The following is a 57,089-nucleotide window of genomic DNA, read 5'->3' on the forward strand; positions in this document are numbered from 1 at the left end:
CGTTTCCGGGGCAACCCCTCTAACTTACCAGATCCTTGTCCGCTTCGCGAACGAATGACCCGAAACTGATCGTTTGAGGAGACTTGTCGAGTTTAGCCCACGCCGTCCCATGCCTGAACCGCTCAGCGGAAGGGGAAGGAAGGCGCCGGACTGCGCCGACCTGAGAAGACTAGCAGCCCCATCGGAGTGATCGAGACGCATTCCGTCACTCTCGGATTCCGGGAGTGGCGCGAGCCCTCACAGCGCCTCGCCCCCCGCCACGCAGGGGGATGAATCGCGGTTCACAGAGAACGTCCAGTTCAGCGTGGACAACCAGAACCGGGTCTCAAGCATCTAAGTAGCACTACGGCGACGAGGCCGGCACGGGGTGGGGACGGGGATTGCGGCATCAGCATGAGGTCCGCAGCGCAACCTGTTGTCAAGCCGTCCGCAATCGCCGCGCCTTAGGAAAGCAGAGTGGGAGCCCTTGTTTTGGCGCCATCCCGGTCGCCCGGGCTCTCACCGGTGGAGGTAGCCATAATGACGCGGTCCGAGTTCGACGACATCCGGGCACACATCACCGCCGAGGCCCGGCACACGGCTGACCTGCTGGAGATCGCGAACGAGCTGCTCGACGACCTGGAGCAGGCCCGAGTACGCGAGGCGACCATGCGCTCCTACTACCTCAGCCTGCTGACGGCCGCGCGCGCGACCGTGGCCGCGTCGAACGCCGGTGATCCCGCGCCGATGACCTTCCTCGTGCATGAGCTCGCCCGGCACGGTCAGTTGCCGGCCAACGACAGCGAAGCGCTGCGGATCCTCTCCGATGCCCAGGCCGCGCAGGCGTTGATCCCCCGCGTCGAGGACGAGCCGTCGGCGCGGCGCCCCAAGCCGGGCAGCCGGGCCAGGAGTTGCGTCGGGGTGAGCCGTACGCTCCCGCGGTGAGCCCGGGGGCGAAACCAAGACGAAGTCAAGCAAAAGCGAAGGCCCTGGTCGCCGGTTTCCCGGTGACCAGGGCCTTCGATCAGTAGCGGGGACAGGATTTGAACCTGCGACCTCTGGGTTATGAGCCCAGCGAGCTACCGAACTGCTCCACCCCGCGTCGGTGTGTGTCTACACAGTACCGGGACGCGAAGGCGAGGGCAAACCAATTGCCTCGTTCGCCTCTCGTAACCGGCGATCGCCACTCCGGCTGCGCCTGCCCACCCCAGCGAATACGCATATTTCCGGATGGAACCCCACGCGGTCCCCTCCTACGAGGAGAGCGACCCCCGCCCTTCGCGGAGGGTGACCCTTCCTTGGAAAGAGGGGCAGGAACGACAGAAGGCCCTGGTCGCCGGTTTCCCGGTGACCAGGGCCTTCGATCAGTAGCGGGGACAGGATTTGAACCTGCGACCTCTGGGTTATGAGCCCAGCGAGCTACCGAACTGCTCCACCCCGCGTCGGTGTGTGTCTACACAGTACTGGGACGCGAAGGCGAGGGCAAATCGGCACGCTGTCAGGAGCTCCCCGATTCGGCCATCGCGGAGGCCGACGGAGACGGTGCGGCCCCGGACGGCGTGGGCGACGGCGTGGCGGCGGGTTGGTTCCGCTGCACCTCGGCGAGCTCGTTCAACGCGTCACTCAGTCGCTTCTGCGCATCGCCGTACTTGCCCCAGTCGGGCGGGTTCGCGGACAGCGCCTTCTGCGCCTCGTCGTAGGCGGCCTGGGCCCTCTCGATCACTCCGGTCAGGCCGGGGTCGACCGCGGGCTTGTCCTCCGGCTTGGTCCCGGGTTTGTCCTCAGGCTTGGCCGGCTGTGACGTGGTGGTGCCGAACACCTGGTCGAGGGCTTGCTGGAGGGTGTCGGCGGAGCCCACCCGGTTGCCGAACATCACCAGCACCCGCCGCAGGATCGGGTACGGCTCCTGGCCCGCCCCCGCCGCGGTCTGGACGTACACGGGCTCGACGTAGACGAGACCGCCGCCGAACGGCAGGGTGAGCAGGTTGCCGTAGATGATCTGGGCCTTGCCCAGCCCCAGGATGTTGAGCTCTCCCGAGAACTTGTTGGTGAAGGCGTTCTGCACCTGCCCCGGGCCCATGATCGTGGTGTTCGCCGGCATCCGGAGGATGCGCAGCGCGCCCGGGTCGTCCCCGGCGGTGGCGTCCACGGCCATGAACGCGGCGAGGTTCGGGTTCTGCCTCGGCACGAACGTCGTGGTCAGCGAGAACGCGGACTTCTCGGCGCCGGGCATCTTGACCGACAGGTAGTACGGCGGCTGCTTGACGTTCTTCTCGCCGGACGACGGGTCGTCGGGGATGTTCCAGAAGTCCTGCCCGCCGTAGAACGACTGCGCGTCGGTGATGTGGTAGCGGGACAGCACTTCACGCTGGACCTTGAACATGTCCTCGGGGTAGCGCAGGTGCTGCTGCAGATCGGGGTCGATCGCGTTCTTGGGCTTGATGATCCCGGGGAAGGCCTTCTCCCAGGACTTGAGGATGGGGTCCTTGTCGTCCCACTCGTAGAGCGTCACCGAGCCGTCGTACGCGTCGACGACGGCCTTGACCGAGTTCCGGATGTAGTTGATCTGGTCACGCGGCTGCGGCGCCCCGAGCCCCGGGTTGGTCGTGGTGTCCCGGATCATGTCCTGGAAACTCTTGCTCTGGGAGAACGGGTACTCGTTCGCAGTCGTGTACGCGTCGACGATCCAGACCACCCGGCCGTTGACGATCGCGGGGTACGGGTCGGAGTCGAGGTTGAGGAAGGGCGCCACCTTGGCGACGCGCTCGGTCGGCGTCCGGTCGTAGATGATGCGGGACCGGTCGTCGATGTCACCCGACAGCAGCATGTTGATCTCGCCGTACTTCGCGGCGTAGAGCAGCCGGTTGAAGAACGAGCCGACCGGGACGCCTCCCTTGCCGGCGTAGGAGATGTTCTCCTGGTATTTCTCCTGGCCGGCCTCGCCGTCAATGGGGTAGTCGAGCTCCATCCCCTTCTTGCCGCCGACGATGGCGTAGTCGTGGGTCTTCTCGCCGAAGTAGATGCGCGGCTCCTTGAGCCCGGCGGTCGCGACGAGCGAGCCGGAGACCGGCATGTCCTTGGCGTCGAAGTTCGGCAGGCCTTCGCTGTCCACCTCGCTGCCCGGGGCCGCGACGAAGCCGTACCCGTGGGTGTAGACGAGGTGGCTGTTGATCCAGTTGTTGCGGTCGCCCGGCGGGCCGATCATCTCGCGGACCGCGACCAGGTGGTCGCGCACGACACCGTCGGCGTCCTTGTACCGGTCGACGTCCAACTGCTCGGGGAAGTCGTAGAAGCCGCGGATGCGCTGCTTCTGCTGGAACGTCTTCGAGACCAGTGTGGGGTCGAGGAGTCGTACACCGGAGACGGTCTCGTCGGCCGACATCCCCTGCTGCGGGGTCGCCCGCGCGTCGTACGTCTCGACCTTGGCGCCGGCCACGCCGTACGCCTCGCGGGTGGCGGCGATGTTCCGCGAGATCGCCAGCTGCTCCTTGCCCTGCTGGTTGGGCCGCACCTGGAACTGCTCGACCAGGACGGGGTAGACGCTGCCGATGAGGATGGCCGACAGGACCATGAGCCCGAAGGCGGCCCCGGGCCACATGCCGCCCGGACGGACCACCCCGGCGAAGAAGATCAGCGCGCAGATCAGCGCGATGACCGCCAGGATGCCCTTCGCCGGAAGCACCGCGTTGACGTCGGTGTAGGACGCGCCGTCCACGATGCCGCGGGTGGAGTACACCAGGTCATAGCGGTCGAGGAAGTACGCGATGGCCTTGAGCAGGACGAAGACGCCGAGCAGCACCGAAAGGTGAACCCGCGCGGCGCGGGAGGCGTGCACCCCGCCCGGAGAGGCGATCCGGAACCCGCCGTAGAGGTAGTGCACGATCGCCGCGATGATGATCGACAGGATGACCGCGGTGAAGAGGAAGTTCAGCGTCATCCGGAGGAAGGGGACGATGAACATGAAGAACGACACGTCCCGGCCGAACAACGGGTCCTTCGCGCCGAAGCTGCTGGAGTTGAGGAACAGCAGCCACGTCTTCCACTGACCGGCCGTGGAGGAACCGGTGAACAACCCCAGGACGGCCAGGCCGATGAGGAAGAAGACCTTGCGGTGTGGGTCGACCGCGAGCCGGTAGCGGTCGGCCCCCTGCGGCGAGCCGAACATGCCGGGGCCGAACATCGGGCGCACCCGGTGCGCGAGGGCGACGTTGCCGCCCACGATCACGACCATGAGCGCCGCGCCCACCACGAACAGCAGGATCTGCGTCACCAGCATGGTCGAGAAAACCGACGAGAAGTCCACCGACTCGTACCACAGGAAGTCGGTATAGATCGCGGTAAAAATGAAGAAAGAAACAACGATCGCCGCGAGGGCGATCACAACGGGAATGAGCAGTCGCGGACGGCGGGGCAAGCGCATCGCCCGACCGGCTCCGGGGCTCCGGAAGCTCAACGCCAACCCCTTGTCTCAGAACAACGGTCCGTGCTTGGCAACCTACACCGCGAAACGCCCGGCCGTGATTTCAGTTTCCTGTGCATGCTGGGACATCACCCGTGCCGGTACGCAGCGCGTCGAGCGCCTTGACGGCGCCGTCGAGGGTCTCGACCTTGACGAGGCGCAGCCCCTCGGGCACGGCCCGTACGGCCTGGGCGCAGTTGCGCGCGGGGGTGAGGAAGATCGTGGCACCCGCCTTCCTGGCGCCCACCATCTTCTGCTCGATGCCGCCGATGGGGCCGACCGCGCCGTCCAGCGAGATGGTGCCCGTGCCCGCGATGGACTTGCCGCCGGTCAGGGAGCCGGGAGTGAGCTTGTCGTAGATGCCCAGCGAGAACATCAGCCCCGCGCTCGGGCCGCCGATGTCGCCGACGCTGATGTCGACCTTGAACGGGGGCTGGTAGCGCATCCCCATGGTGACGCCGACCCGGGCCTTGCCGTCCCCGCCCTTCACGGTGCCGAGCGTGACCTCGGTGGAGGTGCCTTTGCGCTTCACCGTGAGGCGCACCTGGTCACCCGGCGTGGCCTTGCGAACCGCCGTGGCCACGGCGTTCTGGTCGGAGGCGGCGACGCCGTCCACGGCGGTGATCTCGTCGCCCACCTGCAGCTTGCCGTCCGCGGGCAGCCCCTTCTCCACGGCCACCACCGTCACGATCTCGGCGACCGGGATCTTCAGCTCGCGCAGCGCCGCGATCGTGGCGTCCTCCTGCGAGGTCGTCATCTCCTGCGTGTTCTGCTGCTCGACCTGCTTCGGCGACGACGACTTCGGGAAGATCGTCTCCTCGGGGACGACCGCGATGGTGGGGTCGAACCAGCCGCGCAGCGCGGTCAGCAGGTCGATGTTGTTGTTCGGCCCGCCCTGGTAGGCGACGGTCACCATGCTCAGCTTGCCGTCGGTGGGATAAGTGGAGTGTCCCGAGATCGAGATCACCGGCTTGCCCTTGACCTCGCCGATCGTGTTCTCCGTCGGCCCCGGGCTCAGCACGACGTACGGCACGGGCAACCACGCCGCGACGACGGCGAGTATCACTGTCAGGAAACCCGCCACCAGCAAGGTGAGAGCGCGTCGGGACATGGTCGCACTCTATGCGCTGCGGGCAGTGACCCTGGACACTCGCCCGGCGGTCAGCAGGCGCCGACCCACTCGGAGGTCCCATCGGCGAAGACCTGATGCTTCCAGATCGGCACCTCGTGCTTGAGGTCGTCGATCAGGCGGCGGCAGGCGGCGAACGCCTCGCCGCGATGGGGGCAGGCCACGGCCACGACGACCGCGATGTCCCCCAATTCGAGATCTCCGACGCGGTGGACGGCGGCGAGGGCGGTCACCGCATGGTCGGCGGCGACCTTCTCGGCCACCCTCCGCAGCTCCTGCTCGGCCGTCGGGTGCGCCGAGTAGGACAGGAGCGTCACCGCCTTGCCCTGGTCCTCCTCGCGTACGGTCCCCACGAAGATCGCGGTGCCGCCGGCCGTGTGGTCCCCGACCGCGCGCAGCACCTCGTCCACCGACAACGGGGTGTCGCGAATACCCAGCAAACGGATGACATCCACGGACCCGAGGTTAGTACGGCGACGATCCTCGGGGCACGTGCCGCCGCTCCCGATAAGCCGCACAAGCCGCCGGGCGGGACGCCCGGCGGCGCTTGTGCGCGCAGGTCAGACGCGTCGCTTGCGGCGGGCGACCCGGACGATGGCGGCGGTGCCGATGACGGCGACCGTGGCGCCGGCGGCGGTGAGCGTCGCATCCTTGCCGGAGAGGCGGCGGCCGACCACCGCGTGCTTGCCCTGGCGCAGCTCGAGCAGCTCCTGCAGGGCGGCCTCGTTGGTCCACGTGGGCTTCCACCCCGCGGCGCGGAGTGTGGTGCAGTCCACCACCCACGGATAGACGACGTAGTGCAGGTCGGTCGCCGGGGCGGGGGTGATCCCGAGCCGGTGCAGCCGTTGGGCGGTGCCGAAGGTCAGTCCCGCGGGCAGCTCGAAGCGGCGCAGGCCGGAGACCTCCTCGACCTGCTCCATCTCCAGCCATCCGTCGGAGCCGACCGCGACCACTCCGCCGACGTGGCCGAGCGCGGCCATCTCCAGCGCCGACACCAGATCGTCGATGTGGCAGAACTGCCAGCGCGGCAGCGAACCCTTGACCACGAGCAGGCGCGGAGCCTCGAAGTGCCGGGTGACGACCGTGTCGATGCCGGGGCCGACCAGCGCGGCGGGCCGCAACACAGTGACGCCGAGGCCGGGGTGCGAGCGGAGGGAGCGCCGCACCAGCGCCTCGATCTCCAGGTGGTCGCCGACGACGCCAGTGTCGGGTTCGGCCGCGACCGGAGAGTCCTCCGCCAGCGGCACAGGGTTGTCGTCGGCGGCGCCGTAGACCATCGCGCTGGTGACCAGGACCACGCGGCGGACCCGGGCCGCCGCGGACGCGGTGAGCACGGTCTGGGCGGCCCGCAGGTTGTACGCCCGGCGCTCTTCGGGGTCGGCGTCGAGGGAGTAGTCGCCGCCCAGGTGGACCAGGACGTCCACATCCGAGATCCGGTTCGCCAAGAGCGGATCCCTGATGTCGAGCACCCGCCATGTGACGTCCGGCACGTCGCCGCGCTGGTCGTCTATGGCCACGACCCTGCGGAAATCCGCAGACGAGGCGACTTTCGCGAGGAACGCCCTGCCGAGACCGGAGGCGGCGCCCGTGACGGCGACGACGGGCGGACGAAGGCGTTTCGAGGTTTGCACGAGGTCCTCACTTTGCACTGATCCGCCCCACGGCGGATAACGTGGCGGATGTGGACTCCTCCATCCTGCACGAGGTGGCGCGGTGACTGACCTGCCAGGTCGTGAAAATGACCCCAACGAAAACCCGTTCGCCATGTTCGGCAGCCCGGAGCAGATCGCGGCGGCGATGCGGCAGTTCGCGGACATGCTGTCCGCCCCGCAGAGCGCCGGGCCTGTCAACTGGGACATGGCCAAGAACATCGCACGACACGCCGTGGTCGCCGAAGGTGACCCGAGCGTCATGGAGGGTGAACGGCGGCAGATCGTCGACGCCCTCAATCTCGCCGACCTCTGGCTGAACGAGGCGACCGCGCTGCCCAGCGGCGTGGCGAGCCCGCAGGCGTGGAGCCGGTCCGAGTGGATCGAGAAGACCGTCCCGGTCTGGAAGCAGCTCTGCGAGCCCATCGCCGCCCACATGGTCGAGACGATGGGCGGCACTCTGGGTGCCGCCGGGCTGCCCGCCGAGGCCCAGGCGATGGCCGGGCCGCTGTTCGGCATGCTCAAGCAGATGGGCGGCATGATGGTCGGCCAGCAGCTCGGCCAGGCGCTGGGCACGCTCGCCCGCGAGGTCGTCGGCTCCTCTGACATCGGCCTGCCGCTCTCGGACACCGCCGCGCTGCTGCCCGGCGGCATCGCGGCCTTCAGCGAGGGCCTGGAGACGCCCGCCGAGGAGATCAGGATCTACCTCGCGCTGCGCGAGGCGGCCCACCACCGGCTGTTCCAGCACGTGCCGTGGCTGCGGGCGCACCTGCTCGGCGCGGTGGAGGAGTACGCCAGGGGCATCACCGTGGACGCCTCCGCCTTGGAAGGCAAGCTTCAGGGCCTCGACCTGAACAACCCCGAGCAGCTCCAGGAGATCCTCGGCGGCGGCGAGTTGCTCAAGCCTGAGGAGACCGAACGGCAGAAGGCCGCCCTGGCCCGGCTGGAGACCGCGCTCGCGCTGGTCGAGGGCTGGGTGGCCACGGTCGTGGACGAGGCCGCCGAGGGCAAGCTGCCCTCCGCGACGGCGCTCGCCGAGACGGTGCGGCGCCGCCGGGCGACGGGCGGACCGGCCGAGCGGACCTTCGCCACGCTGGTCGGCCTGGAGCTGCGGCCCCGGCGGCTGCGCGAGGCGGCGGCTCTGTGGAAGGCGCTGACCGCCGAACGCGGCGTCGACGGCCGGGACGCCGTGTGGAGCCACCCCGACCTCATGCCCACCGCCGACGACCTGGACGATCCCGAGTCCTTCGTCAGGGGCGAGGCGCGGTTCGACCTGTCCGCTCTGGAGGAGCCCAAGGACGACGACGAGTGAGCCTCCACCGGGACGCGTATGACGTGCTCAGTGTGTGGACGGCGCCGACGCCGGGCGAGGAGCTCCTGAGGAAGGAGTTTCTCGCCCACCTCGACGCGTACGAGAACGCGATGTGGCGCGAGTGCGCGCCGGGGCACCTGACCGCCACCACGGCGGTGATCTCCCACGACGGCTCCCGGGTGCTGCTCACGCTGCATCCGAAGGCCGGGATGTGGCTCCCGATGGGTGGCCACTGCGAGGTCTCCGACGGCTCACTGGCCGAGGTCGCGCTCAGAGAGGCGACCGAGGAGTCCGGCATCGCCGGCCTGCGACTGCTGCCCGGTCCGCTGGCGCTCGACCGGCACCAGGTCTGGTGCCACCCACCGCACAGCTGGCACCTCGACGTCGAGTACGGCGCGGTCGCGCCGCCCGGGGCCGAGGCGGTGATCAGCGACGAGTCGCTCGACCTGCGCTGGTTCCCCGTCGAGGAGATCCCCGAGCCGAGCGACGAGGCCACCCGGCGGCTCGCCGCCCGGGCCAAAGCTGCACAGAATCCGCACATCTGACTTACACGGGCTTGTGGTTCCGATCGTTAGGGTCGGCCCATGACTCAGGTGGACGTGGGCGGCGTCGTCACGGTCCCGCGGCGCCGGCGGCGGGTTCCCGGGCCGCTGGCCTGGATCGCGGTGGTGCCGTGCGCGGTCTGGGCGCTGGTCCGGCTGGCCGGCGTGGACGGCCCCGTCATCACCGAGCTGATCACGGGCACGCCGTACGTGGCGCTGTTCTCGCTGGTCGCGCTGCTGCTGGCGCTCGGCACGCGGCGCCGGCTCGTGATCGCCGTGGGGGCGGCGACGTGCGTGCTCATGGCGTTCATGGTGCTGCCCCGGGCGTTCGGCGAGACGCCGACCGCGACCGGCCCGTCCCTGCGGATCCTCACGGTCAACCTGTTCTTCGGGCGGGGAGACGCCCACACGGTGGTCGAGCTGGTGCGCCGGCTGCGTCCGGACATCCTCAACACACAGGAGCTGGACCCGCGGGCGGTCGAGGCCCTCGACGCGGCCGGGCTGGGGCGGCTGATGCCGTACGGCCACCTGGAGCCGGAGTACAGCGCGTCGGGAAGCGGCGTCTACTCGCGCTATCCACTGACGAAGCTGCCGGATCTCGGCCCGTCCGAGGGGCACCACATGCCGCATGTCCGGTTCTCGCTGCCGAGCGGGCAGACGGTCGAGCTGGTCGACGTCCACACCATGGCGCCGCTCGGCCCGGACGTCGCCACCTGGCGGGAGGCGCTGCGCTCGCTGCCGCCCACCGTGCCGGGGACGATCCGCGTCCTCGCCGGCGACTTCAACGCCAGCCTGGACCACGCGAGCCTGCGCGACATCCTCGACCGCGGATACCTCGACGCGGCGGACGCGACCGGCGCCGGGCTGCGCACGACCTGGCCGGCGAACCGGCGGCTGCCCCCGCTCATCACGATCGACCATGTGCTGGTGGACCGGCGGGCCTCGGCGGTGGACGTCAGCGTCCACGACGTGCCGGACACCGACCATCGCGCCCTCTTCGCCGAGCTGCGGCTGCCCGCCCGCTGAGCGGCCTCTCGTGCCGACCGGCACCCGCGGGCGGCCGCTCACCTGGCCCGACCCGCCGCCTGATCCGCCGGCGCGCTAACTGAGCAGGAGCCGGGTGTTCTCCCAGCCCTCCAGGCCGGGATCGAGCCGCGCCACGTCGACCGGCTTCCTGAGCCGGTGCCAGCCGGGGCCGGTGGCGACCATGCGCCGCCCCGGGGCCTGACGGCGGAGCCGTGCGACGAGGTCGGGGTCGTCGAAGTCGGGGTCGGCCCAGTCGGGAAAAGGCAGCCGCGCGGCGACGGCGACCGCTCCCCCGCCCTCCGCGGGACAGATGGCGACCTCGGCCCGGCCCAGCGCCCGGAACAGCTTGCCGATCAGCAGGGGCGGCAGGTCAGGGGCGTCGGCGCTGACCACCACACCCTCGGCGCCCCCGTCTCCCCCCACGGCGTACGGCAGGGCGGCGAACGCCTCGGCGGGCGAGTCGACGGAGATGACCGGCGTGCCCGGCCAGGCGATCTCGTCCAGCCCGGGGACCCCGGCGGACAGGATGACCGGCTCGACGAACTCGAGTCCGGCGACGATCTCGTAGGTGTCCTCGGCGACGGCCATGAGGAACTCGTGCGGGTCGATCCCGGGAGGGGCCGCGTCCGCCATGCCGGCGGTGACGAGGACGGCCGCGACGCGGGTCAACACTCCTCCGGGGAGCCGTTGGCCGCCATGGAGAAGCCTTCGAGGAAGCCCCGGGCCCGCTCCGCCTTGGGAAAGCGCTCGACCAGGGCCCAGAATCGGGGACCGTGGCTGGGGACCAGCAGGTGGACCAGCTCGTGCATGATCACGTAGTCTACGACCCAGGCGGGCATCCCGCGGAGTCGAGCCGATAGTCTGATCGTCGCGTGATCCGGGGTGCATGAGCCCCATCTGTGCTGCTGGTTGTCGACCCAACGCACGCTGCGGGGGACGGCTCTACCGTCCAGATAGCGGACGGACAGCTCCCTCGCCCGATCGAGCAGATCATCGTCGCTGAAACGTCTTCGCTGTTCCTTCGCGGCGAGCCGGTCGAGCATGCGGTGAACCCACTGCTCCTCGTCGGTCGTGCTCAGACCGGCCGGGAGCAGCACGATGGTTTTGTCGCCATCGCGGTACGCGGAAACGGTTCGCCGCCGTCGTGTGCTCCGACGAACCTCGACTGTCTCGGGGGGCACATATGCAAGGTAGCCGACAACCGCCTGTTTCCACAGGGGGTCAATGACGTTCTCGCTGGTCAATCAGGCGAACGCCGGCCGACTTTACGGGAAACCTGGACCGCTTCCCCCTCATCTGTCACGAAGTTATCCACAGCCCACACACACGCTCTCACCTGGTGTGACTAATCTCACGCTGCTATGAGACCTCGTCTGAAGCCCGCCCTGCGGCGGGTCGAAAGAGACGCCCGCACGCTCCAGTTCGGCGTCCACCCGTCGCGTTCGATCGTCCTCACCGACCTGGAGCCCGCCGTCCGGCGGCTCGTCGAGAGCCTCGACGGCACCCGCACGCTGGAGCAGGCCGTCGCGGCGAGCGGCCTCGGCGCGGAGGCCGCGCACGAGGTGATCGCCCTGCTCGTACGGCACGGCCTGGTCGAGGACGCGTCCGCGCCGCCGGGCGAGCTCGCCGCGCTGTCCCGCGAGGAGCGCGAGCGGCTCCGTCCCGAGCTGGACCGGCTCTCCCTCGCCACCCCCGACGGCGGGCTCGCCGCGCTGCGGCGCAGGCGGTCGGCGCACATCCGGGTGTACGGCGCGGGCCGGGTGGGCGCCCGGATCGTGTCGCTGCTGGCCGCCTCCGGCGTCGGCCATCTCTGCGTCGTGGACCCGGGCACGGCCCGCCTCCGGGACGTGGCACCAGGCGGGCTGAGCGCCGCCGAGGTGGGGGCGAGCCGGGAGGAGGGCGCGGTCGCGATCGCCCGGCGGCTCGCTCCGGGGGTCAACGCCTGGCCCGGCCGTACGGCCTCGCGGCCCGCCGACGGCGCGCGCCGCCCCGACCTCGCGATCCTCGCCCCCGTCGAGCCGCTTGACGCCCTGCTGGCGCACGAGCTGCGCGCGGCGGGCGTCCCGCACCTGCTCGTCGCCGCAGCCGAGGGGTGGGGGTCCGTGGGGCCGCTGGTGCTGGCCGGGAGCACTCCGTGCCTGCGCTGCCTCGACCTCTTCCGGCGGGACCGTGACCCGGCCTGGCCGTCGGTCCAGGCCCGGCTCGGTGGCTTTCCCGCGGGGGAGATCGCCTGCGACGCCGCTCTGTCCGCGCTCGTCGCCGCGCAGGCGGTGGGACAGGCGCTGGCATGGCTCGAAGGCGCCGCTGTGAGCAACGGCACATTGGAGATAACCCCTGACTGGCGCTGGGATCGGCGCTCCTGTCGCCCGCATCCGTTGTGTGACTGTGGTCGAAACCACCGACCTTCGCTAACAATGGTCGCGTGAGTGACCTCCCGCGACGCGCTGTGACGCGCTCGGCGAAGCTGGCCGCGCTCCCCTTGGGGTTCGCCGGCCGCACCGCACTCGGCATCGGCAAACGCATCGGTGGCAAGTCCGCCGAGATCGTCGCCCAGGAGATCCAGCAGCGCACCGCGGAGCAGATCTTCAAGGTGCTCGGCGAGCTCAAGGGCGGCGCGATGAAGTTCGGCCAGGCGCTGTCCATCTTCGAGGCGGCGCTGCCTCCGGAGATCTCCGGGCCGTACCGCGCGACCCTGACCAAGCTGCAGGACGCCGCGCCGCCGCTGCCCGCCCCGGTCGTGCACAAGGTCCTGACCGAGCAGCTCGGCGATGATTGGAGGGACAACTTCCTCGAGTTCGCGGACGTGCCGAGCGCGGCGGCCTCGATCGGGCAGGTCCACAAGGCGGTCTGGCACGACGGCCGGGCGGTCGCCGTGAAGATCCAGTATCCGGGCGCGGGCAAGGCCCTGCTCTCCGACTTCAACCAGCTCGCCCGGGTCGGCAAGCTCTTCGGCGCCCTGCTGCCCGGCCTCGACGTCACCGCCGTACTGAGCGAGCTCAGGCAGCGGGTGACCGAGGAGCTCGACTATTTCAGCGAGGCGGAGGCGCAGCACGCGTTCGCGCAGGAGTTCCGGGACGACCCCGACTTCTTCGTGCCGGACGTGATCGCCGCCAACGAGCAGGTCCTGGTCACCGAGTGGATGTCCGGAACGGCGCTGTCCCGGATCATCACCGACGGCACACGCGAGGAGCGCGACCGCGCGGGGCTGCTGCTGTGCCGCTTCCTCTTCTGCTCTCCGGCCCGGGTCGGCATGCTGCACGCGGATCCCCACCCCGGCAACTTCCGGATGCTGGAGGACGGCCGCCTCGGAGTGCTCGACTTCGGCGCGGTCAACCGGTTGCCGGACGGCTACCCCCTGATGTTCGGCAAGCTGACCCGCATCTTCAATCAGGGCGACATGGAGGCGGTCGTCGAGGGGCTGCGCGCCGAGGGGTTCATCCGGCCGCACATCGAGGTCGACGTGGACGCGCTGCGGGTGTTCCTCGCCCCCTACGTCGAGCCCACCCGGGTGGAGGAGTTCAGCTTCAGCAGGGAGTGGCTCCAGCGTCAGGCGGCGGCCGTGGCCGACCTGCGGCCCACCAATGTGGTGCGCCAGCTCAACCTTCCCCCGTCGTACGTGCTGATCCACCGCGTGCACGCGGCAGGTGTGGGGGTCCTGTGCCAGCTCGGCACGACCGCGCGGTTCCGCGACGAGGTGACCCGCTGGGTTCCCGGTTTCGCCGACGACGACGATGACGACGACGACGCGGTAGGCGGCGCCCTCGTCGGCTGAGCGCCCCGCGCTGCGCCTCGCGTGCGGGGCCGTACGGACGGCGAAGGCCCGGGCCGTACGAACGGCCCGGGCCTTCCTGCCGATGTCCCGCCACGCGCCGGGCGGCCGAGGCCGCCCGGCTGACGCACGCTCCCCGAGGAAGCGTCAGGTGCGCGCGAGCGCCGCGAGCAGCCGCCGTGAGGCACGCTCGGCCTTGCGGCGCGCCCTCTGTACGTCCTGGATCCGACTGACCAGTCGCTGCTCGGCGGCCTCCTCATGGAGGCCGCGTATTCGATCAGCGACCAGTTCTTGATGCATATACATGGCGGCGGTAAGGGTCATGTTCATGGGGATCTTCTCCTCTTTCACACGTTCGTCGAGTGCGGTGGTGGTCAGGCAGCGACCGGAGTCTTGCGGGGGCGCCCGCGCGGCCGCTTACGGGGGACGACGGCCCCCCTCAGGATGAGTTCGCCGCCCCAGACGCCCCACGGCTCCTCGCGCTCCAGCGCGCGGGCCAGGCAGGCCTTCTGGATCGGGCAGCCTCCGCAGAGCGCCTTGGCGAACTCCACGTCCTCCGGAGACTCGGCGAACCACAGGTCGGGTTCGGTACGGCAGGGGATCTCGGCTTCGATCAGGTCCATGACCGGGGCCGCCATCTGCGTCACCTCTTTGATTGGTTTCTGGGCTGGTTGTCCTCTTGGGTGGGCGGAACGTGGCGGGTAAAACAAGAAGGCCGCGGATCCTGTGTGCGGATCCGCGGCCTGAAGAGGAGACCAGTCAGGTTGTGACTGGTTCTCTCCAGGCGTAACGCGAACCGCGCACTCCACCGTTGGTGATGTGGCTGTTCAGCTGCTCGTCGCCCATCGGTCGGGCCACCGGGGCCGGACGGTAGGCGGGGATGCCCTGGCGCGCGTCAGCGAAGACGCCGAAGACGACTGGGCCGGCGAGAGCCTCGACACGGACGGCCTTGCCGCGCATCGGAATGACCGACGCCACTCCGGCGGCCGGGCGTGCGGAAGCAAGCCGCGCAGCGTTAAACATGATCGTGTTCGTCACGTGACTCACCTCCGCTTGAATGCGAGGCCGGACAGGACCGTCCGACCGACTTCCATGACCCTAAATGCGTGACCCGGAACCCGGCAACCTATTTTCTACCTGCGATTTTCACGGTTTCGCGACACTAACCGTGGGGTCAGATCCGCCACGCTAGCACTCGCGCGGCCCGCGCGCGCACGCCCACTCCGGGACACGGCTGACGGGCCCCACCGCTCAGGGCGACGGGGTCAGCCCACCCGGATCAGGCACTCCTGGACGACCGACACCGCGAGCTGCCCGGACGCGGTGTACATCTCACCGCGCGCGAGCCCGCGCGCCCCGCCCGACCAGGGCGACTCCTGGGCGTACAGCATCCAGTCGTCGGCGCGGAACGGGCGGTGGAACCACATGGCGTGGTCGAGGGAGGCTCCGCTGATGTTCGCCGACCCCCAGGCCAGCCCGTGGGCGAGCAGGACGGTGTCGACGAGGGTGAAGTCGGAGGCGTACGCGGCGAGCACCACGTGCAGCAGCGGGTCGTCGGGCAGCTCGGCGTCGTACCGGAACCAGGCGTTGTTCTCGGTGCTGATCAGGCTCGGGTCGCGCTGCGCCTCCCACGGGAGCGCGCTGACGTAGCGGAAGTCGACCGGACGCGGCTTGGACGTCCACTCGCGCCACGCCTCGTCGTCGCCGAAGGTCTCGAACATCCGCTGCTGGAACGTGGGCAGGCTCTCCGGCGCGGGCACGTCGGGCATCGGCCGCGCCTGGTGCGCGACGCCGGGCTCGTCGATGTGGAACGAGGCCGACATGGTGAAGATCGCCTTGCCGTGCTGGATCGCGACGACCCGGCGCGTGGTGAAGGAGCGGCCGTCACGCACCCGCTCGACGTTGTAGACGATCGGGACCGCCGGGTCGCCGGGGCGGATGAAGTACGCGTGCAGCGAGTGGACCATGCGGTCGGCCGGCACCGTACGGCCGGCCGCCACCAGGGCCTGGGCGGCGACCTGGCCGCCGAAGACACGCTGGATGCGCTCCTCGGGGCTGCGTCCCCGGAAGATGTCCAGCTCGATCTGCTCCAGATCGAGAAGGTCGAGGAGCTCCTTGAGCGCGGAGTTCATCGAGAACCTCCATTACTCACCGGAGACTCCGGCGGCGGAACGGCACAGGTCGAGCACAGCGTCACCATACCGGTCCAATTTGACCCGTCCTATCCCCGCGATCTGCATAAGGTCCTCTTCCGAGGCGGGCATTCGCTCGGCGATCGCCTGGAGCGTCACGTCGGTGAAGACGACGTACGCCGGGACCTTGTTCTCCTTGGCGACAGAGGAGCGCCAGGCCTTGAGCTTCTCCAGCAACTCCTCGTCGTAGTCCGCCGGGCAGCCGGCGCAGCGGCCCAGCTTCTGCTCGGCGGCCGTCGCCAGGGACCTGCCGCAGATGCGGCACTGGACGGGTTGCGCCGCCTTCCTGGACGGCGCCCGGCGCTCCGCCTTCGGCGGCGGGCTCGCGGTCAGCGAGGAGAGGCCGTCGAGGAACCGGGACGGCCGGCGCGACCGGCGGCCGCCCGGGGAGCGGGCCAGCGCCCAGGACAGGTGAAGGTGCTCGCGGGCGCGGGTCACGCCCACGTAGAGGAGCCGCCGCTCCTCCTCGATCTGCTCGGGGGTCTCGGCGTACACGATCGGGACCATGCCGTCGGTGAGCCCGACGAGGAAGACAGCGTCCCACTCCAGGCCCTTGGCGGAGTGCAGCGAGGCGAGCGTCACGCCCTCGACGGGCGGCGCGTGCTGCTCCATCGCCCGGCGCTCCAGCTCGGCGACGAAGGCGGGCAGGTCCGCGCCCTCGGCCGCCATGTCCTCGGCGAGGTCGGCCAGCGCCTTGAGCGACTCCCACTTCTCCCGGGCGCTGCCGCCGCCGGGCGGCTCCGGGGTGAGGCCGATCCCCGAGAGGATCGCGTGGACGGCCGGCGCGAGCGACTCCTCGTCGTTCGCCGAGCGGGCGGCGCCGCGCAGCAGGACCACGGCCTGCCGCACCTCCGGGCGCTCGAAAAACCGCTCCGCGCCGCGCAGCACGTACGGCACGCGGGCCTCGGCGAATGCCTGCTCGTACGCCTCGGACTGGGCGTTGACGCGGAAGAGTACGGCGATCTCCCGGGCGGGCACGCCGTCGGCCATGAGCTTCTTCACGGTCAGCGCCACGCCCAGCGCCTCGGCCGGCTCGTCGTCGTACTCGGTGAAGACGGGCTCAGGGCCCTCCGGGCGCTGTGCGACCAGCTCCAGCCGATGCGGCGAGCGCGCCATGACGCGGTTGGCGAGCGTGACCACCTGCGGGGTGGAGCGGTAGTCGCGGACCAGCCTGATCACCGTGGCCGAAGGGTGCTCGACCGCGAAGTTCGTCAGGTAGAGCGGGGTCGCGCCGGTGAAGGAGTAGATGGTCTGGTTGGGATCGCCGACCACGCACAGGTCGTCGCGCCCGCCGAGCCAGGTGTCGAGCAGCAGCTTCTGCAGCGGGTTGACGTCCTGGAACTCGTCCACCACGAAGTAGCGGTACTGCTGGCGGACCTGCGCGGCGACCTCCCGGTGCTCGGTGATCACCGCGGCGGTCAGTTCCAGGATGGTCTCGAAGTCGATCAGGTTGCGGCGGCGGCGCAGCTCCTCGTACGCCTCGTAGAGGCGGGCCACCTCCTCGGGGGCGATCGGCGGGGTGCGCCGGGCCTTGAGCGCGGCGGCCGGGTAGTCCTCGGGGCCGGTCTGGGTGACCTTGGCCCACTCGATCTCACTCGCGACGTCGCGCAGCTCGCCGCGGTCGGGGTTCCTCCTGAGCGTGCGGCACGCCTCGACGAGCAGCGGCAGCTTGGACTCCACGATCTGGGGTGTGTCGCCGCCGATCACGCGCGGCCAGAAGTAGCTGAGCTGGCGCAGCGCCGCCGCGTGGAAGGTGCGGGCCTGCACGCCCGGCGCGCCGAGCCGGCGCAGCCGCTGCCTGAGCTCACCGGCCGCCCGTGTGGTGAACGTCACAGCGAGGACGCACTGCGGCTCGACCACCCCGGACTGCACCGCGTGCGCGATGCGATGGGTGATGGCCCGGGTTTTGCCCGTGCCTGCTCCTGCCAGCACGCACACCGGACCGCGTACGGACTCGGCGACGTCGCGCTGCTCCGGATCCAGCCCCGCGAGGACGTCCACGTAACGCTCCCAACATGCGATGCGGACGGATGAACTGGCATCATCCTTCCAGCAACTAACAGAGACGGCGTGGTTTACCCACAGGGGCCCCGGCTCCGAAGGAGGAGAGCAGTGCGAAGGACAGCGGTAGGTGTCGGATCCCTAGCCCTCGCTGCCGTTCTGCTCCCGTCGACGGGCGCCGCCGCCGCGTCGGGCGACCCGACGCCGTCGCCCAGTCCCACGCCCTCCGCCACGGTATCCGTCGTGCCGCTCCACTCGGACACCAACGTCCGCACCTTCTCGTACGGCGCGCACCCCCGGCAGCGCATGGACGTGTGGTGGCACAACACCGGAGAGCGGCATCCGGCGGTGTTCATCGTCCACGGCGGATGGTGGTCGGGCGGCGACAAGAAGGCCACGGCCTCGATCAGCCAGAGCTACGCACAGCTCGGCTACACCGTCATCTCGATCAACTACCGGCTGTCGGGCGACGCCGCGTGGCCCGCGCAGCGGAGCGACGCGCTCAACGCCATCGCCACCATGCGCAAGCACGCCGAGACGTTCAACATGGACCCGGACCGCTACGTCGTGCTCGGCTTCTCCGCGGGTGGGCACATCGCCGCCGCCGTCGGCACGTACGGCGACGGCTCCCCCGGCCTGCGCGGCGTCGCCGCCGTCTCCCCGGTCATCTCGCCGCTGACGGCCTACAGCGACGGCGACGCCGGCGGGGACGCCTACCAGCGCAAGCTCCGCAAGGCGACGGTGGCGCTGGCGGGCGGCTGCGGGCCGACCCAGTGCCCCAAGATCTGGTCGAGCATGGAGGTGGCGTTCCACGCGAGCGCGGGCGACGCCCCGATGCTCACGCTCCACTCGGACGACGAGTTCGTGCCGCCGTACCAGAGCGAGCTGCTGAAGCAGACGCTCGACGAGGTGGGCGTGAAGATGACCATCCGGACGATGCCCGGCGTGCAGCACAGCTCGGCGCTCTACCGCGAGCCGGGCGTGGCCGAGGGCGTGCAGTCCTGGATCGCCTCCCGCCTGGCGAAGTGACCGCCGCTCCGCGGACCCCGGGAACACGGGCGGCGGTCCCCTGTGTTGTCAATGACTGCTCATGACACACGAAGGGACGAAGATGGCGCTCACCGTCTACACGACCAGTTGGTGCGGCCCCTGCAAGCGACTGAAGGGCCAGCTCACCCGCGAAGGCATCACCTTCGAGGAGATCGACATCGAGCGGCATCCGGACGCCGCGGAGTTCGTGATGAGCGTGAACAACGGCAACCAGGTGGTGCCGACCGTGGTCGCCGACTGCCACACGATGACGAACCCGTCGGTGGCCGAGGTCAAGCGGCACCTCACCGGCGCCTGCTGACCCCCTCCTCGCGTTCCGTCCGGTTCGATCTGTGGGGCGCCGCCGTCCCGGTCGGCGCCCCCGGACTCAGTCGCCGTCGATGCGCGCGCCGTACCAGGTCTCGATGAGCCTGCGGGCGATCGAGAGCTGGGACGGCAGGCCCAGCTCTCCGGAGCGCACGGCCGCGCCCAGCTCGTCCCTGGTCCACCAGCGGGCCTCGGCGATCTCCTCCGCGTCCGGCCGGAGCTCCGTGGACAGCGCGCGGGCGAAGAACCCGACCATCAGGCTGCGCGGGAACGGCCACGGCTGGCTGCCCATGTATCGGGCGTCGGCCGCGGCGACGCCGACCTCTTCGAAGACCTCGCGCACGACGGCCTGCTCCAGCGCCTCGCCCGGCTCGACGAACCCGGCGAGCACCGACATCCGGCCCTCCGGCCACTCCGGGCCCCTGGCCAGCAACGCACGGTCGTCCTCGTCGCGCACCAGCATGATCACGGCGGGGTCGACCCGGGGGAAGTGCTGGCTGCCGTCGGCGGGACAGACGCGCACGTGGCCCGACGCCGCGACGTCGGTGCGGCTCCCGCAGCGCGGGCAGTGCTCGTGCCCGGCGTGCCACGCCTCCAGCGCCACCGCGTAGACGAAGAGACCGGCGTCCCGGTCGTCGAGCAGGGATCCGGCCTGGCGCAGCCCCATCGGGGCGTCGTACGGGCCGTCCTCCGGCGCGGGGCCCTCGGTGATCTCGTCCGGCAGCGGCGTCTTGACCGCGAAGTACGGCACACCCTCGGCGTCGACACCGAGCAGGTAGCGCGGCCCCTGCGGGGCCTCGGCGGGCGACATCAGGGTCAGGCTCGCCTCCATGCCGCGACTCCGGACCAGGGTCCTGCCCTCGTGGACGAGCAGGACGCGGGTCCTCTCCTCGGCCCAGACCCGCCGCAACCAGTCCTCGTCGTTGCGGAGCGCGGCCGAACGGTCGACGATGCCGCGCGACAGCAACAACGGCCCCATGAGCCCGTCAGTCGTTTCCACTCGCCTATCTTTCCATTCGCCACCAAAACGATCTATCGAAGGCTAGGATGACTGAGTTAGGTTAGCCTTACCTTCGGGGGTCCTTGCGTGCGGCTGTACCTCACCTCGCTGAATCCCACCGACTCGGTCACCGCCGGCTTCCTGCCCGCCGCCGAGGCTCTGGGATGGGACGTGACGATCCTGACCGACCGTCCCGCCGGATATCCCGGGTTCGAGACCATCGAGACCGACGTGCGCGACGTCCGCGCCGTCATCGACACCATCGCCCGGCACCACCCGCCGGGCGTCGTCTTCACCAACTCCGACCACATCCAGGCCGAGACCGCCCTGGCCGCCGCGTATTTCGGCCTGCCGGGCAAGGACTGGCGCGCCTGCGTCACCGCGAAGAACAAGGCCCTCACCCGCGAACGGCTCGCCTCCGTCGAGTCCGTCCGGTCCGTACGGCTCACGCCGGGGGCGGGCCTGCCGGAGGCCCTGCCGTACCCGGTGGTGGTGAAGCCGGCCATGGGGGTGGCGAGCGAGGACGTGACGCTGGCCCGGGACGCCGGCGAGCTGGCCGCGGCGGTCGCCGAGATCAGGACGCGGCGGCCCGGCGAGACGCTGGTGGCCGAGGAGTACCTCGACGGCCCCCTCCACACCCTGGAGACCCTCGGGGACGGCGGCACGGTGGCCGTTCTGGGGGGATTCCGCACCACACTCGGCCCGCTGCCGCACTTCGTCGAGGAACGGCTCGACTGGGATCCGGAGCCGCCCCCGGGCGCGCGCGACCACGTGCTGGCTGCGCTGGCCGCGCTCGGCGTGGGCTTCGGCGCGTGCCACACCGAGTACGTCGTCACACCGGACGGGCCCCGGATCGTCGAGGTGAACTACCGCGTCATCGGCGACAACTGCGACCTCCTGCTCGCCGACATGATCGGGGCGCCCCTCTTCGAGTGGATACTGCGCGTCCACGCGGGCGAGCCGCTGCCGTGCCCGCCGGAGGCGGCCACGGCCGGGCACGGCGCCGTGGTCAGCCTCGTCGCGGACCGCTCCGGCGTGGTGACCGTGGCCCCGCCTCCGGACGCGCAGCCGCGAGAGCGCGACGGGGCCCGCCTGTGGCACCGGCCGCTGCGCCGGGTCGGCGACCGGGTCGAACTGACCCACACCAACCGCGACTATCTGGGCCTCCTCCGCGCCGTCGGGCCGGACCGCGCCCGCGTCGACGCCGCCGTGGCGGCGTTCCGCGCCGAGCGGCCGTGGGTGATCGGATGAGCGCGATGGCCGGGGTGCGGCCGGTGGGGCGGGAGCCGTACCTGGCCGGACGGGTGCTGAACGCGCTGCTCCGCGAGGACTTCGCGGGCATCGCGTCACGGTTGGAACGCGACCGGGAGGGGGTCGCCCTCGTGCTCGCGTCCGGCCGGAGGGTACGGCTCGCGCCCGGCGGCCTGTTCCAGGACTTCTCGATCGCCCCGGAGGAGACGCTCACCCTCGCGGAGGTCCTGCAGACGCTGGAGGCGGTGGCGACGCCGGCCGACGCTCCCGGGGTCGCCGCCTTCGCCACCGAATGCCACGAGACCCTCGCCGCGCTCGAACTCCACGACCGGCACGGGCCGCGGGCGCTGGAGCGGGCACCCGGCCCGATCCGGTACGAGGCGCTCGCGGCGGCCGTGGACCACCCCGTGTACCCGACGGCGCGCTGCCGCCTCGGCGTCCCCGCCGAGGGCCTGCTCGCGTACGCCCCGGAGTTCGCGCCCGCGTTCGAGCTGCGCTGGGCCGCGGTGCCCAGGGAGCGCGTCACGCTCTCGGCCGAGGCGGAGACCTTCCCGGGCGTCCGCCAGGAGCCGGTCTCGGGGTCGCTTTCCCGCGTGTTCCCGTCGGCGGTCCCGGGTCACGCTTCCGCGCTCTTCCCACGCCCCGCCGACGTGGGGCTGCCCGACCGGCTGGCGGACACGCACGTGCTCTTCCCGGTGCATCCGCTCGCGCTGCCGGTGGTCACCGGGATCCCCGGCGTCATCGTGGCGGGCGTGCCGTACCTGCGGGTGCGGCCGACGCTGTCGATGCGCACCGTGGTGGCCGGCGAACGGCTGCACCTCAAGCTGCCGATCCCGACGAGCACGCTCGGACTGCGCAACCGGCGGTCGATCAAGCCCGCCACGCTGCGGGACGGCGCGCTCGCCGAACGGCTGCTGCGCGAGGTGCTCCGCGCCGAGCCGGACCTGCCGGTGCTCCTCGCCGACGAGCAGGTCCACGGCCACGCCGGGCACGAGTACCTCGGCTGGCTGGTCCGGCGGCTGCCTCCCGGCGAGATCGTGCCCGTGGCGGCGCTGGCCGCGCCCGGCGTGCTCCCCGAGATCGCCGCCCGGTTCCACGGAGGCGACGTCAGGGCGCTGCTCCGCGAGTACCTGACCCTCCTCTTCGCGTGGAACGTCCGGCTCTTCGTCCGGTACGGCATCGCCCTGGAGGCGCACCAGCAGAACCTGTCGCTGGTCTTCGCGGACGGCGCGATGCGGTTGATGGTGAAGGACAACGACGGCCTTCTCGCCGCGCCCGACCGGCTGGCCTCGGCCGGGCCGGCCGTACCGGACTTCGCCGACGAGCGCATGCTGACCGACGATCCGCACTCCCTGGCCGACGTGTTCGTGACGATCACCCTGCATCTGGCCGCCGCGGCCATCGCGTTCGGGGCGGTCGAGGACGCGGCCCGGCTGATACGCGAGACGCTCGACGACGCGCTCACGGAGTACGGCGAGCACCCGATGGCCCGCCTGCTGCGCGCCAGGACCCTGGACGCGGCCCGGCTGGTCGGCAAGTCCATGGTCACCGCCGCCACCCTGGTCGGCAAGGAACGGACCGGCGCCAGGGACGTCAACAAGTTCTACGGCACCAGCGGGCCGAACTACCTCCGCTTCCCGCGTTGACTGCCTCCCCCGGATCTCCCCCGGATCGCGGACGGGAGTCCTCCACGCCGAAGGAGATCGGATGAGCGCCGTATCCACGGCAGCGGGCCGTACACACGGGATTTCCCCGGAACACGGCCACGAGCCGGGTTCCGGGGACGCCCGCCGCGCGGTCGCGGAGGCGGTGACGCTGGGCGCGCTGCTGCGCTGCTGCGTCCGCGAGGTGGCCTGGCCGCGCGGGCAGGTCTGGCCGGCCGAGCCGTACCTGCTGCTGCGGGTGGCCGGGACTCTGCTGCGGGCCCGGGTCCACGGCGGGATCGCGCTGCGTTTCGACGGCCCGGCCGAGTGGCTCTCGGGCGGCGCGTGGCGGCCGCTCACCTCGGAGATGCTGGTCACGCTGGTCGAGCGGGAGCTGGCCGGAGGCAACGACGAGTTCGCCGGGCAGGTGACGCGCAGCCGCGAGGCGATCGCCGCGCTGCTGCGGGCCCGCGAGAGGGCGGCCGCCCCCGGCGATCCGTGGCTCGCGTCGGAGCAGGCGCTGGTCGCGGGGCACCCGTTCCACCCCTCGCCGAAGGCGCGGGAGGGGTCCGACTGGCTGCGCTACGCGCCCGAGGCGCACGCGGAGTTCCCGCTCCGGCTGCTCGGCGTGCGCGCCGACCTGGTCGCGGAGCGGGGCGACGCCGCCGCGCTCGGCCTATTCGGCGGCGCGCCTTCGGGGTACGTGCCGCTGCCGGCGCATCCGTGGCAGCTCGACCTGCTCGCCGCCGAACTGCGCGACCCCCTGGCCGACGGGCGGCTGGTCGATCTGGGGGAGACGTCCCGGCCGGTGGCCCCCACCTCGTCGGTCCGCACGGTGTACGACGCGGAGACCGGGATGTGCCTGAAGTTCAGTCTCGATGTACGGATCACGAACTGCGTGCGGAAGAACGCCTGGTACGAGCTGATCGGCGCGGTGGAGCTCACCGGGCGGCTCGGCCCGGTGTTCGCGCGGCTGGCCGCCGGCTTCCCCGGCACGCGGTGGCTGCCCGAGCCCGGCTACCGGTCCGCGGACCTCGGCGTCCGGCTGCTCGAAGGGCTGGGCGTGATCCTCCGGCCCGGCCCATGGACGGTGTGCGGTCCCGGCGTCACCCCGGTCCTCGCCGGGGCGCTCGCCTCCCCGGGGGGCCCGGGGCCGTACGGCACGGCCGATCCGCTCGCGTGGTGGCGGTGCTATGTGGAGCGGGTCGCGCCGCCGGTGCTCGACGCGTATTTCACGCACGGCGTGGTCCTGGAGCCCCACCTGCAGAACGTGCTGGTCGGGATCGACGACCGCGATCTCCCCGTTGAAGCCATATTTCGGGATATGGAGGGGACGAAGCTCGTCCGGGATCGGCATGATCTGTCCGGCCTGCCTCCGGCGGTGGCCACGGCGCTCACGTACGACGCGGAGCGCGGATGGAACCGCGTCGTCTACTGCCTCATGGTCAACCATCTCGCCGAGGTCGCCGCCTCGGTGGCCGAGCACGCCGGGCAGGTCATCCTGCCCGAACTGTGGTCGGCCGCCCGTGACGTCCTCGCGGCGTACGCGGAGGGACACCGCACGCCACCCCCGCTGGCCGAGCTGCTCGCGGGGGCGCCACTGCCTGCGAAGGCCAACCTCGGGGTCCGCTGGGCGCGCGACGCGGACCGTACCGCCGGATACGTCCCGATCGCCAACCCGCTCGCCTGACGTCCCCGGCGCGGTCACCCCTCCAGGTCGCGGCCCTGGCGCAGCCAGTCCGCGAACAGCTCGGCGTCGATCTCGTCCACCGAACGGAGCTTGACCGCGGCCATCACCCGGGCGGCGGGTTCGAGGCGGCCGGACCGGTCCTCGATCTCCTGACCACGCCAGAGGCCGAAGGTCACGTAGCTCGCGTACGCCTTGACGTAGGCGACCGGCTGCTTGCCCGGGGCCGGGCCCAGGCTCCACACCGGGTGCCCGTGCCAGACCGCGCCGACGCCGGGCAGCGTCTCCTCGATGAGGGGCAGGAGCTTCGCACCGATCTCGCGATGCGACTCGGGGAGGGAGGCCATGTACTCGTCCACGGTGGCGGGCTTGGTCATGTCGGCGACCTTTCTTGTCCGGGATTCGGCGTGGGGTGGTTCAGCGGGGTGGTTCAGAGGCCGCGGCGGTAGCGGGCGGCGACCCAGGAGACCCAGAGCATCGCGGTGATGGCGCCGACGGCCAGGGTGAGGGAGCCGGCCGCGCCGCCGGTCATCGACCAGCCGTCGCCGACCAGCAGTGCGGTGCCGGCGACGCGGGAGGCGACGGCGAGGCCCCGGTTCCCGGAGCGGCTGAAGTGCCGGCCCAGGACGTAGCAGGCGGCGATCAGCGCGATGAAGGCGACCGATCCGGCGGCCATGTGGCCGTAGCTGTGCCAGGTGAGCGCCTCGGGCATCCCGTCCGGGGTGCCGACGGGGAAGCCGTCGGACGCGTCCATGACGAAGACTCCCGCGGCCATCATCCCGATGCCGTTGACCAAGACCAGCCGTGGCGTCCAGGTGCCTCCGGGAGTGCCGCGCATGGCGCGGCGCAGGCCGGTCGCCCCGGCGACGGTCAGGAGACCGGCGACCAGGAAGTTGGTTATCTGCAGCCAGCCGAGGGAGCCGTTGCTCAGCGCGCTCAGCGGGTGGCGGATCAGGTCGAAGCCCTCCCGGGTGGCGGCCTGAGCCAGGGAGACGGTCGCCCACAGGGGCGCCGCGACCGCCGCGCAGGTGAGCAGGGCGCGGGTGGTCGCCGAGGTCGCGGGAGTCGCGGGAGTGGTGGTGGCGGCGGGGATCTGGATGGCGGTCATGGCCGATGCCTTTCTGGTGTTCGTCGGTTCTCGCTGACACGTCGATCCGGTGATGTGACAGGGAATGCCGCCGTTCCCTGTCACATAAGGTGTTCGACGCTTGGGTGAAACACCGAAGCGACTAACGAATACGGAGCAACCTCATGCGCTACCTGATGACGACCAAGGCCACCGACACCGACGCCCCCGACGAGACGCTGTACGCCGAGATGGCCAAGTTCGTCGAGGAGCTGACCGCGGCCGGGGTCCTGCTGGCCACCGGCGGCCTGGAGGCCGGCGGTGTCCGCGTCGCGTCCTCGGGCGACACGATCACGGTGACCGACGGGCCGTTCACCGAGGCCAAGGAGGCGGTGGCCGGTTTCGCGCTCGTCGAGGTCCGCAGCAAGGAGGAGGCGATCGAGGTGACTCGGCGCTTCCGCAAGATCGTCGGGGACGGCGAGAGCGTGATCCAGCAGGTCTTCGGCCCCTGACACCTGCGCGGCCGGGCTTCGTCAGCGCGCTCCCGGCCGCCGAACCGCGACGGCTCCGGCCCCGCCCGGCGCCCCTCTCCTGACCAGGGGCGCCGGGCGGGGCCTCTCCCGTGAGTAGGCACGGGCCGGAGACCGGACCACCACACCGAACCGGCGAAAGGCATCGGCAGACCATGATCGACGCTTCCCTCCCTCCGGAAGGCGTCCGGCGGACGATCGACGCGGTCTGGAAGATGGAGTCGGCCAAGATCGTCGCCGGACTCACCCGCATGGTCCGCGACGTCGGCCTCGCCGAAGAACTGGCCCAGGACGCGCTGGTCTCCGCGCTCGAACAGTGGCCCGAGTCCGGCGTCCCGGACAACCCGGGAGCCTGGCTCATGGCGATCGCCAAGCGGCGGGCCGTCGACCACATCCGCCGGTCCGCCCGCCTGGAGCGCAAGCACGAGCAGATCGCGTACGAGCTGGAACAGCGGCCGCCGGACGGCGAGCCGGACGACGTACTGCGGCTGATGTTCCTGTCCTGCCACCCCGTGCTGCCCACGGAGGAGCGGGTCGCGCTGACGCTCCGGCTGCTCGGCGGTCTGACGGCCGCCGAGATCGCGCGGGCGTTCCTGGCCGTCGAGCCGGTGATCGTCCAGCGGATCGCCTCCGCCAAGCGGACGCTGGCCGAGGCGGAGGTGCCGTTCGAGCTGCCGGACGGCGCCGAGTTGACCGAGCGCCTGTCGTCCGTGCTCGACGTCATCTATCTGATCTTCAACGAGGGATACTCGGCGACCTCCGGCGACGACCTGATGCGGCCGGAGCTCTGCCTGGAGGCGCTGCGGCTCGGCCGCCTGCTGGCCGAGCTGGCGCCGCACGAGGCCGAGGTCCACGGCCTGGTCGCGCTCATGGAGCTCCAGGAGTCGCGCTCCGCCGCCCGCACCGGCCCCTCAGGGGAGCCGGTCCAGCTTCACGAGCAGAACCGGGGCCGCTGGGACCGGCTGCTCATCCGCCGCGGTTTCACCGCCATGCTGCGCGCGCGGGAGGCGGGCGGCCCGCCGGGGCCGTACATGCTGCAGGCGGCGATCGCCGTCTGCCACGCCCAGGCGGCGACGGCGGCCGACACCGACTGGCCCCGGATCGCGAGCCTGTACGAGACGCTGTCCCGGCTGCTCCCGACACCGGTCGTGCGGCTCAACCACGCGGTCGCGCTCGGCATGGCGTACGGGCCGGTGGCGGGGCTGGCCGTGGCGGACTCGCTGACCGGCGACCCCGCGCTGCGCGACTACCACCTGCTCCCGAGCGTCCGGGGCGATCTCCTGCTCCGGCTCGGACGGCGTGAGGAGGCGCGGCGGGAGTTCCTGCGGGCCGCGTCCCTCACCGGGAACGACGCCGAACGCGCCTTCCTGCGCCGCCGTGCGGACGGGATCCCCGCTCCCAAGGCGCCAACGTTCACTCTCTGGCAGGCCGCCCGCGACTTCCTGGCCCGCGACGACCTCGATGGCGGAACCGCCCGCTCGTACGGGCAGACGCTGCGGCGGCTACGCCTCTCCCTGGGCGACGAACTGCCGCTGGACTCGCTGACCGCCGACCAGGTGGCGCACGTCTTCCGTACGGCCTGGGGCGAGGCGGCGGCCGCGACCTGGAACCGGCACCGGTCCGCGGTGCGGTCGTTCTGCACGTGGGCGTCCCTGGACGACCTCGCGGCGGGCCTCGACCGCCGGACCGTGACCCCGGCCCGTACGGAGACGATCGACGCGGCCCGGCTCGACGCGCTGTGGAACCTCCCCGATGTGCCCCTGCGGGAGCTGACCCTGTGGCGGCTCCTGCACGAGTCGGCGGCCGGGGTGACGACCGTGCTGTCCCTGAACGTCGAGGATCTGGACCTGGACGACCGCCGGGCCCGGGCGGGAGGCGGCTGGGTGAGCTGGCGTTCCGGGACCGCCCGCCTGCTCCCCCGCTTGCTGGCCGGGCGCGCCCGCGGGCCCCTCTTCCTCGCCGACCGGCGCCCCGGCCCCGCCCGCACACCGGCGCCGGCGGACCTGTGCCCGGAGACCGGCCGCGGACGCCTGTCGTACGAGCGGGCCGAGTACCTCTTCAAGCGGGCCACCATCCTCCTGGACCCGGCCGGCCACGGCTACACCCTCCGCCAGCTCAAGCCCCGGGGCTGATCCACCCCCATCCCGAGGGGCATCTCTCGCCCCGAGGTGGAGAGGCTTCTCCCGCACCTCTCCGGGCCGTCACCGCGCCCCCATCCCGCTGTTACGTTCCGTCGCGAAGTAGCAACTCCACGTACCATGAGACAGCGCAAGGAGCCGAAAGGATGGGACCCACATGCCTCTCGTCGAGCACCGACGACGCGTCACGCATCCCGCCCCCTCCCCCGTACCACTGCCGCCTCCAGAGGAGCCGTTGGACGCCGAGGCCGAGATCCAGCAGCTCTGCCGGGAACTCAATGACGCCGGCTACACCGCCGAGATCTCTTGGGGGCACGTCATCGTGAGCCCCTGGATAAACCGGCGAAGCTCCTACATAGTCGACAAGATCGCCAATCAACTCATTCCCCTCAAGCTCGCCAACGACTGGCTGTTCCACCACAACTGGGCCGTCCATATTCCGCCCCTCCTCGACCACCGGCTTCCAGATCTGATGATCGCTCCAGACAACGCCGAACAGTTCGATGAGATGCGCGTTCATGGGCACAGCACCCTGCTGGTCGTGGAGGTGTGCTCTCCCGGTACCCGCATGGTGGACTGGCGCGAGAAGCCGCTGGACTACGCGCGGGCCGGCGTACCGCTCTATCTCATCGTCGATCCGGTGACCGATCCGCCGACGATGACACTGATGAGCGGCCCGGTCGCCGATCTCGCCGTGGACGACGAGCGGCAGCCGTACCGGGAGGTCGTGATGGTGGAGGCGGGTCAGCCGCTTGAGCTGCCCGAGCCGTTCGGCGTCAAGCTGGACACCTCAGCGGTCTTCGGCTGATCACCGCGGCCCCACTTCGGGAACGCGGCGGATGAGATCGGCCAGGCCTTCCGCGTCGAGCAGGTCCACCGGGCGCACCGTCTCGTTCGACCGCACGTAGTGGAAGGCCGCGCCGACCTTCTCCAGCGGCACCCCGGCCAGCGACGCCCAGGCGATACGGTAGGCCGCGAGCTGGACGGCCGAGGTGCGGGCGGCCTTGCCGCGCGGGCGCTCGCCGGTCTTCCAGTCCACCACGAGGTAGCCGTCGCCGTCGGTGAACACCGCGTCCATCCGGCCGCGGACCAGCCGGTCGGCGATCATCGTCTCGAACGGCACTTCCAGGTCGAGCGGCTCCCGCGCCGCCCACACGCTCTCCTCGAAGCGTTGCTGCAGCTCGGTGAGCTGGACGTCGGCGTCGGACATGTCGTCGGAGGCGCCCGGCAGCTCGAAGTCGTCGATCAGCCGCTGCTGGCCCCAGCGCGACTCCAGCCAGGCGTGGAACGCGGTGCCCCGCCGGGCCAACGGTGCGGGCTTCCTCGGCAGCGGGCGGCGCACCTGCCGGGCCAGCGCGGACGGGTCGCCGGCCAGAGTGACGAGCGACGACACGGACAGCCGCGCGGGCAGGTCCACGACCGCCGCCTCGCCGCGCCGTTCGCGCTCCGCGAGGAGCAGTTCGGTGTCCCGGGCCCAGGCGCGCATCCGCTCCCCTCGGGCGGGGACGGGGTCCTCCTGGCCGTCGAGCGCGCGTTCCATGGCCTCCTCGACCAGGCGAGCGCCCTCCAGTACCGCGTCGCGTACGGACACGGACGGCCAGACCGCCTCGGAGGGCTCGGCGAGCAGCGGGTTCTCCGCCGCCTCGCTCTCGTCCCAGCACGCCACGGTCGCGCCCGCGTCGCGGACCTCCGTGAGGAAGTCGGACGGGTCGAGCGGCTTGGACGAGCCGCCCCAGCGATATCCCGACGCGATCAGCAGGTAGTGCGCCCGGGTCACCGCGACGTACGCGAGGCGCCGCTCCTCCAGCAGGTCCCGGTCGCGGCAGCGCTCGTCGAAGTCGGCGAGCGCCTCCTTGTCGAGACCGGTCAGCGCCGGCAGGTCCGACGCGTCGCCCCGCAGCGGGTACGGCAGCTTGCGGAAGTTCTCGGTCCAACGCGAATTGGTGACCGGCGTGGCGGGGAAGACGCTGCCCCGGCCGAGCCCGCCCTTCTGGGTGGTGAGCTGGGACAGGCCGGGGACGACGACCACCGGCCACTCCAGCCCCTTGGACGCGTGGACGGTCATGAGCTTGACGCTGTCGGTCTCGCCGACCCGCCCGGCCTCCAGGCCGAACTCCTCGCTCTCCGCGGCCTTGAGGTAGGCGAGGAACGCGCCCAGCGTGGGGTCCTCGGCGTCGCCGGCGAACCTGGCCGCCGCGTCGAGGAACGCGTCGAGGTCGGCCCGCGCCGCCAGCGCGCTCCCGCCGCGCGCGGCCACCTCGATGTCGAGGCCGAGCCGCCGCTCGATCTCGGTGATCAGGTCGGGCAGCGGCTGGCCCGCGCGGGCGCGCAGCGACCTGAGCTCGCCCGCCAGCGCGGGCAGGCGGACCCGGGCCAGCGGCGAGAACGGCTCCAGCCACTCGGGCCGGTCGGGCAGCTCGTCGAGCGCGTCGATCAGGCTGCCGCGCTCGTTCTCCAGGTCGGCCATCACCTGTTCCAGCGGGTCCTCGGTCCGCCGGCCCTCCTGGCTCAGCGCGCGGGCGAGGTCGCCGAGGACCTTCAGGTCGGCCGGGCCGATCCGCCAGCGCGGCCCGGCCAGCAGCCGTACGAGCGCGTCTCCGGCGGTCGGGTCGTAGAGGACGCGCAGCGTGGCCACGATGTCGGCCACCTCGGGGACGGTCAGCAGGCCGCCCAGTCCGACCACCTCGACCGGGATGCCGCGGTCCTCGAGCGCGCGGCGCAGGGTGGGGAACTGCGACCGCTTGCGGGCGAGGACGGCGACGTCCCTGGCCTGCAGGGGACGGGCCTGCTCGCCCTCGCCCCAGGGCAGGCCGTCGGGCGCGGTCTCGGAGCCGAGCGTCCTGGCGATGCCGTCCGCGATCCAGGCGGCCTCGTCCTCGGCGGTGGCGTGGAAGGCGCACACGACCCGGCCGCGGTCCACCCGGTTGGCCCCGGGCACGAGCACCGGCACGCTGCCGCGCCGCCCGTCCCGAAGCGGGATCTGGATCTTCGCCGCCACGTCGAGCACCCGCTCGCCGTTGCGGAAGCTGACGGAGAGCTGCCGCACCGGCGCGGGGTCGCCCGACGCCGTCGGGAAGTCCTCCGGGAAGCGGGACAGGTTGCCGGCCGACGCGCCGCGCCAGCCGTAGATCGACTGGCAGGGGTCGCCCACCGCGGTGACCGGGTGGCCTCCGCCGTACAGGGCGCGGAGCAGCACGAGCTGGGCGTGGCTGGTGTCCTGGTACTCGTCGAGCAGGACGACGGAGAACCGCGACCGCTCGGTCGCGCCCACCTCGGGGTGTCTCGCCGCGATGCGCGCCGCCAGCGCCATCTGGTCGCCGTAGTCGATGACCTCCCTGGCGCGCTTCACCCGCGTGTACGCCTCGGCCAGGGGCAGGAGCTGCTCGCGGATCGCCTGGCTGCGCACCGGCCGCTGCTGGGCCACCGTGGCCTTGCCCGGCAGCTCGGCGAGGCGTTCCCGGAGCCACGCGCCGACCTCGCGCACGTCGTCGGCGCCGCGCAGATGCTCGGCCATGTCGCCCGCGAGTTCGAGGACGGCGGCGGTGACGCTCGGCGGGCCGAGGTCGACCAGGTCCATCGGGCCGTCGTACTGTCCGACGATCCGGGCGGCCATCTGCCAGGCCACCGCCGGGCTCATCAGCCGCATCGTCGGCTCCAGACCCTCACGCAGCGCGTGGTCGGTCACCAGCCGGGCGGCGTACGCATGGTAGGTCGAGACGGTGGGCTCGGCGTCGAGCAGCTCGGCCGGGACCAGGCCGGCCGAGGCGAGCCCGGCGAGCCGCCTGCGTACCCGTTCGGCCAGCTCGGCGGCGGCCTTGCGGGTGAAGGTGAGCCCGAGGATCTGCTCCGGGCGGACCAGGCCCGACGCGACCAGCCAGACGACGCGGCCGGCCATGGTCTCGCTCTTGCCCGACCCGGCGCCGGCCACGACGACCATCGGATCCAGGCTCGACTCGATGACGACCGCCTGCTCCGGGGTCGGGGGGAGGATGCCGAGCTTCTCGGCGAGCTCGGCCGGGCTCAGCGTGGCCGGCCGCCACTCGGGTTCGGCGCGGCCGCCGTCCGGCTCTTCGGATCCGTCGGCCTCGCTCAGCACACCTGACCTCCGCTGTCGTTGACGGGGCAGCTGATCTTCGCGGCGCAGGTGCGGCAGCCGTCGTTGATCTTTGCGACGAACACCCGCTCGGACATGCCGGTCGCGACGGTCTCGACCAGCCGCTCCGCCCAGTCGGGGTCCGCGTCCTGGCCAAGTGCCTGCTGCGCCTGCTCCTTGGCCTTGCCCGTGGTGCCCGCGGCCTTGCCCACCTGCACGAGCGCGGCGCCTCCCGGCTCGACCAGGCCGTGCCGCTTGAACGCGCCCAGCAGTGTGGCGAGCTGGTAGACCCCGAGCTGCGGGTGGCGGTCGATCTCGCCGTCCTTGGGCTTGACGCCGCCGGTCTTGATGTCGATGATGACGGCCCGGCCGTCATCGTCCCGCTCGACGCGGTCCACCCGGCCCTTGATGTGCACACCCTCGGACAGCACCGCGGTGAACGGCTCTTCGAGCGCGACGAGCCGGCGCGGGTTCTCCCGGTGCCAGGTCAGGAACCGCTCGACCATCTGCTCGGCCACCTTGCGCTGCTTGCGGTTGAACCACACGCCGCCGAAGTCGAAGCGGTCCCAGACCTCGTCCAGGCGCTTCGCCAGATCCGGGTCGTCGCCCGTCGCGAGTACGGCTATCGCGTGGATGACCGTGCCGAGGCTCTGCGTGACTCCGACGCTCCCCGCGCCCACGGCCGTCTCCAGGACCCACCGCAGCCCGCACTTGGTGAAGTTCTCCACGGCGGACGGCGAGACGCGGACGATGTCGTCCGGCCAGCCGAGCGGGCGGTCGTCGGAGAGCGGGGTCAGCGCGTACCAGTCGCGGGGGCTCGCGCCGGGCACACCCGCCCGGGCCAGCCGGGCCAGGTGCGTGGCGGCGGCGCGGCGCATCGCCTCGGGCTTTTCGGGGTCGCAGACCGCCGCGCGCAGGTCCGCGACGAGCGCGGGCATGTTGAGCCAGCGGGCCCGGTCGTCCATGGTCACCGGCTCGACGCCACCGGGCAGCAGCTCGGTCAGGAAGCGGGAGGGACGTTCGTCGGTGTCCTCGCCGCCGACCGCGGTGACGACCAGCTGGTGGCGGGCGCGGGTGGCGGCGACGTAGAACAGCCGCCGTTCCTCAGCGAGGAGTTTGGAGGCGAGCGCGGCCACCGCCGCGCCGGTGTCGAGCGCCGTCGTGTCGGGCGTACCCCCTCCGGCCAGCTCGATCAGCGGCTCGATGCCGAGGACCGACCCGCGCAGCCGCAGGTCCGGCCAGACGCCCTCCTGGACGCCGGGCACCACCACGACGTCCCATTCGAGGCCCTTCGACCGGTGGGCGGTCAGGATGCGTACGGCCTCGCCGTCCGGCGCATGCTCGGCGAGCGAGTCGCCGGGGATCTCCTGCGCGATCAGGTCGTCGAGGAAGACCTCCGCGCCCGCCTTGGGGAGCCGGTCGATGAACCGGGCGGCGTAGTCGAACAGCGCCACGACGCCGTCGAGGTCGCGGTCGGCCTGCGCACCCCTGGAGCCGCCGGAGAGGCTGATCTCGGTCCACCGCTCGGGCAGCCCGCTGGCCTGCCAGACCTCCCACAGCACGGCCTCCGGCCCGTCCCGTTCGGCGGAGCGTGCGATCTTGAGGAGCCCGGCGACCCGCTCGGCGGGCGCGGCCACGTGTGGCTCGATCGGGATCAGCTCGCGGGCGTCGCGGATGGCGGCCACGAGCAGCTCGTCGGAGGACCGGGGCGTGAACGGCAGCGTCCCGTCCTCGTCGGCGGCCTGCTCTTGCTCCGCCACGCGCAGCGCGCGCCGCAGCCTGCGGACGCCGATCATGTCGGTGCCGCCGAGCGGCCCGGTGAGCAGCTCCTCCGCGGTCGCCGCGTCGAGCGTGGACGGCCGGACCGCGATCTTGAACAACGTGATGAGGGGCCGGACGCCGGGCTCCTGGATCAGCGGGACCTCGTCCCCGCCGACGACGACCGGCACCCCGGCCGTGACCAGCGCGCGGCGCAGCGCCGGGATCTGGCGGGCCGCGCTGCGCACGAGCACGGCCATCCGCGACCAGGGGACGCCGTCGAGCAGGTGCGCCCGGCGCAGGGTGTCGGCGACGACGGCCGCCTCCTGGCCGGCGCTGTCGGCGATCAGCACGCGTACGCCGCCGGGCTCGGCGCCGGGCACCGAGAGCAGGTCGCGGTGCGTGGTGAAGGTGGCGGGCAGCCGGGTGGCGATCCGCCGGGACGCCTCCAGCAGCGCGGGGCCGCTGCGGCGGCAGACCCGTAGCGCCATGACCGGCGCGTCCTGGCCGTCCAGGGTGCGGAAGCGCTCCGGGAACCGGAGGATCGCCCGCACGTCGGCGCCGCGGAAGCCGTAGATGGCCTGGTCGGGGTCACCCACCACGATCAGGTCGCGGCCGTCCCCGGCGAGCTGCCGCAGGACGAACTCCTGGGCGGGGTCGGTGTCCTGGTATTCGTCCACGAAGACGACGTCGTAGGCCGCCCGCTCGCGCCGCCGCACGTCGCCGTCTGAGAGCAGGCCGGCGGCCGCGCGGATCAGCTCGGCGTAGTCGAGCGCGGGCACCGGGTCGAGGTCGAACCGGTCCTGGTAGCGGTAGGAGAACAGCCCCGCGGCCTGCCAGTCTTCCCGGCCGTGCGCGCGGCCGAGCCGGACCAGGGCGTCGCCGTCCAGGCCGCGCTCGGCGGCGCGGGACAGGAAATCGCGCAGCTCCTCGGCGAACCCGCGGGTGCCGAGCATCTCGCGCATCCGCGCCGGCCAGTGCCGCGCGCCGTCCTCCAGCTCGCCGTGCAGCAGCCGGCGGACCTCCAGGAGCTGCTCCGGACCGGTCAGCAGCCGGGGCGGCGGCTCACCCGCCAGCACCGCCTCCCGGCGCAGCAGCGCGTACGCGTAGCTGTGGAAGGTCAGCGCGAGCGGCGTCCTGGTCGTCCGGCGCAGCCGGCCGGTGATGCGTTCACGCAGCTCACCGGCGGCCTTTCGGCTGAACGTGAGGACGAGGACGCGCTCGGGGTCGACGCCGCGTCGTTCGATCCGGTCGACCACGCTCTCCACGATGGTGGTGGTCTTGCCGGCGCCCGGGCCGGCGAGCACGAGGAGCGGCCCCGATCCGTGCTCGACGACGGCCCGCTGGTGCTCGTCGAGAACGGGAGCCGTGTGGGGCCCCACCGCTCCGCGCCGCACCAGCCGATAACTCATAACACGCCATTCCACCAGACCACGGGAGCTGATCGTGCCCGCTTGGGCCCACGGTCAGGATGAGAACACGTGATCGACCAGGCGAGCGGCGGCCTTGCCGTTCTCATTCGGCGCGTACGTCCGGACGAACGAGGCATACCGGTCGGCGAGCTTGGCGTGCACCGAGTCGATCGAGCTCAGGACCTCGACGACCTCGGGCGAGGTGGCCAGGCGCGGCCCGGGACGCTGGGACTCCAGGTCGAGGTAGATCTCGCGGGCCCCGCGGTAGCGGTCCAGGTCCGGAGTGAACAGCACGACCGGCCGGCCGCTCGCGACGAAGTCGAACATCGACGAGGAGTAGTCGGTGACCAGCACGTCCGCGATCAGCAGCAGGTCCGCCATGTCGGGATAAGTGGTGACATCGATGGCGAACCCGTCCAGGGACGGCACGTGCGGGAACGCCTGCATCGCATGGCCGCGCACGAGCACGACATGGTCCGTGCCGAGGGCCCGCCGGGCGTCCACGAGGTCGAGCTTCACCGAGGCGTTCCTGCGGTCGTAGTCGCGGAACGTCGGCGCGTAAAGGATCACCCGCTTGCCCTCGGGGACGCCGACGCGCCGCCTGATCGCGCTCGCGGCGGGCTCGCGGTCCCCGACGAGGACGTCGTTGCGCGGATATCCGCACTCAAGGATCTCGCCCTCGTAGCCGAACGCCTTGCGCAGCACCGAGGACGCCCACGGGCTCTGCGAGACCAGCACGTCCCAGCCGCGGACCTCGACCGCCTGCCGGTGCCAGACCGGCGGCCTCGGCTCACGCCGCATGTGCGGCAGGTCGCGGCCGATGTGCTTGACCGGCGTGCCGTGCCAGGTCTGGACGCAGATCTGGTCGTCGCGGGTGCGGAACCACGGCGGCAGGAAGCCGTTGGAGACGATGTAGCGGGAGCGGGCCAGCGCCTCGTAGTGCTCCCGGCTGCCCTCCCTGACCACCTTGGGGACGATGTCGCCGGGAAGACCCAGCTCGGCCGAGCCCGGCGGGATGAACGCGCCGTCCCTGACCACCCAGATGTGCTCACTGTCGTCGCCCCGGCGGACCCGCTCCTCGTAGATCGCCCGGGGGCTGTCGGAGTAGGACCTGCCGTCGGAGGAGACGTAGACCGCGGCCTCGCGCAGCGGCTGGGACCGCTCCGAGGGGTAGAAGTTGCGGCTCAGCGCCCAGACTCCGGCGGCGCTGCGCTCGTCGCCCGGCCGGTCCTCCGCCGTCACGAGCACGGGGACGTCGTACCGCGTCGCGACGAAGCGGTAGACGCGGCCGTCGATGGTGCGCCGCTCCTCGTCGAGGGCGTCGAGCCCGGCATGGTCGAAGCGGGCCGGGGCGACGGCGGGGCCGTGCTTGCCGGGCGGCGCGACCGAGATGCTCCAGATGCCCTCGGCGAGCGGGACGGTCCCCCCGAACCGCGGCATCGCGCCGGGCGCGAGCCGCACCGAGAACTCCTCGCCGTCCCGCTGGAGCGGAACGCGGATGATCAGGCCGCCGCGGTGGCGCAGCAGCATGTCGCGCGGCCCGGGGTCGGGGTCGGGGTACCGGCCGGTGAGCGTGAGCGTGTCGTCCCGCCAGTCGGCGGAGGTGATCACCGGAAGGATCTTGTGCCCGGAGACGATCACCCGGTCGCGCCGGTCACCCTGCACGGTGATCTCGCGGTCGCCGACGATGATCCGGGTCTCCTCGCCGCCCTCCAGCATCACTGCCGCCGCGGGCTCGCCCTTGGGCTCGACCCAGAGCCGGCGCGCGTCCCGGTCCTTGAGCAGCGTCGGGACGCCCAGCACCAGCGAGAACTCGCTGCCGCCCTCGACCGGGGCGAACTCCGCCGCCATCCGGTGGCCGCCGACCCTGGCCTTGCCGCGGGTGACGGGGTGGCCGGGGACGAAGCCGGTGAGCACGACGTTGTCGCCCTCACGCCGGACGCCGGTCAGCTCGGCCCGCGTCGGCTGCAGCACGACCTGGAGCGCCTTGTCGGAGGTCCACACGGGACGCACCCACCAGCGCGGCTTGACCCGGAGCCCGGCCGGGCGCTCGGTGCGGCCGATCGCGGGGCCGCGCAGCGGGCCGGCCGCCCGCGCCATGCGGCTCCAGATCGCGATCTCGGCGCGCCAGGTGGTGGTGTCCTGCACGGTGCGGCGACGCTTGAGCAGCCGCTTGCCGCCGCGAACCACGGCGCGCAGTCCCGCGCGCCAGCGGAGCGAGAACGGGTGCAGCTCGGCGGTGAACCCCGCCCAGTCGTAGTTGCAGCCCGGCTCCTTGGCCGCGTGGGTGGCCTCGGGATGGTAGATCCGCCGGGTCTTGAGCCGCACCCGCGGCAGCCAGCGCGGCCCCTTCAGCACGACGGTGGCGCGGTTGAACCGGCGGCTGCGCACGGACAGCCCGGCGAGGTAGGCGTGGCCGGTGATCCGCAGCCGCCCGCCCACCCAGGAGATGTCGTCGATCTGCGTCACCGGCACGAGGTCGGCCTTGCGCAGCCGCAGCAGTTTGTCGTCCACCTCGACCGGAAGGTCGGCGTACCACCGGAGGCCCTTGCGCACCCGCCGGGACGGCTCGGCCGCGGCGGCGGCCAGCTTGGCCAGCGCGTCGCTTTCGGCCAGCTCCCCGGGGTCGCGGGTCTCGATCAGGTGGTAAACGGCGCGGCGGCCGACCGGGAGGTCCCTCTTGACGCGGGGGTCCACCTCGGCGAGGTAGGGTCGCAGGGCCGTGATCGCCTCGCGGCGGCGGGTGGCGCCCCGCTTGGCGGCCGCGTCCAGCCGCAGCCCGAGCGGCCCGGCCAGCGCCTCGCGGTCGACCTCGCGCCGCTCGGCCGGCCCGAGGCCCGGCTCACGGGCCAGCGCGACCAGCGACGATATGGACTCACCCCGGTCGTAAAGCTCCTGAACAGCCCGCAGACGGTCGGCGACGGTGTCGCTCGTGGGCGCGGGTGTCATAGGGGAGGCACCACCCTTCGGAGACCGGTGTTCTAGAAATGGTAAGCGGTCAGCGGGCGGGTCCGTCCCATCGAGCGAACCGCATGTCCGCCCGGTTTCCCCGGAGCGGCGTGCCCTCCTCACGCCATCGGGCGAGGCATTCGACCTCGTGCCCCACGGGCGGAGAGCCGTCCGCTCTCGGCACGCGCCACCACGGGACGCCACCACCCCAGAGGGACAGGACGTGTCCCACCTGCCGCGGTCCACCCTCCCCCAGGTATTCCGCGATGTCCCCGTACGGCATGACCTTGCCGGGCGGTATCAGCTCGACGACGTCGAGGACCCGCTCGGCGTAGTCGTTCAGGCGCTCCATTCGGCCGGTCCGGCCGCGATGATCTCTTCCACTTTGCCGAACTCGTAGCTCGACGTGCCGTTCATCTGCTCGACGATACCGTTCCTGATGCCGTACGCCTCGCCGTCCTCGCCGACGAGACGGGCGCCGACGATGTCGGAGAGCAGGGCCAGCTGGGCCACATGCCAGTCCGACCCCGGCTGGCCGGCCAGCCGTCCCGACCAGATCGCCACCGGATGCACGGCGTCGCCGTGCCGCGCGAGAACCTCGCCGGCCTCCTGCGACCCGCGCAGCTCGAATCCGGCCTGCGCCGAAAGCACGCTCGCGAGTTCGGCGTAGGCGAGCGGTGATTCACGCTCGACGCGCAGCTCGTACCCCATGAGCCGGGACCCTAGCGAACCTTTGCCCCCGCCTGTGCCCGAAAGTGCCGAGATCGACCACACCGCAGCCGAACCGCAGCCGAACGGCCATCAACATGTGATCACCGGCGGGTGATCGCCGCGGCCGCCGCGGTGAAGGCGCAGACGCCGAGAAAGACGCCGATGCCGTAGATCCAGAGCCTAATGGGATCGGGTCCCGGACGCTCTGGCGCCGGGGCGAGCCGACCGCCGCCGAAGTGCAGATCCTCCTCCACCGGCACCGCGCGCCCGTACCCGGCGAGCCGGCCGGCCTGGGCGAGCGCCGCCGCCGCGTCCACCACGCCGAAGCCGGTCTTCTTGTCGTATCCGGCGCCCGCGCGCCGGGATGTGGAGGTGAGGGCGCGGGCCACCAGCTCGGGCTTGAGATCGGGGTAGCGCGCCTTGATCAGGGCGGCGACGCCGGCGACCACCGCGCTCGCCGGGCCGCTGCCGGTCCGGTGCCCGTGCCGGCCTCCGGGGAGGGCCACGGGCAGGTCCACGCCCGGCGCGGCGACGAGGACGGACAGGTTCGTGCTGGAGGGAGCGTCCTTGCCGGCCGCGGCCACGCCCACGACGCCGGGATATCCGGCCGGGAACCGCCAGTAGTCCCCGCCGTCGCCCACACCCGACACGATCACCACGCCCCGCGAGAGTGCGTACGAGATCGCGTCGCGGTCCATCCGGCCCACCGTGTACGTCCCCGACGGGATGGCGATGACGCTCGCGCGGTTGTTCGCGGCGTGCCTGATGGCCCGGGCGAGCGGGCTGTCGATCGCCGCCCCCGGCTCGGCCAGCGGGTCGACGAAGTCGGCGGACGGGCGCTCGGCGATCACGGGAATGGACAGGATGCGCGCCCGCGGCGCGACGCCCCAGGCCCCGCCCCCGCCGCCGTCGCCGGCGATCAGGGAGGCCGCGGGCGTGGCCTCCCCCGGCGGCGACGTCGCCCGGCCGAAGACGGTTCCGGTCATGTCGGGGCCCTGCTCGACCCGGCCCTTGAGCTCGGAGGCGTCGCCGTCCACCCGGCCGTCCAGGACGGCGACGAGGACGCCGTCGCCCCTGGTCACCTTCCACGCCTTCTCGGCGTTGACGGCGTCGAGCACCGCGCGGTCGCCGGTGGGGGCCGCGAGGGCCGGCGCGGCGGGCGGCGTCGCCAGGGCGATGGCGGCGGCGCACAGCGCCACACGCCTCAGCACACGTTCCCCCGGGTGCAGCGCGGGACGTCGGGCGGCTGGGCCAGCGAACGCGCGATGCGCGCGGCGATCGACTGCCCCACGGGCCACATCTCGCTGTTCAACTGCTCCTCCGCGGGCACCGAGTCACGAATCCGACCGTCGGTGTACCCCACGGACGAGAAGACGATGTACGGCCCGGCTCCGACGAATCCCGTCCGCTGCCGCTGCGCGGCGCCGAAGAGGTCCGTCACCGTGTTGGGGAAGGCGACCGGCCGCACGCCGACGCGGTCGTCCTGCGGCAGCTTGGCGGCGGTGTCCACCCGGGTCTGCTCGTCGGGGAGCACCGCGACCCCCACGGTGACGGCGAACGTCGCCGTCTGGTCCACGTACGTCGCCCGGAGCATGGTGACGCACCGGTATCTGCGCAGCACGGACGCCACGGGCGGGTCGACCGCGGCGGAGCAGGAGGTCTCGGGGGCCACGCCCACCCGCCGGGCGTACTGCAGCGCGCGGCCGAGCCCGGCGTATTCGAGCTCCTCGGGGAAGACCATGCCGACCGGCCAGGCCCGCCAGCGGCGCGCCACGTCCTCCTGGACGTATTTGGCCCGCTCGGCCTCGGTGAGCGGGCGGGAACGCGTCTCGCGGAGCACACCGACCGCGCCGAGCAGGACGTTCCCGGCGGCGGCCGCGAGGACGAGGCCCATGAGGGCGAGAAAGATCGAATGGAACCGCACGCCGCGCCCCAGGGCGGCCCGCTCGGCCGCCACCCGGGCCGTCTCCGCCCGCCGCGCGGACGCGCTCCCCGGATGCGCGCGGCGCCGGCTCCCCGGCTGGTCGGGCGACATACCCCGATGCTACGTCTGCGTCTCCGTACGCCAAGGAGCAGGCGGGATCGGGGTGTCGTCCTCCTCGCGCCTGGCCCGCCGTACGAGAAGGACCAGGACGGCCAGGCCGGTGCCCGTGCCGACGAGGCCGCCGACGGCGACGGCGCCGTAGACCAGGATGGCCCGCTGGTCGCGGCGCACCACCGCCACGGGCTCGGGGGCGCGCTCCCGCGTCCCGGCCGTACGTGCCGGGTCCTGCACGCCGGGCCCGGACGCGGTGGCGCGGTGGCGGGCGAGCGCCGCCGCCGTGGTCAGCGCCCGGTACGCGTTGACCACGCCGAAGCCGGTGCCGGTGTTGTACCGCTCCTTGGCGGAGGCGGACGAGGTGAGGGCCTGCGCGATCAGGGCCGGGGACATCCGGGGGTACCGCGCCTTGATCAGCGCGGCGACCCCGGACACGAGGGCGGTCGCCTGGGAGGTGCCGCGGCCGACCCAGTACTCGTCTCCGGGGCCCGCGCCGAGGATGTCGACGCCGGGCGCGGCCAGCATGACCGAGGAGTTGCGGTTGGAGAACGACGCGCGGCGCAGGGCGGGCGTGACCGCGGCGACCGAGATGACGCCGGGAATGGCCGCCGGATAGGAGTAGGGGGCGTCGCGCTTGCCGGCGCCGTCGTTGCCCGCCGCGGCGATCAGGACCACGCCTTTGGAGATGGCGTACCGGATGGCGTCCCGTTCCTCCTCCGTCGGCAGGTCCTTCGAGATCGACAGGTTGATCACGTCGGCGCCGCGGTCCACGGCGTACCTGATGCCCCTGGCGACGACACCCTCGTAGCGGGCGTCGGAGTTGAACGAGCGGAAGCCGGGCTCCTCGTCTTCGAGGATCACCCGCACCGAGAGCACCTTGGCCCCCGGGGCGACGCCGATGACGCCGTCCTCGCGCGCGGGGCCGTGCCCGTGCCCGGCGATCAGCGAGGCCATGTACGTGCCGTGCAGGCGGGTCGGGGCGACGCCCTTCGGGTTCGCCCCCGCCGTGAAGTCCTTCCCGGTGGTCACCGAGCCGACGAGGTCGTGGTGGCGGGGGTCCACGCCGGAGTCGAGGACCGCCACCGTGACGCCCTCGCCCTTGGTGAGCCGCCACGCCTCGGCCAGGTCGAGGGTGCGCAGCACCACGTCCTGGCTGGCCCGCACGTCGTCGGCGCGGGCCGCGTCGGTGAGAAAGCCGGGGAGAACGCCGGGGATGAAGGCCACCGTGGCCGCCGCGAGGGCGGCGAGGGCGCGCGGCCTCAGCACCGCCACTCCTTGGCCTCGCAGTCGGGCGCGGTGGGCGCGGTGAGCGCAGCCGCGATCTGCCCGGCCAGGTCGCCGGTGAAGGTGAAGATGGTGGGACGCTGCCTGCCGACCCAGCGGGCGGGCCGCCCGTCCACCTGCCCGGCCGTGGTCAGCACCACGTACGGCCCGGCCTGCCTGGCGGTGCTCTCCTGACGGCTGGCGGCGCTGAACCGGTCGGTCACGGTGCCGGGGAAGGACAGGGCGCGCAGCCCGGGCGAGGGTTTCCCCGCTTTCGGGAAGGCGGCCTCGGCGGCCGACGCGGAGACGGAGTCGGGGAAGGCGGCGACGCCGACGGTGACGACGATGCCCTGGAGCGCGTCGATGTAGGTGGCCCGCAGGATGGCGCGGCACCCGGCGGCGCGTACGGGGGCGCGCAGCGGGGCGTCGACGGAGGCGGCGCAGTCGGTGCGCGAGGAGATGCCGACCCTCCTGGCCTTCTCCCGGCCGCCCTGCTCGCCGGTGTAGCCGAGGGTGGCGGGGAAGATCCGGCCCGCGGGCCACATCTCCCAGCGGCGGGCGATCTCGGCGGCGGACGCCTGCCGCAGCTCGCCGGCGCTCGGGCCCCGGGTGAGCTCGCCGGCCGCCGCGCTCGCCGCCACCCCGGCGATGACGGCGCAGATAACGGTGAGTGCGGACGCCACCATCAGCGCCGGCCACGTCCGTGTCCCACCCACGTCAGCGACCTTAACCCCACCTGGTCGCAAATCCATCGAAATGCCGAAAGACCCACCGCGGCCGCTGTCCCGATGAGGGACGGCGGCCGCGTCCGCGGGCGTCAGTAGGTGGGCAGCGAGGGGTCGACGGCCTTGACCCAGCTCAGCACGCCGCCGCCGACGTGGACGGCGTCGGCGAAGCCGGCGTTCTTGAGGATCGCGAGGACCTCGGCCGAGCGGGCGCCGGACTTGCAGTGCAGGACGATCTTCTTGTCCTGCGGCAGGCCCTCCAGGGCGGAGCCGTTGATGAACTCGCCCTTGGGGATCAGCACGGCGCCGGGGATGTTGACGATCTCGTACTCGTTCGGCTCGCGGACGTCGATCACGTAGATGTCGTCGCCGCGCTCCTGCATGTCCTTGAGCTCGATCGCCGTGATCGTCGAGCCGGCCGCGGCCTGCTGCGCCTCGTCCGACACGGTGCCGCAGAACGCCTCGTAGTCGATCAGCTCGGTGATCGTGGGGTTCTTGCCGCAGAGCGCGCACTCGGGGTCCTTGCGGACCTTGACGTCGCGGTACTTCATCTCCAGCGCGTCGTAGATCATCAGGCGGCCGACCAGCGGCTCGCCGACGCCGGTGATGACCTTGATGGCCTCGTTGACCTGGATGGAGCCGATCGACGCGCACAGCACGCCGAGGACGCCGCCCTCGGCGCAGGACGGCACCATGCCCGGCGGCGGCGGCTCGGGGTAGAGGCAGCGGTAGCACGGCCCGTGCTCGGCCCAGAAGACGCTCGCCTGGCCGTCGAAGCGGTAGATGGACCCCCAGACGTACGGCTTGCCGAGCAGCACCGCGGCGTCGTTGACCATGTAACGCGTGGCGAAGTTGTCGGTGCCGTCCACGATCAGGTCGTAGCCGGAGAAGATGTCCATGACGTTGTCGGTGGTGAGGGCCACGTTGTGGATCACCACGTTGACCAGCGGGTTGATCTCGCGCACGCTGGCCGCCGCGGAGTCGGCCTTGAGACGGCCGACGTCGGACTGGCCGTGGATGACCTGGCGCTGCAGGTTCGACTCGTCCACGACGTCGAAGTCGATGATGCCGAGCGTGCCGACGCCCGCCGCGGCGAGGTACAGCAGCGCGGGCGAGCCCAGGCCGCCGGCGCCCACACAGAGCACCTTGGCGTTCTTGAGCCGCTTCTGCCCCGCCATCCCCACGTCGGGGATGATCAGGTGACGCGAGTAGCGGCGCACCTCGTCGACGGTCAGCTCTGCTGCCGGCTCTACCAGCGGTGGCAACGACACAGTCCCACTCCCGTTCAGGGGGTCATCACAAGCATCTAGTGACAACCTAGCCGGGGGGCCGTGGCATTCCCCAAATCGGGAGGTCACCGTGTGCGAACGCGTGTCTCGGCGAGCAGCCGGGCCGCCTCACGCGCCACGATCTCGGGAAACTCCATCTGCGCGACGTGCCCCGCGTCCGGGATGGTGACGAGGCGCACATCGGGGAAGGTACGGCCGGCGCGCAGCGCCATCCGGGCGTCGACGATCCGGTCCCGCCGCCCGTGGATCACGAGCGTGGGCGCGGTCACCTGGGCGGCCTGCCGCCACAGGTTGTCCGGCCCGGTGCGGAAGTACTCGCCCACGATGGCCCTGGCGGAGCCGACCAGCGCCGGTCCGGCGTGTTGCAGTGCGTCCCGCCGCCGCACCTCCTCCACGGCGAGCCGTACGCGCTCGGGGTGGACGCGGCCGAGGTCGGCGTAGCACATGCCGAGCGTCGCCCGGACCCTCCGCTCGGCGGGGACCGCGCTCATCCGCCGCATCGCCCACTCCCCGATGCGCGGGGCGGCGGACACGGCCACGCGGGCCGGGCCGTACCTGGGGAGCAGGTCGGGCAGCGCCGGCGACACGAGCACAAGCGATCTGATCAGCTCGGGACGGGTGGCCGCGACGCGTACGGAGACCGCTCCGCCGAGCGAGTTGCCGAACAGGTGGACCGGGGCGCCGAGATGCTCGATCAGCGCGATGACGGCGCGGGTGTGGCCGTCCACGGAGTAGTCGCCGTCGGGGGACGCCGGGGAGAAGCCCGCACCGGGCAGGTCGAGGGCCCACCCGGCGACCTCGTCCGCCAGCGCGCCCATCAGGTCGGTCCAGTTGGTGGCGGAGCCGGCGAGCCCGTGGACGTACACCGCCTTCTCCTCCGGTCCGCGTGGTGTGGACCGTACGTGGATCCGCGTCTCCCCCAGCTCGATCAGCTCTCCCGGCCAGTACGGAATCGGCTCGACACCCACGCGTCCTCCCCTGCTCGCCTGCCGTTTCGACGGTATCCCTCCTGGCGCCACCGCGCTGCAAATCGGACATTGCGGGACATTTCACTGCATATCTAGCGATAAGAGTTCAACATCGTCAATAAAGCGACAAGCAGGGAGTAAAAGCGCACGATTGCCGTTTGTCGGACACTCGGCGCGGAAATCAAGACAACCAGGATGCGGCAGTCATCAGCATCCACGACGTTTTCCCAATCATTTTGGAAAACGCCGGAAAACGGGGCAACCATCCTTTCAAGGGGGAAACGCAATGCCCAAGCTCAAGAGTGTCATCGCGGGGCTCGCCATCAGCACGGCGATGACCGGCGGCGCTGTCGCGCTCGGCGCGGCGACCACCACCACCCCGGCGAGCGCCGGCGTCGTCCAGGTCGGCTGCGGCGGCGGCTGCGGCGGCGGCTGGGGCGGCGGCGGCTGGGGCGGCCGTGGCCGCAACCGCAACCACAACCGCAACCACAACCGCAACCACAACCGTCAGCACCAGACCAACCGCCAGAACCAGAACCAGCGTCAGTTCGTGATCAACAACATCCGCGTCGGCCGTGAGCGTGACCGGGGCTTCGACCGCTTCGACGACGACTTCTAAAAACAGAGGCGACGAGAGATTCGTGAGGTGCCCACGCCCCACCGGAGCCGTGGTTCCGGCCGGACGCGAGCTCACGGAGGGCGCGGGCACGGCGCAAACAGGTGGCCACCGAGAACACCACACCGAACCGGTGACGGGTGATTCTCCACCGCGATGACCCGAGGGCTCCCGCGAGCGAAGGCTCGCGGGAGCCCTCACCACAGCAAGACCGGGACCACCCGGTCGGCGGACACCGCCGGCCGGGTGGTCTTCTGCGTTCCCCCTCCCACTCCCGCAGGACGGTCGCCACACGCCGCAATTGCGACATATATCGCACACCACCGCATAAGTGCAGTAATCGAACAACGTCCCCAATAAAGCGACAAGCGGATGGCAAAAGCCTCCGATCACCGTTTATCGCCCGCCGCTGAAGGAAATCTAGACGACGCGAAGATGGTCCACGTAAGGGTCATCCGCAAATCCTCTCCGAATTCGGAGAACGTCAGAGTTGACGGGCAATTCAATTCCTTTCAAGGGAGAATCGCTATGCCCAAGTTCAAGAACGTCGTCGGTCTTCTCGCCGTCGCCACGGCGATGACCGGCGGAGCCGTCGCGCTCGGCGCCGCCGCCACCGCCACCTCGGCGAACGCCGCCGTCGTCCAGGCCGGCGGCGGCTGGGGCGGCGGCGGTGGCTGGGGTGGCCGCAGCGGCCGCAACCGCAATCACAACCGCAACCACAACCGCAACCACCAGCGCCAGCACAACCAGCAGACCGAGAACCAGCGCCAGCGCCAGCACGTGATCAACAACATCCGCACGGGCCGGAACACCGATGACGGCGGCGACGACCTGCCGGAGATCCTGTCCAACGCAGCCGTGCTCGACGGCGGCGACGACGACGGCGGCGACGACGGCGGCTTCTAACCAGCCGCCGCCTGTCGGCGGTGACGAGAAGTGATCCCACGTGCCCGCGTTCCCCGGGGCCGTACGCCTCGTATTCCGAGGCGGAAGGCCGCGGGGGGCGCGGGCACGCCTGACGAGTCGACATCCCGAATCCCGGAGGAGGGGCGGAACCCGGCCCGGTGGGCGCGGGCTCTGAGAAGAGCGGCCGTCCACGGCCCCCGCCGGGAACAGCATTCCATCCGGTCGGCATCTCGCCGGCCGGATTTTTGTCCGCCCTCCCAACTTGGACATATCGCACAACTTCCCGCAAATCTGCGTTTATTATCGCAACATTAGTAATAGAGCGACAAGCAGCGCCTAAGAGCAGCCAACCGCCGTTTGCCACTCGATACGGAAGGAAATCACAGATCCGCGGGAGTGATCACCGAGGTCACTCCGCCGCCTTCCGCGACGACCCGGAAAATCTCCGAAAACGTCGGGACGCGAGGGCGAACGCATTCCTTTCGAAGGAGAAACACAATGCCCAAGTTCACAAGGCTCGCCGGGCTTCTCGCGCTCGGCGCCGCGGTGGCCGCCGGAGCCGTCGCGGTCGGCACGGCGACCACGACCACGGCCGCGAGTGCCGGCATGCTCCGGGCGGGCGGTTGCGGCGACGGCGGGTGCGATGGCGGCGGCTGGGGCCGCGGGAACGGCGTGAACCGCAACAACAACAGCAAGCACCAGAGCCAGCGCAACGAGCAGCACCAGACGCAGACCCATTTCCTGATCAACGACGTGGTGGTCCCGCGTGACCGCAACCTGCCGCCGACCGCGACCACCACGTCGAGTTTGAACGGCAGGGACATCGTCCGCGAATCCCGAGTCCTCGACTGAGACGCCGTACTCACCGCGGCGGGAGCGCGGACGCACCGGCGGCCGCACACCGCACGCCCGGGACCGGGGCGCGTAACGCGGGCCGGGCGGCAATTTCCGTTTCCGCCCGGAAGACACGCTCGTTTTCACAATTCTCGCGGGACGACGGCGGGCCTCGCCCGCGATCCGTCATCCCATCCACATGGAAATCACATTCGTCCGGCCGGCGTCTCGCCGGCCGGATTTCTTTATTTCACCGGCCGGTTTCCCCTGTTCGTACGGCATGAGCCGAGCGAGGACCGGCGCCGTGACGCGCAGGGAGATCCACCCCGAATACGCCCCGCGAACTCCGACATAAGGGGGCATCAGTGGCAAATCAGCTTCAACCGATCCACTTCATTAATAGAGCGACAAGCAAAGACTAAAAGCCGCCAATCATCGTTTGCCGCCCGACGTGGCAGGAAATCAGAGACACCGTAGAGATGATCTGACAAGGGTCATCCGGGCACGCTTCCGAGAATTCTCGGAATGCCAGAGTGCCGGGGCAAACCAATTCCTTCCAAGGGAGAATCGCCATGCCCAAGTTCAAGAACCTCATGGGGCTGCTGGCCGTCGGCGCCGCGATGACCGGTGGAGCCGTCGCCCTGGGCGCCACCACCGCCACCTCGGCGAGCGCCGCCGTCGTCCAGACCGGCGGCTGGGGCGGCGGCGGTGGCTGGGGCGGCGGCTGGGGCGGCCGCAGCCGCAACCGCAACTGGAACCGCGACCACAACCGCAACCACCAGCGCCAGCAGGGGCAGCAGCGCCAGCACCAGCGCCAGCGCCAGAACGTGATCAACAACATCCGCGTGCGCGTCCCCCGGGAGCAGCGGGAGTTCCGGGACGACCAGGTCCGGGATGAGTTCGACCCCCGGGACAACCGGACCCTGTTCCGGGATGACCTGTTCCCGGGTGGCCAGAACGGGTTCCTGACCCCTGAGCAGGCTGCCAACCAGCTCGCCATCAGCCGTGCGCAGGGCGGCAACGCCGTCAACGCCGGCGATGGAGAGGCCGAGGGTGGCCGCGCCGAGTCCGGCGACGCCAACAACGCCAACAACCAAGACCAGGACGTTCCCGTCAGGGTCACCACCACCCGGCGGTAAGCCGGAAAGCACCGGCAAGTAAGCGCATTCAGCCCACCGTGAGACCACCGAACGATCAGCGAGAGGTCGGGCTCACCCTTTGGAACACCGGCGGCACCATACCGCCGCCGCACCCGGAGTCTTTTTCCAGGCCTCGCGGGAACGCGTTCCTTCCTGACTCGACCTTCACGACGGAGGCGGTCCGGCCATAAGGAATCTCGCGATCCGGCCGTCGAAAGACACCGGGACGGAAAAGCGAGGGTGTCCGTGCGCGCACGCACATTCCCTCGCCTAAAACAAGCCTGTCCGGCTCGGCCAACATGGCCGAGCCGGGCAGGCTCTTCGGCATTCCGGCGCGTTCACGCCCCCCGCCACCGCACCCATGGCCTTGATGTCGCATTCGCACCGGACGCCCCCGCGCCTCCGTCCGCAAATAATGCCGGCCCACCGGGACGACAACCACCGCACACGGCGTCCGCAATGAATAACAAAGAGCTGACTAAGAACGATGCGGCACCGTTTGCCGCCGCACACTCCAGGAAATCAAGATAATGCGGACAGGGTCCCGCAAGGGCCGTCCGGACATTCTTCGGAGCAGATCCCAGGAATGTCAGAGTGTCGGGCGCAAATCAATTCCTTTCAGGGGAGAAACGCAATGCCCAAGTTCAAGAATCTCGTAGGCCTTCTCGCCATCAGCACCGCGCTGACCGGTGGAGCCGTCGCCCTCGGCGCCGCCGCCACCACCACCGCGGCGAACGCCGGCATCGTCCAGGTCGGCTGCGGCGGCGGCGGCTGCGGCGGCGGCTGGGGCGGCGGCTGGGGTCGTGGCAACCGGAACCACAACCGCAACCACAACCGCAACCACAACCGCAACCACCAGCGCGAGCACCAGCGCGAGCACCAGCAGCAGCGTCAGACCGTGATCAACAACGTCCGCCTGGACGTCCCGCAGGAGCGGCGCGAGCGCATTGAGCGCGTGCGCGAGGAGCGGCCCCGGGAGCGGGAGCGGGTCTTCTTCTTCCCGCGTAGCCAGTTCGCCGACCAGAATGCGATCAGCGCTGCGCGAGGCGGCAACGCCGTCAACGCCGGCGACGGAGAGGCCGAGGGTGGCCGCGCCAGGTCCGACGACGCCAACAACGCCAACAACCAGCAGCAGCCGTAAGCGCATTCATCGGCCGTGAGACCGTGACCGGCCGGAGAGGGATCACCCCCGCGCCACATCCGGGAGCCCGCCTCCCGGATGAGGCAGGGCAGACCTTCGACGGCGCACGCTCGGTCTCACCCTAGAGAAAACGAACGGCCCACCCTTCCGGACACCGTGCCGGACGGGTGGGCCGTGTCCTTTTCACCTCCGGATCACCGGCGGCCGCGGAGACGTCCATGTCGCCAGGGCGGCCGCCGCCTCATTTCACGGCGCCCGTACACACCGCACCCGGATTTCCGCGCGAAACTCCGCCGCGGAGGATTGGCACTTCCCCATCGAACCACTCGACTCACCTCGGGGCTTGCCTTTTTCCCGCAAAAAAGGCGCTCACCGACGGCCATATTCAATAAATCACAGACAGCACTCAAGATCCCCTAGAGCATCGTTTGTCCTGACGTAAACCCGGCAATCAACACGATATCGAGGTGATCCGCTCGGATGATCTCATCGTTCTCCACAACTCGATCCGGAGAGCGTCGAAAGGTAAGAGGAAATCAATTCCTTTCAGAGGAGAAGCGCAATGCCCAAGTTCAGGAGTGTCATCGCGGGGCTGGCGATCAGCACCGCCTTGACCGGTGGGGCCGTGGCGCTCGGCGCCACGACCACCGCGACCACGGCGAACGCGGCCGTCGTCCAGGCCGGTTGGGGCGGCGGCGGAGGAGGCTGGGGTCGCGGCCACCGCAACCGCAACCACAACCGCAACCACAACAGGAACCGCGAGCACCAGAACGCACGCCAGCAGCAGCGGTCGCACCAGCGGCAGAACCTGATCAACAACATCACGATCCGTATCACCAGGCAGCTCCTGGACTCCCTGAGGCGGCGGGAGGCGGAGCCGCTGCAGGAGCCGGACGTGGCGTTCAGCGGCGCCCCGATCGTGCCCGTCGGCTGAGCGGATCCAACACCGGACGACCTCGCCGTGATCGGCCCTCAACCTGAGCGGAAGATCCACGGAGAGGCGCTCACACAGGGGGGAGACACGTACGTCTCCTCGCCCACACGATGAGACTCATCGTTACAGCGCACAGGCGGACGCCGCGGACGAGAGCCGCCGGCTCGCCGCCTTTTCCTACTACAGGGCCATCCGGCCGGGGGAATCCCGGCCGGATGGCCGTTCCATTTCCCCACCCGTTCCCCACCCGCCCCGCCGCGCCAGGCCTCGTCAGCCGTTCCCGCACGGCCGGGGATCGGACCGGCCCGGCCGTACGCCGACCTTGCCCTGCGGATCTCCCGGCCGTATCCACGCCATGCCCGGCCTCCCCAGGCACACCCGGGGCACGTACGCGAGCCGTGGCGTCAGGCGGAGCGGCGCGCTCCGCGCTTGCGGGGCGCCTTCTCCTCGTCCTCGGCGTCCTCGGCGCCGGAGGCCGCCTTCTTCGCCGCGGCCTTCCCCCCGGCCTTCGTCCCGGGCTTCGCGGCGCTCTTCGCGCCCGACGCCGCGGCCTCCTTCCTCGCCGGCTCGCGCCCCTCGCGCTCCCGCTTGGCGGCCTCCACGCTGGCGCGCAACGCGGCCATGAGATCGACGGCGGGCTTCTCCTCGGCGGGCGCCTCGGGGGCGACCACCTCCTTGCCCGCGACCTTGGCCTCGATGACGGCCTGCACCGCCTCGCGGTAGGCGTCCGTGTACCCCTCCGGATCGAAGTCCGCGACCATCGTCTCGATCAGGGACTCGGCCATTTTGAGCTCCTGGGGACGCACGTCGATGTCCTCGTCCAGGAAGGGGAAGTCCGCCTCGCGCACCTCGTCCGGCCACAGCATCGTCTCCAGCACGAAGATGCCGTCCCGTACACGCAGGGTCGCCAGCGACTCGCGCTGGCGCAGCGCCACCTTCACGATCGCCACCTGCCCCGAGCGCTCCAACGCGTCCCTCAGCAGCACGTACGGCTTCGCCCCCTGGGCCTCCGGCTCCAGGTAGTACGACTTGGCGAAGTAGATCGGGTCGATCTGATCGGACGGGGAGAACTGCAGCACGTCGATCCGGCGGGAGGTGGTCAGCGGCAGGTCGGCGAAGTCCTCGTCGGTCAGCACGACCATGTCGCCGCTCGGCAGCTCGTAGCCCTTGGCGATGTCGGAGTACGACACCTCCTGGCCGTCGAGCGTGCACACCCGCTTGTACTTGATCCGCCCGCCGTCCTCCCGGTGCACCTGGTGGAAGGAGACGTCCTTCTGCTCCGTGGCGGAATAGAGCTTCACGGGGATGGTGACCAGCCCGAACGATATGGCGCCCTTCCAGATGCTGCGCATAGCCACATACTCGTCTCTTTGTTCGAACTACACCATCTAGGGATTCAAAGGACTTGCCAGTTGGGCAGGTACCCACTCTGGCGGTGCCGTATCGGCTCCCGCCCCGGAGGTGCGGTGTGACCAGGAAGGTACGGGTCGAGGTCGAGGGCAGGCACCTGACGCTCACCAATCTGGACAAGCTGATGTATCCCGCGGCCTCGTTCACCAAGGCCGAGGTCATCGACTACTACACCCGCATCGCCCCGGTCCTCCTTCCCCACCTGCGTGGACGCCCGCTGACCGTCAAGCGCTACCCCGACGGCGTGGATGCCCAGTTCTTCTTCGAGAAGAACGTGCCCGGCCACACCCCCGGCTGGGTCCGCACGGTCACCCTGCCCGCGCCCGGCAGCACCAAGGGCCGCGAGACGATCGACTTCGCCGTGATGGACGACCTCGCGACGCTCGTCTACTACGCCAATCTCGCCGCGCTGGAGATCCACGTGCCCATGTGGCGGGTCTCGGAACGCGGGGAGCCGCTGCCGCCGGACACCCTGGTCTTCGACCTCGACCCCGGCGCCCCCGCCACGATCGTGGAGTGCTGCGAGGTGGCCCTCCTGCTCCGCGAAGCCCTCGCGGGCGACGGGCACGAGGGGGTGCCCAAGACCAGCGGAAAGAAGGGGATGCAGGTCTACGTGCCGTGGGACGGCGACGAGGACACCTCCGCGTACGCGCGGGCCCTCGCCCGGCGGTTGGAGCGCGAACACGCGTTCATCACCAGCGTGATGGCCAAGCGTGAACGGCCCGGCAAGGTGTTCATCGACTGGAGCCAGAACAACCCGGCCAAGACCACGGTCGCGCCGTACTCGCTGCGAGCCGCCGAGCTGCCCACCGTGTCGACCCCGCTCTCGTGGGAAGAGGTGGATGCCTGGAGGGACCCGGGGCAGTTCGTCCTCACGGCGCAGGACGTGCTGGAACGGGTCGGGAAGCATGGAGACCTGTTCCGGGCCTCCACCGCGTAATCGGTACGACCCGTGGCCGTAGTGTTGGTTCTGTCCCGCATAACTCAGGGCCGGGAACGGAGGGACGGCAGATGTCCGAGATGGACTCCCTCGGCGAGACGGCCGAGGAGCTCTCGATCGAGACACCGGAGGCGGACGCGATCGAGCAGCATCAGCGGGTGAGACCGTCTGACCAGAACCGCTGGCCCGACCAGGTTCCGATGGAGGCCGACCCCGCCGACGCCACCGAGCAGGAGCGCGTGGTCGAGCACGACGAAGAGGACTACCGCTGACCTGGTTACCCACGCGTAGGATGGGCGAGATCCCGCAACAAGGAGACGAGAGTGCCGTGACCGCTACCCCGGACGCCAAGCCGCGTGGCACCCGCCTGCCCCGTGTGGCCCGCCGCCGCCAGCTCCTGAGCGCGGCGCAGGAAGTGTTCGTGGAGAACGGCTACCACGCTGCGGCCATGGACGAGATCGCGGAGCGGGCCGGCGTCAGCAAGCCGGTGCTCTACCAGCACTTCCCCGGCAAGCTCGAGCTCTACCTCGCCCTCCTCGACCTGCACGTGGACGACATGGTCACGAGGTGCCACGAGGCCCTCGCCTCCACCACCGACAACAAGCAGCGGGTGCAGGCGGCGATCGGGGCGTTCTTCGACTTCGTGTCCAGCCAGGGCGAGGCTTTCCGGCTGGTCTTCGAATCCGACCTGCGCAACGTGGCCCCCGTACGCCAGCGGATGGAGCGATCCCTCCGCGAGAGCGCCGAGGCGATCAGCCAGGTCATCCAGGAGGACACCGGCTGTTCGAGCGACGAGGCGCACCTGCTCGGCGTCGGCCTGGTCGGCATGGCCGAGGTGAGCGCGCGGTACTGGCTCACCAGCCACGGTTCCATCCCCAAGGAGGCGGCCACCCAGCTCATGGCGCGCCTCGCCTGGCGGGGCATCAGCGGCTTCCCGCGCACCGGCTGACCGCGCGCCGCATTTCCTGTTCGCTTGGCGCGATCAAAGGGCGCACCGGGGCGGCGGACGGCGACGATGAGGGTTAGGCGCTGTCTGACGCAGCCCTCCGGAAAGGGGAGCCCTGATGGAAGTCAAGATCGCTGTTCGGTCGGTACACCGCGAGCTCGTCGTGGAGACCGACATGTCGGCCGAACAGATCGAGGAGGAGCTCCGCCAGGCCCTCGCCGCGGACAAGGGCGTCTTCTCGATCACGGACAAGAGCGGCCGGCGGGTGGTCGTCCCCGTGTCCGCGCTCGGTTTCGTCGAGGTCGGCGAGGACGAGCAGCGCACGGTCGGGTTCGGCGGCACGCTGTAGGGCCGCACAGGACCGCGCACGGCCGCCTCCGGTCAGGGCGCGGAGGGCGGAGCCGGCGCGACTGACAGACAGGGTCGGGTGTGCCCGCTCTGGTCGGCGTGGCGGATCCGGGATGGCGGCGGACGCGTGTCTCGCTCGCGGCCGCCGTCCCGCCCTTCACGCGCGTCCGCGCACGGCGTCCGGTGGGTTCAGGGTCCCGGGGTGAGGCCCAGGGCCGACATGCGCTTCCCGTGCGCCTCGGTCAGCCGGGCGAAGAGGCGCCCGATCTCGGCGAGGTCCTCACTGCCCGGCTCCACCAGCAGGGCGGCCAGATCCGGGCGGATCGCCGCCAGCCGCTGCCCCTGGCTCAGCGCCTCGCCCACCATCCGGCGCGCCCACAGCGCCAGTCGGCTGCTCAGCCGCGGATCCTCCTCGATCGCCGCACGCACCCGTTCCACCGTGAACTCCGAGCGCGCCTCGTCCGTCAGCACCTCGTCCACCAGTTCGGTGATGGAGGGGTCGGCGTGCCGCGCGGCCTCCCGGTAGAAGTCCCCCGCGATCCCCGTGCCCACGTACGCCTTGACCAGAGCCTCGTACCAATCGCGCGGCTTGGTCTGCTCGTGCCACTCGTCGATGGCGGTCACGAAGGGCTCCATCGCGTTCTCCGGATCCACGCCGAGCGAGGCGAGCCGGTCGCGCAGCAGCCGGAAGTGCCCGTACTCGGCCGCGGCGATGTCGCCGAGGGCGGCCCGATCGGTCAGCGAGGGCGCGAGCAGCGCCGCGTCCTCGGCCAGGCGCAGGAACGCCGTCAGCTCCGCATACGCCAGCACACCGAGCAGATCCACGACACCAGGAGGAGTTTCGTTCATGGGTGCAGCGTACGCGGGTAGGTTTGTCCTGCCTGCCGCTGACTCTTCCGTCCCGTTCCCGCCTCGCATGACCGGTTTCATCGCACAGAAAGCTTGACCAAACTTCGGGAACACGGAGAAATCGGTTCCGTGTTGTGGTATCGAGTAGACTGGTTCGCGAAGGTGCGACCGCACTGTTTGTTTTGGGCCGTCCGGCCCCAGACCCCCAGTAACTGGATGCCGCGGTCGCTGATGACGCCGAAGGCGCCATATCCGTGAGGACACGGCCTGGGAAGACCTTACGGCCGCGCAGGTTCCGGAGGGTCGCCTTCGCCGACGACTGAGGCAGGTCACACTGACGACGTTCCGAGACCTGGGAGTCATCCCAGAGATCGCTGATGCCCTGGAGACAGAGGGCATCACTTCACCGTTCCCGATTCAAGAAATGGCGCTCCCGCTGGCTATCGCCGGCCAGGACGTCATCGGCCAGGCACGCACCGGCACCGGCAAGACCTACGCGTTCGGCGTCGCGATGCTGCAGCTCGTGGGCAAGCCGCGGAAGAACCGCAAGAAGCCGCGCGGCCTGGTCCTCGTCCCCACCCGAGAGCTCGCTCTGCAGGTAAGCGAGGACCTCGTCCTCGCCGCCGGCAAGCTCGGCTCCCGCATCCTCACCGTGTACGGCGGCCGCGCCTACGAGCCGCAGATCGAGGCCCTCAAGAGCGGCGTCGATGTCATCGTGGGCACCCCCGGCCGACTCCTCGACCTGGTCAAGCAGAAGCACCTCGACCTCAGCCAGATCACCATGCTGGTGATGGACGAGGCCGACCGGATGCTCGACCTGGGCTTCCTCCCCGACATCGAGCGGATCATCAAGCTGGTCCCCGAGAAGCGGCAGACCATGCTGTTCTCCGCGACGATGCCGGGCGAGATCGTGGCGCTGTCACGGCGATATCTCAACCGCCCGATCCACGTCCGCGCCGAGCACAACGACGCCGAGGCCGAGGCGACCCCGCAGACCACGCAGTTCGTGTACCGCACGCACCGCATGGACAAGATCGAGATCGTGGCGCGGCTGCTGCAGGGCACCACGAGCGGTCTCACCATGGTCTTCT

General features: G+C 71.1%; 52 protein-coding genes and 2 tRNA genes (1 of these 54 running past the window's edge). 25 read left to right on the top strand and 29 right to left on the bottom strand.

Annotation, left to right across the window (positions count from 1 at the left end; translation table 11 throughout):
• Positions 1–519: 519 nt before the first annotated feature.
• Positions 520–924 (top strand): hypothetical protein, encoded by a 405-nt coding sequence (locus AWQ71_RS34870; protein ID WP_067141977.1) that lies wholly within the window; start codon positions 520–522, stop codon positions 922–924.
• Between the two features lie 83 nt (positions 925–1,007).
• On the opposite strand, the gene AWQ71_RS34875 is transcribed toward AWQ71_RS34870, so the two are convergent.
• The 6 genes from AWQ71_RS34875 to AWQ71_RS34900 form a co-directional block, all read right to left on the bottom strand.
• A tRNA-Met gene (locus tag AWQ71_RS34875) sits at positions 1,008–1,081 on the bottom strand.
• 266 nt (positions 1,082–1,347) lie between these two features.
• Positions 1,348–1,421: transfer RNA gene (locus AWQ71_RS34880), tRNA-Met, on the bottom strand.
• 56 nt (positions 1,422–1,477) lie between these two features.
• Positions 1,478–4,360, bottom strand: a complete 2,883-nt coding sequence (locus AWQ71_RS34885; RefSeq protein WP_369407233.1) for a UPF0182 family membrane protein — start codon at positions 4,358–4,360, stop codon at positions 1,478–1,480.
• Between the two features lie 142 nt (positions 4,361–4,502).
• The gene (locus AWQ71_RS34890) at positions 4,503–5,549 is read right to left on the bottom strand and encodes a YlbL family protein (protein ID WP_067141983.1); all 1,047 of its coding nucleotides are present in this window, start codon (positions 5,547–5,549) and stop codon (positions 4,503–4,505) included.
• Positions 5,550–5,599: 50 nt separating this feature from the next.
• A complete protein-coding gene (locus AWQ71_RS34895; protein WP_084259640.1) occupies positions 5,600–6,022 on the bottom strand; it encodes a molybdenum cofactor biosynthesis protein MoaE in 423 nt (140 codons plus the stop codon).
• Positions 6,023–6,127: 105 nt separating this feature from the next.
• Positions 6,128–7,198 (bottom strand): NAD-dependent epimerase/dehydratase family protein, encoded by a 1,071-nt coding sequence (locus AWQ71_RS34900; protein WP_245658790.1) that lies wholly within the window; start codon positions 7,196–7,198, stop codon positions 6,128–6,130.
• Between the two features lie 82 nt (positions 7,199–7,280).
• Between AWQ71_RS34900 and AWQ71_RS34905 the strand changes: the two genes are divergently transcribed.
• From AWQ71_RS34905 to AWQ71_RS34915, 3 genes are read left to right on the top strand one after another with little or no spacing between them, the layout of a single operon-like run.
• The gene (locus AWQ71_RS34905; protein ID WP_067141989.1) at positions 7,281–8,528 is read left to right on the top strand and encodes a zinc-dependent metalloprotease; all 1,248 of its coding nucleotides are present in this window, start codon (positions 7,281–7,283) and stop codon (positions 8,526–8,528) included.
• Entirely contained in the window at positions 8,525–9,073 is a 549-nt protein-coding gene (locus AWQ71_RS34910; protein WP_067141992.1) for an NUDIX hydrolase, read from the top strand. Before AWQ71_RS34905 ends, AWQ71_RS34910 begins: the two co-directional genes overlap by 4 nt.
• A 39-nt stretch (positions 9,074–9,112) precedes the next feature.
• On the top strand, positions 9,113–10,096 hold the full coding sequence (locus AWQ71_RS34915; RefSeq protein ID WP_084259643.1) for an endonuclease/exonuclease/phosphatase family protein: 984 nt from the start codon (positions 9,113–9,115) through the stop codon (positions 10,094–10,096).
• Positions 10,097–10,171: 75 nt separating this feature from the next.
• On the opposite strand, the gene AWQ71_RS34920 is transcribed toward AWQ71_RS34915, so the two are convergent.
• Both AWQ71_RS34920 and AWQ71_RS34925 read right to left on the bottom strand, forming a co-directional pair.
• The gene (locus AWQ71_RS34920) at positions 10,172–10,765 is read right to left on the bottom strand and encodes a glycosyltransferase family protein (RefSeq protein WP_084259644.1); all 594 of its coding nucleotides are present in this window, start codon (positions 10,763–10,765) and stop codon (positions 10,172–10,174) included.
• Positions 10,762–11,277, bottom strand: a complete 516-nt coding sequence (locus AWQ71_RS34925; RefSeq protein WP_067142209.1) for a M48 metallopeptidase family protein — start codon at positions 11,275–11,277, stop codon at positions 10,762–10,764. The genes AWQ71_RS34920 and AWQ71_RS34925 overlap by 4 nt, the downstream gene beginning before the upstream one ends.
• 180 nt (positions 11,278–11,457) lie before the next feature.
• On the opposite strand from AWQ71_RS34925, the gene AWQ71_RS34930 reads away from it, so the two are divergent.
• A complete protein-coding gene (locus AWQ71_RS34930) occupies positions 11,458–12,522 on the top strand; it encodes a ThiF family adenylyltransferase (RefSeq protein WP_067141995.1) in 1,065 nt (354 codons plus the stop codon).
• Positions 12,519–13,868 carry an ABC1 kinase family protein gene (locus tag AWQ71_RS34935; protein WP_067141998.1) on the top strand — a complete coding sequence of 450 codons (1,350 nt, stop codon included), beginning with the start codon at positions 12,519–12,521 and terminating at the stop codon, positions 13,866–13,868. The genes AWQ71_RS34930 and AWQ71_RS34935 overlap by 4 nt, the downstream gene beginning before the upstream one ends.
• Before the next feature lie 144 nt (positions 13,869–14,012).
• Here the strand turns inward: AWQ71_RS34935 and AWQ71_RS34940 are convergent, their stop codons facing one another.
• The 5 genes from AWQ71_RS34940 to AWQ71_RS34960 form a co-directional block, all read right to left on the bottom strand.
• Positions 14,013–14,195, bottom strand: coding sequence for a hypothetical protein (locus tag AWQ71_RS34940; protein WP_067142215.1), 183 nt, complete (start codon positions 14,193–14,195; stop codon positions 14,013–14,015).
• A gap of 44 nt (positions 14,196–14,239) precedes the next feature.
• A complete protein-coding gene (locus tag AWQ71_RS34945) occupies positions 14,240–14,503 on the bottom strand; it encodes a WhiB family transcriptional regulator (protein ID WP_067142218.1) in 264 nt (87 codons plus the stop codon).
• 121 nt (positions 14,504–14,624) lie between these two features.
• Positions 14,625–14,903, bottom strand: a complete 279-nt coding sequence (locus AWQ71_RS34950; protein ID WP_157570757.1) for a hypothetical protein — start codon at positions 14,901–14,903, stop codon at positions 14,625–14,627.
• Positions 14,904–15,130: 227 nt separating this feature from the next.
• Positions 15,131–15,997, bottom strand: a complete 867-nt coding sequence (locus AWQ71_RS34955) for an acyl-CoA thioesterase (RefSeq protein WP_067142004.1) — start codon at positions 15,995–15,997, stop codon at positions 15,131–15,133.
• A gap of 12 nt (positions 15,998–16,009) precedes the next feature.
• Entirely contained in the window at positions 16,010–18,058 is a 2,049-nt protein-coding gene (locus AWQ71_RS34960; RefSeq protein WP_067142007.1) for an ATP-dependent DNA helicase UvrD2, read from the bottom strand.
• Positions 18,059–18,301: 243 nt separating this feature from the next.
• Between AWQ71_RS34960 and AWQ71_RS34965 the strand changes: the two genes are divergently transcribed.
• The gene (locus AWQ71_RS34965) at positions 18,302–19,087 is read left to right on the top strand and encodes an alpha/beta hydrolase (protein WP_245658798.1); all 786 of its coding nucleotides are present in this window, start codon (positions 18,302–18,304) and stop codon (positions 19,085–19,087) included.
• Positions 19,088–19,148: 61 nt separating this feature from the next.
• Positions 19,149–19,409, top strand: coding sequence for a mycoredoxin (locus AWQ71_RS34970; RefSeq protein ID WP_067142013.1), 261 nt, complete (start codon positions 19,149–19,151; stop codon positions 19,407–19,409).
• Positions 19,410–19,475: 66 nt separating this feature from the next.
• On the opposite strand, the gene nudC is transcribed toward AWQ71_RS34970, so the two are convergent.
• Positions 19,476–20,414, bottom strand: a complete 939-nt coding sequence (nudC, locus tag AWQ71_RS34975) for an NAD(+) diphosphatase (RefSeq protein ID WP_245658800.1) — start codon at positions 20,412–20,414, stop codon at positions 19,476–19,478.
• Between the two features lie 87 nt (positions 20,415–20,501).
• Between nudC and AWQ71_RS34980 the strand changes: the two genes are divergently transcribed.
• From AWQ71_RS34980 to AWQ71_RS34990, 3 genes are all read left to right on the top strand, one after another.
• Positions 20,502–21,665, top strand: a complete 1,164-nt coding sequence (locus tag AWQ71_RS34980; RefSeq protein ID WP_067142019.1) for an ATP-grasp domain-containing protein — start codon at positions 20,502–20,504, stop codon at positions 21,663–21,665.
• Positions 21,662–23,311 carry an IucA/IucC family protein gene (locus tag AWQ71_RS34985; protein WP_245658802.1) on the top strand — a complete coding sequence of 550 codons (1,650 nt, stop codon included), beginning with the start codon at positions 21,662–21,664 and terminating at the stop codon, positions 23,309–23,311. The genes AWQ71_RS34980 and AWQ71_RS34985 overlap by 4 nt, the downstream gene beginning before the upstream one ends.
• 61 nt (positions 23,312–23,372) lie before the next feature.
• Positions 23,373–24,998, top strand: coding sequence for an IucA/IucC family protein (locus AWQ71_RS34990; protein WP_084259645.1), 1,626 nt, complete (start codon positions 23,373–23,375; stop codon positions 24,996–24,998).
• Positions 24,999–25,012: 14 nt separating this feature from the next.
• On the opposite strand, the gene AWQ71_RS34995 is transcribed toward AWQ71_RS34990, so the two are convergent.
• Both AWQ71_RS34995 and AWQ71_RS35000 read right to left on the bottom strand, forming a co-directional pair.
• Complete coding sequence (locus AWQ71_RS34995) at positions 25,013–25,372, bottom strand: DUF1801 domain-containing protein (protein WP_067142026.1); 360 nt, start codon at positions 25,370–25,372, stop codon at positions 25,013–25,015.
• A gap of 53 nt (positions 25,373–25,425) precedes the next feature.
• A complete protein-coding gene (locus tag AWQ71_RS35000) occupies positions 25,426–26,103 on the bottom strand; it encodes a DUF998 domain-containing protein (RefSeq protein ID WP_067142029.1) in 678 nt (225 codons plus the stop codon).
• A gap of 143 nt (positions 26,104–26,246) precedes the next feature.
• Between AWQ71_RS35000 and AWQ71_RS35005 the strand changes: the two genes are divergently transcribed.
• The 3 genes from AWQ71_RS35005 (at position 26,247) to AWQ71_RS35015 (ending at position 29,537) form a co-directional block, all read left to right on the top strand.
• Positions 26,247–26,573 (top strand): YciI family protein, encoded by a 327-nt coding sequence (locus AWQ71_RS35005; protein WP_067142032.1) that lies wholly within the window; start codon positions 26,247–26,249, stop codon positions 26,571–26,573.
• Between the two features lie 173 nt (positions 26,574–26,746).
• On the top strand, positions 26,747–28,723 hold the full coding sequence (locus AWQ71_RS35010; protein WP_067142035.1) for an RNA polymerase sigma factor: 1,977 nt from the start codon (positions 26,747–26,749) through the stop codon (positions 28,721–28,723).
• Positions 28,724–28,964: 241 nt separating this feature from the next.
• A complete protein-coding gene (locus tag AWQ71_RS35015; RefSeq protein WP_067142038.1) occupies positions 28,965–29,537 on the top strand; it encodes a Uma2 family endonuclease in 573 nt (190 codons plus the stop codon).
• Here the strand turns inward: AWQ71_RS35015 and AWQ71_RS35020 are convergent, their stop codons facing one another.
• The 11 genes from AWQ71_RS35020 to AWQ71_RS35070 form a co-directional block, all read right to left on the bottom strand.
• Positions 29,538–32,753, bottom strand: a complete 3,216-nt coding sequence (locus tag AWQ71_RS35020; RefSeq protein ID WP_067142224.1) for an ATP-dependent helicase — start codon at positions 32,751–32,753, stop codon at positions 29,538–29,540. It abuts the gene before it with no gap.
• A 65-nt stretch (positions 32,754–32,818) separates the two neighbouring features.
• Positions 32,819–35,992, bottom strand: a complete 3,174-nt coding sequence (locus AWQ71_RS35025) for an ATP-dependent helicase (protein ID WP_067142041.1) — start codon at positions 35,990–35,992, stop codon at positions 32,819–32,821.
• 54 nt (positions 35,993–36,046) lie between these two features.
• Positions 36,047–38,941: a CDP-glycerol glycerophosphotransferase family protein gene (locus tag AWQ71_RS35030; RefSeq protein ID WP_067142044.1), complete on the bottom strand. Its 2,895-nt coding sequence runs from the start codon at positions 38,939–38,941 to the stop codon at positions 36,047–36,049.
• Positions 38,942–38,990: 49 nt separating this feature from the next.
• On the bottom strand, positions 38,991–39,293 hold the full coding sequence (locus tag AWQ71_RS35035) for an MGMT family protein (protein WP_067142047.1): 303 nt from the start codon (positions 39,291–39,293) through the stop codon (positions 38,991–38,993).
• Entirely contained in the window at positions 39,281–39,652 is a 372-nt protein-coding gene (locus AWQ71_RS35040; RefSeq protein WP_067142051.1) for a hypothetical protein, read from the bottom strand. Before AWQ71_RS35040 ends, AWQ71_RS35035 begins: the two co-directional genes overlap by 13 nt.
• 101 nt (positions 39,653–39,753) lie before the next feature.
• Entirely contained in the window at positions 39,754–40,863 is a 1,110-nt protein-coding gene (locus tag AWQ71_RS35045; RefSeq protein ID WP_169806701.1) for a S8 family serine peptidase, read from the bottom strand.
• Positions 40,857–41,687, bottom strand: coding sequence for a hypothetical protein (locus AWQ71_RS35050; protein WP_067142055.1), 831 nt, complete (start codon positions 41,685–41,687; stop codon positions 40,857–40,859). Before AWQ71_RS35050 ends, AWQ71_RS35045 begins: the two co-directional genes overlap by 7 nt.
• A gap of 9 nt (positions 41,688–41,696) precedes the next feature.
• Positions 41,697–42,956: a S8 family peptidase gene (locus AWQ71_RS35055; RefSeq protein ID WP_084259648.1), complete on the bottom strand. Its 1,260-nt coding sequence runs from the start codon at positions 42,954–42,956 to the stop codon at positions 41,697–41,699.
• Entirely contained in the window at positions 42,950–43,669 is a 720-nt protein-coding gene (locus AWQ71_RS35060) for a hypothetical protein (protein ID WP_245658803.1), read from the bottom strand. The genes AWQ71_RS35055 and AWQ71_RS35060 overlap by 7 nt, the downstream gene beginning before the upstream one ends.
• A gap of 101 nt (positions 43,670–43,770) precedes the next feature.
• Positions 43,771–44,949, bottom strand: coding sequence for an adenylyltransferase/sulfurtransferase MoeZ (moeZ, locus tag AWQ71_RS35065; RefSeq protein WP_067142058.1), 1,179 nt, complete (start codon positions 44,947–44,949; stop codon positions 43,771–43,773).
• Positions 44,950–45,032: 83 nt separating this feature from the next.
• Entirely contained in the window at positions 45,033–45,935 is a 903-nt protein-coding gene (locus AWQ71_RS35070; protein ID WP_067142061.1) for an alpha/beta fold hydrolase, read from the bottom strand.
• Between the two features lie 286 nt (positions 45,936–46,221).
• On the opposite strand from AWQ71_RS35070, the gene AWQ71_RS35075 reads away from it, so the two are divergent.
• The 6 genes from AWQ71_RS35075 to AWQ71_RS35100 all read left to right on the top strand — a co-directional run bounded on the left by AWQ71_RS35075 (position 46,222) and on the right by AWQ71_RS35100 (position 51,505).
• Positions 46,222–46,554, top strand: a complete 333-nt coding sequence (locus tag AWQ71_RS35075) for a hypothetical protein (RefSeq protein WP_067142064.1) — start codon at positions 46,222–46,224, stop codon at positions 46,552–46,554.
• Between the two features lie 525 nt (positions 46,555–47,079).
• The gene (locus AWQ71_RS35080; protein ID WP_067142066.1) at positions 47,080–47,457 is read left to right on the top strand and encodes a hypothetical protein; all 378 of its coding nucleotides are present in this window, start codon (positions 47,080–47,082) and stop codon (positions 47,455–47,457) included.
• A 498-nt stretch (positions 47,458–47,955) separates the two neighbouring features.
• Positions 47,956–48,309, top strand: coding sequence for a hypothetical protein (locus AWQ71_RS35085; RefSeq protein ID WP_067142069.1), 354 nt, complete (start codon positions 47,956–47,958; stop codon positions 48,307–48,309).
• Between the two features lie 554 nt (positions 48,310–48,863).
• Positions 48,864–49,430, top strand: coding sequence for a hypothetical protein (locus tag AWQ71_RS35090; protein ID WP_067142072.1), 567 nt, complete (start codon positions 48,864–48,866; stop codon positions 49,428–49,430).
• Between the two features lie 634 nt (positions 49,431–50,064).
• Complete coding sequence (locus AWQ71_RS35095) at positions 50,065–50,571, top strand: hypothetical protein (protein ID WP_067142075.1); 507 nt, start codon at positions 50,065–50,067, stop codon at positions 50,569–50,571.
• Between the two features lie 562 nt (positions 50,572–51,133).
• Positions 51,134–51,505, top strand: a complete 372-nt coding sequence (locus tag AWQ71_RS35100; protein ID WP_067142078.1) for a hypothetical protein — start codon at positions 51,134–51,136, stop codon at positions 51,503–51,505.
• A 404-nt stretch (positions 51,506–51,909) separates the two neighbouring features.
• Here the strand turns inward: AWQ71_RS35100 and ku are convergent, their stop codons facing one another.
• Entirely contained in the window at positions 51,910–52,857 is a 948-nt protein-coding gene (gene ku / locus AWQ71_RS35105; RefSeq protein ID WP_067142081.1) for a non-homologous end joining protein Ku, read from the bottom strand.
• Between the two features lie 116 nt (positions 52,858–52,973).
• Between ku and ligD the strand changes: the two genes are divergently transcribed.
• From ligD to AWQ71_RS35125, 4 genes are all read left to right on the top strand, one after another.
• On the top strand, positions 52,974–53,855 hold the full coding sequence (ligD, locus tag AWQ71_RS35110) for a non-homologous end-joining DNA ligase (RefSeq protein WP_067142084.1): 882 nt from the start codon (positions 52,974–52,976) through the stop codon (positions 53,853–53,855).
• Between the two features lie 71 nt (positions 53,856–53,926).
• Positions 53,927–54,127, top strand: coding sequence for an Rv3202a family protein (locus tag AWQ71_RS35115; RefSeq protein ID WP_067142087.1), 201 nt, complete (start codon positions 53,927–53,929; stop codon positions 54,125–54,127).
• Between the two features lie 56 nt (positions 54,128–54,183).
• A complete protein-coding gene (locus AWQ71_RS35120; protein WP_084259649.1) occupies positions 54,184–54,804 on the top strand; it encodes a TetR/AcrR family transcriptional regulator in 621 nt (206 codons plus the stop codon).
• 115 nt (positions 54,805–54,919) lie between these two features.
• Positions 54,920–55,150, top strand: a complete 231-nt coding sequence (locus tag AWQ71_RS35125) for a DUF3107 domain-containing protein (RefSeq protein WP_067142093.1) — start codon at positions 54,920–54,922, stop codon at positions 55,148–55,150.
• Positions 55,151–55,338: 188 nt separating this feature from the next.
• Here AWQ71_RS35125 and AWQ71_RS35130 read toward each other — a convergent pair whose 3' ends face one another.
• Positions 55,339–55,998 (bottom strand): ferritin-like fold-containing protein, encoded by a 660-nt coding sequence (locus tag AWQ71_RS35130; RefSeq protein WP_157570758.1) that lies wholly within the window; start codon positions 55,996–55,998, stop codon positions 55,339–55,341.
• A 424-nt stretch (positions 55,999–56,422) separates the two neighbouring features.
• On the opposite strand from AWQ71_RS35130, the gene AWQ71_RS35135 reads away from it, so the two are divergent.
• Positions 56,423–57,089, top strand: partial view of a DEAD/DEAH box helicase gene (locus tag AWQ71_RS35135; protein ID WP_218002090.1) — the 5' portion only. 1,013 nt of this gene lie beyond the right edge of the window; the window shows 667 of its 1,680 coding nt (coding positions 1–667); the start codon lies at positions 56,423–56,425; its stop codon lies off the right edge, out of view.

The sequence above is a fragment of the Microtetraspora malaysiensis genome (assembly GCF_001528665.1).
Lineage (GTDB): Bacteria > Actinomycetota > Actinomycetes > Streptosporangiales > Streptosporangiaceae > Microtetraspora_A > Microtetraspora_A malaysiensis.

Excerpts from the sequence above, each read along its gene's own strand:
- AWQ71_RS34940 (WP_067142215.1), bottom strand. The coding sequence starts at position 14,195 with ATGAACATGACCCTTACCGCCGCCATGTATATGCATCAAGAACTGGTC.
- AWQ71_RS34890 (WP_067141983.1), bottom strand. The coding sequence starts at position 5,549 with ATGTCCCGACGCGCTCTCACCTTGCTGGTGGCGGGTTTCCTGACAGTG.
- AWQ71_RS35100 (WP_067142078.1), top strand. The coding sequence starts at position 51,134 with ATGCCCAAGTTCAGGAGTGTCATCGCGGGGCTGGCGATCAGCACCGCC.
- AWQ71_RS34985 (WP_245658802.1), top strand. The coding sequence starts at position 21,662 with ATGAGCGCGATGGCCGGGGTGCGGCCGGTGGGGCGGGAGCCGTACCTG.
- AWQ71_RS35035 (WP_067142047.1), bottom strand. The coding sequence starts at position 39,293 with ATGGAGCGCCTGAACGACTACGCCGAGCGGGTCCTCGACGTCGTCGAG.
- AWQ71_RS35095 (WP_067142075.1), top strand. The coding sequence starts at position 50,065 with ATGCCCAAGTTCAAGAATCTCGTAGGCCTTCTCGCCATCAGCACCGCG.
- AWQ71_RS34970 (WP_067142013.1), top strand. The coding sequence starts at position 19,149 with ATGACACACGAAGGGACGAAGATGGCGCTCACCGTCTACACGACCAGT.
- AWQ71_RS34995 (WP_067142026.1), bottom strand. The coding sequence starts at position 25,372 with ATGACCAAGCCCGCCACCGTGGACGAGTACATGGCCTCCCTCCCCGAG.
- AWQ71_RS34870 (WP_067141977.1), top strand. The coding sequence starts at position 520 with ATGACGCGGTCCGAGTTCGACGACATCCGGGCACACATCACCGCCGAG.
- AWQ71_RS35090 (WP_067142072.1), top strand. The coding sequence starts at position 48,864 with ATGCCCAAGTTCAAGAACCTCATGGGGCTGCTGGCCGTCGGCGCCGCG.
- AWQ71_RS35025 (WP_067142041.1), bottom strand. The coding sequence starts at position 35,992 with ATGAGTTATCGGCTGGTGCGGCGCGGAGCGGTGGGGCCCCACACGGCT.
- AWQ71_RS35005 (WP_067142032.1), top strand. The coding sequence starts at position 26,247 with ATGCGCTACCTGATGACGACCAAGGCCACCGACACCGACGCCCCCGAC.
- AWQ71_RS34955 (WP_067142004.1), bottom strand. The coding sequence starts at position 15,997 with ATGAACTCCGCGCTCAAGGAGCTCCTCGACCTTCTCGATCTGGAGCAG.
- AWQ71_RS34915 (WP_084259643.1), top strand. The coding sequence starts at position 9,113 with ATGACTCAGGTGGACGTGGGCGGCGTCGTCACGGTCCCGCGGCGCCGG.
- AWQ71_RS35000 (WP_067142029.1), bottom strand. The coding sequence starts at position 26,103 with ATGACCGCCATCCAGATCCCCGCCGCCACCACCACTCCCGCGACTCCC.
- AWQ71_RS35125 (WP_067142093.1), top strand. The coding sequence starts at position 54,920 with ATGGAAGTCAAGATCGCTGTTCGGTCGGTACACCGCGAGCTCGTCGTG.
- AWQ71_RS35080 (WP_067142066.1), top strand. The coding sequence starts at position 47,080 with ATGCCCAAGTTCAAGAACGTCGTCGGTCTTCTCGCCGTCGCCACGGCG.
- AWQ71_RS35010 (WP_067142035.1), top strand. The coding sequence starts at position 26,747 with ATGATCGACGCTTCCCTCCCTCCGGAAGGCGTCCGGCGGACGATCGAC.
- AWQ71_RS34990 (WP_084259645.1), top strand. The coding sequence starts at position 23,373 with ATGAGCGCCGTATCCACGGCAGCGGGCCGTACACACGGGATTTCCCCG.
- AWQ71_RS35040 (WP_067142051.1), bottom strand. The coding sequence starts at position 39,652 with ATGGGGTACGAGCTGCGCGTCGAGCGTGAATCACCGCTCGCCTACGCC.
- AWQ71_RS35115 (WP_067142087.1), top strand. The coding sequence starts at position 53,927 with ATGTCCGAGATGGACTCCCTCGGCGAGACGGCCGAGGAGCTCTCGATC.
- AWQ71_RS34930 (WP_067141995.1), top strand. The coding sequence starts at position 11,458 with ATGAGACCTCGTCTGAAGCCCGCCCTGCGGCGGGTCGAAAGAGACGCC.
- AWQ71_RS35085 (WP_067142069.1), top strand. The coding sequence starts at position 47,956 with ATGCCCAAGTTCACAAGGCTCGCCGGGCTTCTCGCGCTCGGCGCCGCG.
- AWQ71_RS35050 (WP_067142055.1), bottom strand. The coding sequence starts at position 41,687 with ATGTCGCCCGACCAGCCGGGGAGCCGGCGCCGCGCGCATCCGGGGAGC.
- AWQ71_RS35075 (WP_067142064.1), top strand. The coding sequence starts at position 46,222 with ATGCCCAAGCTCAAGAGTGTCATCGCGGGGCTCGCCATCAGCACGGCG.
- AWQ71_RS35130 (WP_157570758.1), bottom strand. The coding sequence starts at position 55,998 with ATGAACGAAACTCCTCCTGGTGTCGTGGATCTGCTCGGTGTGCTGGCG.
- ku (WP_067142081.1), bottom strand. The coding sequence starts at position 52,857 with ATGCGCAGCATCTGGAAGGGCGCCATATCGTTCGGGCTGGTCACCATC.
- AWQ71_RS35030 (WP_067142044.1), bottom strand. The coding sequence starts at position 38,941 with ATGACACCCGCGCCCACGAGCGACACCGTCGCCGACCGTCTGCGGGCT.
- AWQ71_RS34945 (WP_067142218.1), bottom strand. The coding sequence starts at position 14,503 with ATGGCGGCCCCGGTCATGGACCTGATCGAAGCCGAGATCCCCTGCCGT.